The sequence below is a fragment of the Labrys sedimenti genome, from assembly GCF_034424805.1.
GTDB lineage: Bacteria > Pseudomonadota > Alphaproteobacteria > Rhizobiales > Labraceae > Labrys > Labrys sedimenti.
In genome coordinates this window covers 170,812-227,582 of record NZ_JAXOUF010000009.1, presented here as the reverse complement: position 1 = coordinate 227,582, position 56,771 = coordinate 170,812, and the positions used below count along the sequence as shown (strand labels likewise).

51 protein-coding genes (1 of these 51 running past the window's edge) are annotated in these 56,771 nt (G+C 64.6%); 32 read left to right on the top strand and 19 right to left on the bottom strand.

Translation table 11 applies throughout. The features are described 5' to 3' along the window. The 6 genes from hisD to U1R88_RS23690 all read left to right on the top strand — a co-directional run. On the top strand, positions 1–297 hold the 3' end of the coding sequence (gene hisD / locus U1R88_RS23715) for a histidinol dehydrogenase (protein ID WP_322433471.1). It extends 1,005 nt beyond the left edge of the window; the window shows 297 of its 1,302 coding nt (coding positions 1,006–1,302); its start codon lies off the left edge, out of view; it ends in the stop codon at positions 295–297. Positions 298–465: 168 nt separating this feature from the next. Further along, positions 466–1,515, top strand: coding sequence for an ABC transporter substrate-binding protein (locus U1R88_RS23710; protein WP_322433470.1), 1,050 nt, complete (start codon positions 466–468; stop codon positions 1,513–1,515). Between the two features lie 231 nt (positions 1,516–1,746). Then, the gene (locus U1R88_RS23705; protein ID WP_322433469.1) at positions 1,747–2,811 is read left to right on the top strand and encodes an ABC transporter ATP-binding protein; all 1,065 of its coding nucleotides are present in this window, start codon (positions 1,747–1,749) and stop codon (positions 2,809–2,811) included. Next, entirely contained in the window at positions 2,808–3,983 is a 1,176-nt protein-coding gene (locus U1R88_RS23700; RefSeq protein WP_322433468.1) for an ABC transporter permease, read from the top strand. Before U1R88_RS23705 ends, U1R88_RS23700 begins: the two co-directional genes overlap by 4 nt. Continuing rightward, complete coding sequence (locus U1R88_RS23695) at positions 3,980–4,807, top strand: ABC transporter permease (protein WP_322433467.1); 828 nt, start codon at positions 3,980–3,982, stop codon at positions 4,805–4,807. The genes U1R88_RS23700 and U1R88_RS23695 overlap by 4 nt, the downstream gene beginning before the upstream one ends. 421 nt (positions 4,808–5,228) lie before the next feature. Beyond that, a complete protein-coding gene (locus tag U1R88_RS23690; protein ID WP_322433466.1) occupies positions 5,229–5,675 on the top strand; it encodes an NUDIX hydrolase in 447 nt (148 codons plus the stop codon). A gap of 30 nt (positions 5,676–5,705) precedes the next feature. On the opposite strand, the gene U1R88_RS23685 is transcribed toward U1R88_RS23690, so the two are convergent. After that, entirely contained in the window at positions 5,706–6,608 is a 903-nt protein-coding gene (locus U1R88_RS23685; protein ID WP_322433465.1) for a LysR family transcriptional regulator, read from the bottom strand. 188 nt (positions 6,609–6,796) lie between these two features. On the opposite strand from U1R88_RS23685, the gene U1R88_RS23680 reads away from it, so the two are divergent. After that, a complete protein-coding gene (locus U1R88_RS23680; protein WP_322433464.1) occupies positions 6,797–8,200 on the top strand; it encodes an MFS transporter in 1,404 nt (467 codons plus the stop codon). Between the two features lie 186 nt (positions 8,201–8,386). On the opposite strand, the gene U1R88_RS23675 is transcribed toward U1R88_RS23680, so the two are convergent. Further along, on the bottom strand, positions 8,387–8,800 hold the full coding sequence (locus U1R88_RS23675; RefSeq protein ID WP_068291812.1) for a VOC family protein: 414 nt from the start codon (positions 8,798–8,800) through the stop codon (positions 8,387–8,389). 107 nt (positions 8,801–8,907) lie between these two features. Here U1R88_RS23675 and U1R88_RS23670 point away from each other — a divergent pair, with 107 nt between their 5' ends. Continuing rightward, positions 8,908–9,390: a MarR family winged helix-turn-helix transcriptional regulator gene (locus U1R88_RS23670; RefSeq protein WP_068291810.1), complete on the top strand. Its 483-nt coding sequence runs from the start codon at positions 8,908–8,910 to the stop codon at positions 9,388–9,390. Positions 9,391–9,429: 39 nt separating this feature from the next. Here U1R88_RS23670 and U1R88_RS23665 read toward each other — a convergent pair whose 3' ends face one another. Next, positions 9,430–10,008 (bottom strand): DUF1993 domain-containing protein, encoded by a 579-nt coding sequence (locus U1R88_RS23665; protein WP_322433463.1) that lies wholly within the window; start codon positions 10,006–10,008, stop codon positions 9,430–9,432. An 87-nt stretch (positions 10,009–10,095) separates the two neighbouring features. Then, positions 10,096–11,112, bottom strand: coding sequence for a polyprenyl synthetase family protein (locus U1R88_RS23660; protein WP_068291801.1), 1,017 nt, complete (start codon positions 11,110–11,112; stop codon positions 10,096–10,098). 114 nt (positions 11,113–11,226) lie between these two features. Here U1R88_RS23660 and U1R88_RS23655 point away from each other — a divergent pair, with 114 nt between their 5' ends. Continuing rightward, positions 11,227–11,451 carry a putative signal transducing protein gene (locus U1R88_RS23655; protein WP_322433462.1) on the top strand — a complete coding sequence of 75 codons (225 nt, stop codon included), beginning with the start codon at positions 11,227–11,229 and terminating at the stop codon, positions 11,449–11,451. Further along, positions 11,448–12,260: a tRNA1(Val) (adenine(37)-N6)-methyltransferase gene (locus U1R88_RS23650; protein WP_322433461.1), complete on the top strand. Its 813-nt coding sequence runs from the start codon at positions 11,448–11,450 to the stop codon at positions 12,258–12,260. Before U1R88_RS23655 ends, U1R88_RS23650 begins: the two co-directional genes overlap by 4 nt. Before the next feature lie 130 nt (positions 12,261–12,390). On the opposite strand, the gene U1R88_RS23645 is transcribed toward U1R88_RS23650, so the two are convergent. Continuing rightward, positions 12,391–13,173, bottom strand: coding sequence for a helix-turn-helix transcriptional regulator (locus U1R88_RS23645; RefSeq protein ID WP_322433460.1), 783 nt, complete (start codon positions 13,171–13,173; stop codon positions 12,391–12,393). 193 nt (positions 13,174–13,366) lie between these two features. On the opposite strand from U1R88_RS23645, the gene U1R88_RS23640 reads away from it, so the two are divergent. The 7 genes from U1R88_RS23640 to U1R88_RS23610 all read left to right on the top strand — a co-directional run bounded on the left by U1R88_RS23640 (position 13,367) and on the right by U1R88_RS23610 (position 21,235). Beyond that, on the top strand, positions 13,367–14,455 hold the full coding sequence (locus U1R88_RS23640) for an ABC transporter ATP-binding protein (protein ID WP_322433459.1): 1,089 nt from the start codon (positions 13,367–13,369) through the stop codon (positions 14,453–14,455). A gap of 48 nt (positions 14,456–14,503) precedes the next feature. Further along, the gene (locus tag U1R88_RS23635) at positions 14,504–15,667 is read left to right on the top strand and encodes an ABC transporter substrate-binding protein (RefSeq protein ID WP_322433458.1); all 1,164 of its coding nucleotides are present in this window, start codon (positions 14,504–14,506) and stop codon (positions 15,665–15,667) included. A 230-nt stretch (positions 15,668–15,897) separates the two neighbouring features. Continuing rightward, entirely contained in the window at positions 15,898–16,737 is an 840-nt protein-coding gene (locus U1R88_RS23630) for an ABC transporter permease (protein WP_322433483.1), read from the top strand. Further along, positions 16,737–17,540: an ABC transporter permease gene (locus U1R88_RS23625; RefSeq protein WP_322433457.1), complete on the top strand. Its 804-nt coding sequence runs from the start codon at positions 16,737–16,739 to the stop codon at positions 17,538–17,540. The genes U1R88_RS23630 and U1R88_RS23625 overlap by 1 nt, the downstream gene beginning before the upstream one ends. Positions 17,541–17,575: 35 nt before the next feature. Further along, positions 17,576–18,337, top strand: a complete 762-nt coding sequence (locus U1R88_RS23620) for an SDR family NAD(P)-dependent oxidoreductase (protein ID WP_322433456.1) — start codon at positions 17,576–17,578, stop codon at positions 18,335–18,337. Between the two features lie 564 nt (positions 18,338–18,901). Beyond that, positions 18,902–20,188: a dicarboxylate/amino acid:cation symporter gene (locus U1R88_RS23615; RefSeq protein ID WP_068291778.1), complete on the top strand. Its 1,287-nt coding sequence runs from the start codon at positions 18,902–18,904 to the stop codon at positions 20,186–20,188. A gap of 102 nt (positions 20,189–20,290) precedes the next feature. Further along, complete coding sequence (locus U1R88_RS23610) at positions 20,291–21,235, top strand: amino acid ABC transporter substrate-binding protein (RefSeq protein WP_322433454.1); 945 nt, start codon at positions 20,291–20,293, stop codon at positions 21,233–21,235. Positions 21,236–21,309: 74 nt separating this feature from the next. On the opposite strand, the gene U1R88_RS23605 is transcribed toward U1R88_RS23610, so the two are convergent. Further along, a complete protein-coding gene (locus U1R88_RS23605) occupies positions 21,310–21,627 on the bottom strand; it encodes a hypothetical protein (protein ID WP_068291771.1) in 318 nt (105 codons plus the stop codon). Positions 21,628–21,963: 336 nt separating this feature from the next. Here U1R88_RS23605 and U1R88_RS23600 point away from each other — a divergent pair, with 336 nt between their 5' ends. Both U1R88_RS23600 and U1R88_RS23595 read left to right on the top strand, forming a co-directional pair. Further along, on the top strand, positions 21,964–22,830 hold the full coding sequence (locus tag U1R88_RS23600; RefSeq protein WP_322433453.1) for a S49 family peptidase: 867 nt from the start codon (positions 21,964–21,966) through the stop codon (positions 22,828–22,830). Positions 22,831–22,860: 30 nt separating this feature from the next. Then, positions 22,861–23,034, top strand: coding sequence for a hypothetical protein (locus U1R88_RS23595; RefSeq protein ID WP_322433452.1), 174 nt, complete (start codon positions 22,861–22,863; stop codon positions 23,032–23,034). A gap of 102 nt (positions 23,035–23,136) precedes the next feature. On the opposite strand, the gene U1R88_RS23590 is transcribed toward U1R88_RS23595, so the two are convergent. Beyond that, the gene (locus tag U1R88_RS23590) at positions 23,137–23,568 is read right to left on the bottom strand and encodes a hypothetical protein (protein WP_322433451.1); all 432 of its coding nucleotides are present in this window, start codon (positions 23,566–23,568) and stop codon (positions 23,137–23,139) included. A gap of 321 nt (positions 23,569–23,889) precedes the next feature. Here U1R88_RS23590 and U1R88_RS23585 point away from each other — a divergent pair, with 321 nt between their 5' ends. From U1R88_RS23585 to U1R88_RS23575, 3 genes are all read left to right on the top strand, one after another. Next, positions 23,890–24,813: a glycine--tRNA ligase subunit alpha gene (locus U1R88_RS23585; protein ID WP_322433450.1), complete on the top strand. Its 924-nt coding sequence runs from the start codon at positions 23,890–23,892 to the stop codon at positions 24,811–24,813. 76 nt (positions 24,814–24,889) lie between these two features. After that, positions 24,890–26,995 (top strand): glycine--tRNA ligase subunit beta, encoded by a 2,106-nt coding sequence (gene glyS, locus U1R88_RS23580; protein ID WP_322433449.1) that lies wholly within the window; start codon positions 24,890–24,892, stop codon positions 26,993–26,995. Positions 26,996–27,190: 195 nt separating this feature from the next. Then, on the top strand, positions 27,191–28,102 hold the full coding sequence (locus tag U1R88_RS23575; RefSeq protein WP_322433448.1) for a LysR family transcriptional regulator: 912 nt from the start codon (positions 27,191–27,193) through the stop codon (positions 28,100–28,102). Positions 28,103–28,106: 4 nt separating this feature from the next. Here the strand turns inward: U1R88_RS23575 and U1R88_RS23570 are convergent, their stop codons facing one another. The 3 genes from U1R88_RS23570 to acuI all read right to left on the bottom strand — a co-directional run bounded on the left by U1R88_RS23570 (position 28,107) and on the right by acuI (position 31,512). Further along, positions 28,107–29,264, bottom strand: coding sequence for an MFS transporter (locus U1R88_RS23570; protein WP_322433447.1), 1,158 nt, complete (start codon positions 29,262–29,264; stop codon positions 28,107–28,109). Between the two features lie 189 nt (positions 29,265–29,453). Beyond that, positions 29,454–30,353 (bottom strand): EamA family transporter, encoded by a 900-nt coding sequence (locus U1R88_RS23565; RefSeq protein ID WP_322433446.1) that lies wholly within the window; start codon positions 30,351–30,353, stop codon positions 29,454–29,456. A 172-nt stretch (positions 30,354–30,525) separates the two neighbouring features. Then, on the bottom strand, positions 30,526–31,512 hold the full coding sequence (gene acuI, locus U1R88_RS23560; RefSeq protein ID WP_322433445.1) for an acrylyl-CoA reductase (NADPH): 987 nt from the start codon (positions 31,510–31,512) through the stop codon (positions 30,526–30,528). Between the two features lie 372 nt (positions 31,513–31,884). Here acuI and ppdK point away from each other — a divergent pair, with 372 nt between their 5' ends. Then, positions 31,885–34,551 carry a pyruvate, phosphate dikinase gene (gene ppdK, locus U1R88_RS23555; RefSeq protein ID WP_322433444.1) on the top strand — a complete coding sequence of 889 codons (2,667 nt, stop codon included), beginning with the start codon at positions 31,885–31,887 and terminating at the stop codon, positions 34,549–34,551. A 99-nt stretch (positions 34,552–34,650) separates the two neighbouring features. Here the strand turns inward: ppdK and U1R88_RS23550 are convergent, their stop codons facing one another. Further along, positions 34,651–35,811: a S8 family peptidase gene (locus U1R88_RS23550; RefSeq protein WP_322433443.1), complete on the bottom strand. Its 1,161-nt coding sequence runs from the start codon at positions 35,809–35,811 to the stop codon at positions 34,651–34,653. A 185-nt stretch (positions 35,812–35,996) separates the two neighbouring features. Here U1R88_RS23550 and U1R88_RS23545 point away from each other — a divergent pair, with 185 nt between their 5' ends. The 3 genes from U1R88_RS23545 to U1R88_RS23535 are packed head-to-tail and all read left to right on the top strand — an operon-like array spanning position 35,997 to position 38,194. Continuing rightward, on the top strand, positions 35,997–36,599 hold the full coding sequence (locus U1R88_RS23545; RefSeq protein WP_068291742.1) for a LemA family protein: 603 nt from the start codon (positions 35,997–35,999) through the stop codon (positions 36,597–36,599). A 13-nt stretch (positions 36,600–36,612) separates the two neighbouring features. Next, the gene (locus U1R88_RS23540) at positions 36,613–37,494 is read left to right on the top strand and encodes a TPM domain-containing protein (protein ID WP_322433442.1); all 882 of its coding nucleotides are present in this window, start codon (positions 36,613–36,615) and stop codon (positions 37,492–37,494) included. Position 37,495: 1 nt separating this feature from the next. Continuing rightward, the gene (locus tag U1R88_RS23535) at positions 37,496–38,194 is read left to right on the top strand and encodes a TPM domain-containing protein (RefSeq protein ID WP_322433441.1); all 699 of its coding nucleotides are present in this window, start codon (positions 37,496–37,498) and stop codon (positions 38,192–38,194) included. A gap of 4 nt (positions 38,195–38,198) precedes the next feature. On the opposite strand, the gene U1R88_RS23530 is transcribed toward U1R88_RS23535, so the two are convergent. The 4 genes from U1R88_RS23530 to U1R88_RS23515 all read right to left on the bottom strand — a co-directional run bounded on the left by U1R88_RS23530 (position 38,199) and on the right by U1R88_RS23515 (position 42,743). After that, a complete protein-coding gene (locus U1R88_RS23530) occupies positions 38,199–39,350 on the bottom strand; it encodes a Gfo/Idh/MocA family protein (RefSeq protein ID WP_322433440.1) in 1,152 nt (383 codons plus the stop codon). A gap of 202 nt (positions 39,351–39,552) precedes the next feature. After that, positions 39,553–40,386, bottom strand: coding sequence for a carbohydrate ABC transporter permease (locus tag U1R88_RS23525; protein ID WP_322433439.1), 834 nt, complete (start codon positions 40,384–40,386; stop codon positions 39,553–39,555). Then, entirely contained in the window at positions 40,386–41,264 is an 879-nt protein-coding gene (locus U1R88_RS23520) for a carbohydrate ABC transporter permease (RefSeq protein ID WP_322433438.1), read from the bottom strand. The genes U1R88_RS23525 and U1R88_RS23520 overlap by 1 nt, the downstream gene beginning before the upstream one ends. A 135-nt stretch (positions 41,265–41,399) precedes the next feature. Then, positions 41,400–42,743 carry an extracellular solute-binding protein gene (locus U1R88_RS23515; protein ID WP_425545472.1) on the bottom strand — a complete coding sequence of 448 codons (1,344 nt, stop codon included), beginning with the start codon at positions 42,741–42,743 and terminating at the stop codon, positions 41,400–41,402. 221 nt (positions 42,744–42,964) lie between these two features. On the opposite strand from U1R88_RS23515, the gene U1R88_RS23510 reads away from it, so the two are divergent. Both U1R88_RS23510 and zwf read left to right on the top strand, forming a co-directional pair. Continuing rightward, positions 42,965–43,564, top strand: a complete 600-nt coding sequence (locus tag U1R88_RS23510; RefSeq protein WP_322433436.1) for a GNAT family N-acetyltransferase — start codon at positions 42,965–42,967, stop codon at positions 43,562–43,564. A gap of 142 nt (positions 43,565–43,706) precedes the next feature. Continuing rightward, positions 43,707–45,083, top strand: a complete 1,377-nt coding sequence (gene zwf / locus U1R88_RS23505) for a glucose-6-phosphate dehydrogenase (RefSeq protein ID WP_322433435.1) — start codon at positions 43,707–43,709, stop codon at positions 45,081–45,083. Positions 45,084–45,213: 130 nt separating this feature from the next. Here the strand turns inward: zwf and U1R88_RS23500 are convergent, their stop codons facing one another. Further along, on the bottom strand, positions 45,214–46,032 hold the full coding sequence (locus U1R88_RS23500; RefSeq protein WP_322433434.1) for a hypothetical protein: 819 nt from the start codon (positions 46,030–46,032) through the stop codon (positions 45,214–45,216). Between the two features lie 540 nt (positions 46,033–46,572). Further along, positions 46,573–50,283 carry a trifunctional transcriptional regulator/proline dehydrogenase/L-glutamate gamma-semialdehyde dehydrogenase gene (gene putA / locus U1R88_RS23495; protein ID WP_322433433.1) on the bottom strand — a complete coding sequence of 1,237 codons (3,711 nt, stop codon included), beginning with the start codon at positions 50,281–50,283 and terminating at the stop codon, positions 46,573–46,575. Between the two features lie 163 nt (positions 50,284–50,446). Between putA and U1R88_RS23490 the strand changes: the two genes are divergently transcribed. Together U1R88_RS23490 and U1R88_RS23485 are read left to right on the top strand one after the other, a co-directional pair. Beyond that, complete coding sequence (locus U1R88_RS23490) at positions 50,447–50,923, top strand: Lrp/AsnC family transcriptional regulator (RefSeq protein ID WP_068291726.1); 477 nt, start codon at positions 50,447–50,449, stop codon at positions 50,921–50,923. Between the two features lie 576 nt (positions 50,924–51,499). After that, the gene (locus tag U1R88_RS23485) at positions 51,500–53,698 is read left to right on the top strand and encodes a patatin-like phospholipase family protein (protein WP_322433432.1); all 2,199 of its coding nucleotides are present in this window, start codon (positions 51,500–51,502) and stop codon (positions 53,696–53,698) included. Between the two features lie 131 nt (positions 53,699–53,829). Here the strand turns inward: U1R88_RS23485 and U1R88_RS23480 are convergent, their stop codons facing one another. Further along, the gene (locus tag U1R88_RS23480; protein WP_322433431.1) at positions 53,830–54,438 is read right to left on the bottom strand and encodes a TetR/AcrR family transcriptional regulator; all 609 of its coding nucleotides are present in this window, start codon (positions 54,436–54,438) and stop codon (positions 53,830–53,832) included. Between the two features lie 118 nt (positions 54,439–54,556). On the opposite strand from U1R88_RS23480, the gene U1R88_RS23475 reads away from it, so the two are divergent. Both U1R88_RS23475 and U1R88_RS23470 read left to right on the top strand, forming a co-directional pair. Continuing rightward, a complete protein-coding gene (locus U1R88_RS23475; protein ID WP_322433430.1) occupies positions 54,557–54,985 on the top strand; it encodes a tautomerase family protein in 429 nt (142 codons plus the stop codon). A 34-nt stretch (positions 54,986–55,019) separates the two neighbouring features. Continuing rightward, complete coding sequence (locus tag U1R88_RS23470; RefSeq protein WP_322433429.1) at positions 55,020–55,457, top strand: glyoxalase/bleomycin resistance/extradiol dioxygenase family protein; 438 nt, start codon at positions 55,020–55,022, stop codon at positions 55,455–55,457. Positions 55,458–55,489: 32 nt separating this feature from the next. Here U1R88_RS23470 and U1R88_RS23465 read toward each other — a convergent pair whose 3' ends face one another. Continuing rightward, positions 55,490–56,527 (bottom strand): GlxA family transcriptional regulator, encoded by a 1,038-nt coding sequence (locus U1R88_RS23465; RefSeq protein ID WP_425545474.1) that lies wholly within the window; start codon positions 56,525–56,527, stop codon positions 55,490–55,492. Positions 56,528–56,771 lie beyond the last annotated feature (244 nt).

Sequence of the window (56,771 nt, the reverse complement as noted above, 5' to 3'; positions counted from 1 at the left end):
AGGCTGCGCAATTACGGTTCGCTGTTCATCGGCGTCTCGGCCAGCGTGGTCTATTCGGACAAGTGCTGCGGCACCAACCACACCTTGCCGACCATGGGCGCGGGGCGCTACACAGGAGGCCTGTGGGTCGGATCCTACCTCAAGACCTGCACCCATCAGTGGCTGGACGATCGCGGCGTCGCCGCAGTCGGCCCGCCAGCCATCCGGCAGAGCGCCAGCGAGGGACTGGAAGGCCATCGCCGCGCCGCGGCGCTACGTCTGGCTCCCCAGCAGTTGCTCTCGGAGATCGGCGTCTAATTTTTTCACCGGATGCGGGCGCCGCCATTGCCAAGAGCGGCCTCGCGGGTTCCGATATGACCATCCCACGCGGCCACCCAGCCGCGTGCAACAGACGAGACGGGTCCTTTCCTCAAGAAAGAGACACCGCGACACACACCAGAGACCGAACCAGTGGGGAAGACCGCAATGCGTTTCAGACACCTCCTTCTTGCCTCCGGCATTGCCTTGGGCACCGCCCTGGCCGGCGTCGCCAGCGCCTCGGCGCGCGACCTGACCGTCGTATCCTGGGGCGGAAACTACCAGGACGCCCAGCGCAAGATCTACTTCAAGCCCTTCTCCGAGAAGACCGGCAAACCGGTGCTCGACGAGGCCTGGGACGGCGGCATCGGCGTGCTGCAGGCCAAGGTCAAGGCCGGCACGCCCAATTGGGACGCCGTGCAGGTCGAAGCCGAGGAACTGGCGATCGGCTGCGCCGACGGCATCTACGAGCCGCTCGACTGGAACAAGCTCGGCGGCAAGGACAAGTTCATCGACAGCGCCGTCAGCGATTGCGGCGTCGGCGCCATCGTCTGGTCGACGCAGCTCGCCTATGACAGCGACAAATTGAAGGAAGCCCCGAAATCCTGGGCCGATTTCTGGGACACCAAGAAGTTCCCGGGCAAGCGCGCGCTGCGCCGCGGTCCGAAATACGCCCTCGAATTCGCGCTGATGGCCGATGGCGTCGCCCCCAAGGACGTCTACACGGTGTTGCGCACGCCCGAGGGCGTCGACCGTGCCTTCAAGAAGCTAGGCGAGATCAAGGGCGACATGGTCTGGTGGGAATCGGGCGCACAGCCGCTCCAGCTCCTGAAGTCGGGCCAGGTGGTGATGACCTCGGCCTATAATGGCCGCATCACCGGCATCAACAAGACAGAGGGCACGCATTTCAAGGGCGTGTGGCCGGGCTCGATCTACGCGGTCGACAGCTGGGTCATCCTCAAGGGCAGCCCGAACAAGGATGCGGCGATGGATTTCATCGCCTTCGCCAGCCAGCCGGAGAACCAGTCCAAGCTGCCGCAGGACATCGCCTACGGCCTGCCGAGCAAGGCTGCCGCCGCCGCGGTACCGGCCGACCTTGCCGTCGACCTGCCGACCTCCCCGGCCAACATGACGGATTCGGTCTCCATCGACACCGAATTCTGGAACGACAACATCGAGGATCTGACCAAGCGCTTCAACGCCTGGCTGGGGCAGTAAAGCCGTCCTTTCCCCGGCATGCACCTGCTCCCGGGCACCAATCTTTGTCATTGCCGGGCTTGACCCGGCAATCCAGGACCGCTTTCAAAGCTGAGGCACTGGATGCCCGGGTCAAGCCCGGGCATGAGAAGACTGCGTTCATGTCGGCAGGGCCGTTCTCGATGTCCCTGCGGACATCGCTCATTCAACTTCCCAAAGGCCGCCGCGCCTGGAAGGAGCTTTTCGGATCCGATGGACTCGTTCATTCACTTCGACGGTGTCAGCAAATCCTTCGGCACGATGAAGGTCGTCGACAATCTCGACTTCCATGTCGGGCAAGGCGAGTTCGTCAGCCTGCTTGGCCCCTCCGGGTCAGGCAAGACCACGCTCCTGATGATGCTGGCCGGCTTCGAGGCGCCCAGCAGCGGTGCCCTGCTCGTCGACGGCACGCGCGTGGAGAACCTGCCCTCCTACAAGCGCAACATGGGCGTGGTCTTCCAGAACTATGCCCTGTTCCCGCACATGACCATTGCCGAAAACGTCGCCTTCCCGCTCAAGATGCGCGGCATAGGCCGGGCCGAGCGCGATGCCAGGGTCGCCAAGGCCCTCGATCTTGTTCGTCTCGGCCATCTCAAGGACCGCAAGCCCTCCCAGCTCTCGGGCGGCCAGCAGCAGCGCATCGCACTCTCGCGCGCGCTCGTCTACGAGCCCAAGGTGGTGCTGATGGACGAGCCGCTCAGCGCGCTCGACAAGCAGCTGCGCGAGCACATGCAGCTCGAGATCCGCGAGCTGCATCGCAAGCTCGGCCTCACCGTGATCTTCGTCACCCATGACCAGGGCGAGGCCCTGACCATGTCGGACCGGGTTGCCGTGCTCAATCTCGGCAAGATCGAGCAGCTCGACACGCCGTCCGGGCTCTATGACCGTCCGCGCACGCGCTTCGTCGCCGAGTTCATCGGCGAGACCAATCTGCTCGACGGCACCCTGAAATCCTGCTCGGACGGCATGGCGACCGTCGAGCTCGCCTTGGGACCGACCGTTTCCTGCCGCACCGAGCTTTCGCCCCAGCCGAGCGCGCCGGTTCTGGTTTCCGTGCGGCCCGAAAGGCTGCATCTGAGCGATGCGCCGGCCCTGGCCAACACGCTGCCTGTTCGCGTCGAGGACGACGTCTATCACGGCGATCACGTCCGCCTGCACCTCAAGAGCGGCGAACGCCGCCTGGTGGCCAAGGCCGACAGGCGCGAGGCAAGCCGGCCCATCGGCTCCGACGCCCATGTCGGCTTCGCACCCGACGATTGCACGCTGGTCCTGCCATGAAGGCGGCCTCGCGGCTCAAGGCCGCCCTCCTGGTGCTGCCCCTGATCGCCTTTCTCGGCATCTTCTTCCTGTGGCCGCTCGGCATGATGATCGTCACCTCCGTGCAGGGCGGCACCGTGCGCCACGCCTTCCCGCTCACGGCCGAGGCGATCGCCGGCTGGAAGGGCGAAGGCCTGCCGCCCGCCGAGGTCCAGGCCGCCCTCGCCAAGGACCTTCGGACGGTGATCCCGCAGGAACAGTTCGGCGATGCCGTGCGCGCCCTCAACAGCCAGCAAGCGGGCTTCCGCACCTTGCTGCCCAAGACGGCGACAGCCGTGCGCAACGCGCCGGAGAACAGCCCGCCGCCTCTCGCCGGCATTGACCCGCGCTGGAACCAGCCTGCCTTCTGGCTGGCGCTGAAGCGCTCGATGCCGGCCTATACCGACGCCAACCTGCTGGCAGCGGTCGACCTCAAGCGCGCCGACGACGGCAGCATCGCCAATGTCCCTGATGACATGGCGGTGAACCGCATGATCATGCTGCGCACCTTCATGATCGCCTTGCAGGTCACGCTGCTCTGCGTCGCCATCGGCCTGCCCTTCGCCATGCTGGCGGCCAGCGTCACCGGCTGGAAGCGCAATCTCCTGCTGCTCGCCGTGCTGCTGCCGCTGTGGACCTCGCTGCTGGTGCGCACCGCCGCCTGGATGATCCTCCTGCAGGAGAACGGCCTGATCAACCAGACGCTGAAGGCGCTCGGCCTGATCGATGCCTCGCTGCCGCTGATCTACAACCGCACCGGCATCCTCATCGCCATGACGCATGTGCTGCTGCCCTTCATGGTGCTGCCGATCTATGCCAGCCTCGTCGCCATCCCGCGCAATCTGATGCCGGCGGCGGCCTCGCTCGGCGCCCCGCCCCTGCGGGCCATGCGGCACGTCCTCCTGCCACTGGCCATGCCGGGCGTGCTCTCGGGCTCGCTCCTCGTCTTCATGGTGGCGCTCGGCTACTACATCACCCCGGCCCTGGTCGGTGGCCCGAACGAGCAGATGATCTCCTCGGTGATCGCCTTCTATGCCACCGGCACCGCCAATTGGGGCATGGCCGGCGCGCTCGGCATCTTCCTCCTGGTGCCGACCACGGTGCTCTATCTCGTCTATGGACGGCTCTCGCGCACGCCGATGGTGCAGACATGACGGGATTGGGCAAGAGCTCCTTCACCGCACTGCGCCTTGCCTTCGGCGCACTGGTCGTGGCGTTCCTGGTCATTCCGCTGGCGGCGATCCTGCCGCTGGCCTTCACCGACAGCGTGTTCCTGACCTACCCGATGACGGGCCCCTCGACGCGCTGGTTCGACACGCTCGCCACCAGCGACGCGTGGCAGCGCTCGATCGTCAACTCGATGATCGTGGGCTCGGGCGCGACGGTGCTCTCCACCGTGGTCGGTACGCTCGCCGCCCTCGGCCTCAGGCGCAATTTGGTGCCGTTCTCGGGCGTACTGCGCTCGATCTTCCTGCTTCCCATGGTGGTGCCGGCCGTGGTGCTCGGCGTCGGCATGCAGATCCTCTATGCAAGACTCGGCCTCGCCTCCTCCTATGCGGGCGTGATCATCGCCCATGCCGTCTTGTGCGTACCCTTCGTGCTGGTCAACGTCTCCGGCTCGCTCGCCAGCATCGATCCGGCGCTGGAGCGGGCGGCGGCCAGCCTCGGCGCCTCGCCCGGCACCGTGTTCCGGGCCGTGACCTTCCCGCTCGCTCTGCCCGGCATCCTCACCGGAGCGGCCTTCGCCTTCGCCACCTCGCTCGACGAGGTGGTGATCACCCTCTTTGTCGCCGGCCCCAACCAGACCACGCTGGCACGGCAGATGTTTTCTTCCTTGCGAGAGAATATCAGCCCGGCCATCGCCGCGGCTGCCTTCCTGATCATCGTGATCACGCTGGTGCTGGCCCTGGCCGTGAAGGGAGCCGCGATCCTCGCTCTGCTCGGCAAACGCAAGCAGGTGCTGCCGGCGGAGGAGTGATATCTTGGGGGCGGGTCTGAGGCCCCCCATTCAAGGTCTTTCGAACAAACCGGGAAAAGGCTGGGATAGAGCGGTGCCGCCCCTCATCCGCCTACCGGCACCTTCTCCCGCAAGGGGAGAAGGGAATCATTTTGGAAGGCGCCGCGCCCGTCAATCGCCTTCTCCCCCTGCGGGTGTCGTCAACTCTCTTGAGTTGACTAGAGGTGCCCCGAAGGGGCGGATGAGGGGTCGCACCACGCCATCCGGACTTCAGACCTCAACACCTTGAAAAGGGCGAGTCTGAAGACCCGCTCCCCAATACCGCCACCGGCCTCTGCCCGGCGCGTGCGCCATGTCACGGCGGCATAGCGGCACTTGGGCAAAGATATCGGCAAGTCAGTCGCGTAGGAGCCTTTGCTCCACTGAAAAGCGTGAGAGTACCATGTCGCGTACCGCCATCGACATCTTGCCCAATCCGACGCGCCGTCAGGTGGCTGCCTTACCGCTTCGCGAAAAGGACGGCCGCATCGAGGTCTGCCTGGTGACCACCCGCACCACCCATCGCTGGACCGTGCCGAAGGGCTGGCCCATCAAGGGGCGTAAGGATCATGTCGCCGCGCGCATCGAGGCCGAGCAGGAAGCCGGGGTAACAGGCAAGCCGCGCAAGAAGGCGCTCGGCTCCTTCGTCTACTGGAAACGCCTGACCGATCGCTTCGAGCTGATCAAGGTCAATGTCTATCCCCTGCGCGTCACCGGCATGCTGCCGGCCTGGAAGGAACAGGCCGAGCGCCGCGTGCAATGGATGGGCCTCGGCGATGCTTCCATCATCGTCGACGATCCCGGCCTGGCCAAGCTGCTGTCCGGGCTGAAGCCGGCGATGGCGCCCTAGGATATCCCCCTCCTGGAACCGCGGACCGACCTAAGCGGCCAGTTGCTCGATGCAGACCTTGCGGACACAGTCCCTCAACCAGCGATGGGCCGGGTCGGCGTCGAGCCGCGGGTGCCAGAGCAGCGAGATTGTGATCTCCGCCAGGGGAAACGGCAACGGGAAGCTGAACATGCCGGCGCGCAGGCGGCCGGTGGAACGCTCCGGCACGGTGGCGACCAGATCGGTCGCACGGGCCAGGGCCAGGGCTTCGGCAAAACCGCCGACGATCGTCGCGATGTCCGGCTCGAGCCCGAGCGCTTCGAGCCTGCCGTCGGCTGGGCCCCGATAGAGGGCCCGGCGAGAAATCAGAATATGGCTTGCCTGCGCATAGCGGGCCGGCGTGATCGACCCCTCGCTCAGGGGATGGCCCATCCTGACCACGCCGACGAAACGATCGCGGAATAGGGCTTGCGCGCGCACTTCCGGCCCCATCGAATCGCCGACGACTCCCGTCTCCAGATCCACGCTGCCGTCCCGCAGGGGCGTGCTCTCCTTGTCGATTTTCGGCACGAAGCGCAGTGTGACCCCCGGCGCCTGTTCGCGGACATGGGCAATGAGATCAGGTCCGAAATTCTCGACGAAACCGTCCCTGTTGCGAAGAGTGAAAGTTCTCGTGAGCTTTTTCAGGTCGAGCGCTTCCACGGGACGAAGAACGCTTTCGACGGCCTGGACGAGCGGGCCGACGCGTTCGCGCAGTTCCAGGGCCCGCGGCGTCGCCACGAGGCCGCGGCCGGCGCGCACGAGCAGAGGATCGCCGGTCGTCTCGCGCAAGCGGGCCAGGGCGCGGCTCATCGCCGACGGGCTAAGCCGCAACCGACGGGCGGCCCGGGCGACACTGCCTTCGGCCAGCAGGACGTCGAGGGTGATGAGGAGATTGAAATCGGGCAGCGACATGGGCCGATCATAGCATCCGCCGGCGGTCTTGGTATGGCGTATCATGCACGAATGAAGTGCAAATGGTGCGTGTTCCGCCATCTTGGGCATGGGCCTATCTTCGGTGGATCCCCCTTTGAACCGACGGAAAAACGCACCCCATGCCGAAGTCAGCCACACGAGACGATGATCGGATGCATGAACGGGCCATGCCCACGGTCCACGGGGCCCTCGCCTGCCTTGCCCTCTGCATCCTGCTGTCGTCCCTGGGCACAAGCATCGCCAATGTCGCCCTGCCGACCTTGGCCTCAGCCTTCTCGGCTTCATTCGAACAGGTGCAGTGGATCGTTCTGGCCTATCTGCTGGCCATGACCACTTTGGTCGTCAGCGCCGGGCGCCTGGGAGACATCATCGGGCGGCGAAGGCTGCTGCTGTCGGGGCTCGTTCTGTTCACGCTGGCTTCGGCCTGCTGCGCGATCGCACCGACATTCGTGCTGCTGGTGGCAGCGCGCGCCGCCCAGGGCCTCGGCGCCGCCATCATGGCAGCACTCGGCATGGCCATCGTCGGCGAGGCGATTCCTAGGGAAAGGACCGGCAGCGCCATGGGGCTGCTCGGCACGATGTCTGCCATCGGCACCGCCCTGGGGCCATCGCTCGGCGGCTTCATGATTTCCGCCTTCGGCTGGCGAAGCATCTTCCTCCTCAACATCCCCTTAGGCCTGCTGGCCTTCTATCTCGCCGGCCGTTTTCTTCCGGTCGATTGCGCGAAATCCCGGAATGGGCGCTCGGGCTTCGACAGCGTCGGCACGCTGCTGCTGGCCGCAACGCTCGCCGCCTATGCCCTGGCCATGACGACAGGGCGCGGCGCACCCGGCTGGATCGGCACGGGCCTCATCCTGGCCACCGTCATCGGAAGCGGCCTCTTCCTGCTGGTGGAGGCACGCATCCGCTCGCCTTTGATCCAGCTGGCAGCCTTTCGTGGTGAGGGGCTGAGCGTCAACCTAGCCACGAGCGCCCTCGTCGCGACGGTGATGATGACGACCTTCGTCGTCGGGCCCTTCTACCTGTCCCGCGTCTTTGCACTCGACGAGGCTGTGATCGGCATGGTGATGGCGGTCGGGCCTGTGATTTCCATCGTGAGCGGGGTCTTTGCCGGCCGTATCGTCGACCGCCTGGGCGCACCGCGCCTGATCCTGATCGGTCTCACCGAGATGGCGATCGGAGCCGTCCTCCTGTCCACGGCAGGCCCGGCATTCGGCGTCGCCGGCTACATTGCCGGCATCGTCGTGCTGACCCCGGGCTACCAGCTCTTCCAGGCCGCCAACAATACCGCGGTGATGGCCGTCATCCCGGCAGACCGGCGGGGCGTGACATCGGGCCTCATCAACCTGTCGCGCAATCTCGGGCTGATAACCGGGGCCTCGGCCATGGGCGCCATCTTCCGCTTCGCCTCGGGAACGGGCGATATCGCCAAAGCCGCCCCGGAGGCCGTCACCTTCGGCATGCAGGCGACCTTCGGCACCGCGGCGTTCCTGATCGTGGTCGCGATCATCCTCGCAACCGGAACGCGCCTTCTGGCAGGCCGCGCCGGGCAGGCCCAGGACGCGCCCTGAATTATCGGCGCGCCTTGGGTCCAGCTGTTCTCCAAACGGAGAACAGCTCTGTCTTGTCGGAGCCGGGCTTGACCCGGCTATCCAGAAACCGCCTACCTAACCCGTCCCGGGCTGGATTGCCGGGTCGAAGCCGGCAACGACAAGGTTCCTCCAGGCTCGGCGATGCCGGAATGCACCGCGTGGGCCTCAGCCCTGCTGCGCCATCGCCGCGGGGTCCATCCACACGATCTCCCAGACATTGCCGTCGGGATCCTCGACGCTGCGGCTGACCATGAAGCCGTGATCCTGCGCCGGATTGGGATCGGCCTTTCCGCCCGCCTGCGTCGTGCGGGCCAGCGTGGCGTCCACCGCATCGCGGGTATCGACATTGAGCGCAATCAGCGCCTGGCTCCATTGGCGCGCATCGCCGATCGGACGCTTGGTGAACTGGCCATAGCGCTCATGGGTAAGCAGCATCACCACGATCGCATCGGAGAGCATCACCGACTTGGTCTGCTCGTCGGAAAATTGCGGGTTCACCTCGCCGCCCAGGGCGACATAGAATGCAGTCGCGGCGGCAAGATCGCGCACCGGCAGATTCAAGAAAATCATCTTGGCCATCACTTCCTCCTTCACCGAATGGGCGAGTTGCCTTATTATCTCGCTATGATGTTAGTAGACATAAAGTATCTTAATGTCAAGATACTTTATGTCGAGAGAGTCTGCCGATGGACCGTGCCGATACCGCCGTCGAACAATGGGCCCGCGAGCGACCCGACCTCCCCTCTTTGCCGATGGCGGTGTTCGGCCGCCTGTCCGACGCGTCCGAGCGTGTGCTGCGCGACCATATGAACCCGCTCTTCGCCGCCGCAGGCCTGCAGCCGGGTGAGTTCGACGTGCTGGCCACGCTGAGGCGTTCGGGCGAGCCTTACATGCTTTCGCCGACGCGGCTCTACGAAGCGGCGATGATATCCTCGGGCGGCATGACCAATCGCCTCGACAGGTTGGAGCACGCCGGCCTGGTCGAACGGCGTCCCGATCCCAACGACCGCCGCGGCAAGCTGATCGCCCTCACCGAGGCAGGCAAGGCCGTGATCGACGAGACCATCGCCCGCCATGTCGCCAATGAGGAACGGCTGCTGTCGGTGCTGACGCAGGCGGAGCAGGAGAGCCTCAATGGCTTGCTCCGAAAGCTGATCACCGCACTTTGACGAAGAGTTTTGGCGGCTCCGGAGCCTGCCGCCTCTGCTTCAACCAGGCAGCCGCTGCATCGGCGGCTGTGGCTGCGGCTGCGCCTCCGCCATCAGATTGACGCCGGCTTCATATTGATGAAAGCCGTCGAAATCGCCCTTGCCGATCGGGCAGCCGGCGAGGCGCAGCAGCGAATAGGCCATGCCGAGATGAAAGAAGAAGTTCGGCAGGGCATATTGGGTGACGAAGTCCATGGCTTTGGCTTCGAACACGGCCTGGCCGGCCTTTTCGCGCACCAGCCTGGCTTCCCCGCCGGCAAAATCACGCCGCGAGACGTTCTTGAGCCGGGCAATGGTGTTTCCCAGCAGGAGCCGAATGTCGTCGATCGATTCGATCGGTCCGTCATCGAGCATGATCGGCTGCTGCAGAACCGGATTGATGGCCCGGATGGAGAAGCCGAGCGCGATGCGAACCTGCCACTTCAAGGGAAACATGTTCGGCTGCAGAGCGAGGTTGAGGACCTCCGCCTGCTCCGTACCCTGGAGCTGGAGATGCTCGGCCGTCTTGTCGAGGATCGCGTCGAGATTGGTAAGATAGCGCAGGAAAACCGGAACGGAAACGTCGAAGAGGTCAGCCATCGGCTTGCTTCCCTGGACGGCCTCGGACCGTCCGCCTAGATACGCCTGTGGGGCTCCGCATTTGGCCAGAAAGGGGCCGGCCAGAGCTCAGTGAGCGCGACCGATACAGAACTCCACCACCTCCACGAGGGCTGATTTCATCGGGCTGTCGGCGAACAGCGCCAGGGCATCCTTGGCCATCGCGCCATAGTGACGGGCGCGCTCGATGGTATCCTCCAGCGTCTTGTGGCGGCGCATCAGGCCGATGGCGTGCTCGAGATCGGCCTCCGCGATCTCGCCGCGTTCCAGCGTCCGGCGCCAGAAATCGCGCTCGGCCTCATTGCCACGCCGGAAGGCCAGCACCACCGGCAGGGTGATCTTGCCCTCGCGGAAGTCGTCGCCGACATTCTTGCCGAGCTTGGCGTCCGAGCCACCATAATCCAGCGCATCGTCGACGAGCTGGAAGGCGATGCCGAGATTCATGCCGAAGGACCGGCAGGCGGCCTGCTCATCCTTGGGCCGCTCGGCCAGGACCGGGCCGACTTCGCAGGCGGCCGCAAAGAGCTCCGCGGTCTTTCCGCGAATCACCGCCAGATATTCGTCTTCGGTGGTCGCGGTGTTCTTGGCGGCGGCGAGCTGGGCCACTTCGCCTTCGGCGATGACGGTCGCAGCGGTCGAGAGGATATCGAGCGCCTTGAGCGAGCCGACTTCCACCATCATCTTGAAAGCCTGGCCGAGCAGGAAATCGCCGACCAGCACGCTCGCCTCATTGCCCCACAGCATGCGGGCGGCCGGCTTGCCACGCCGCATGTCGCTCTCGTCGACGACGTCGTCGTGCAAAAGCGTGGCCGTATGCATGAACTCTACCGAGGCTGCGAGCTTGACATGGCCGTCGCCCTGGTAGCGCGCGAGTTGCGCGGTCGCCAGAGTCAGAATCGGGCGCAGGCGCTTGCCTCCGGAGGAGATCAGATGGTTGGCGACTTCCGGAATCATCGTCACCTCCGATCCCGTCCGCGACAGGATGGTGGTGTTGACCCGGGCCATATCCGCCTTGGTCAGGTCGACGATCGGCTGAAGCGAGCCTTGTGACCCGGATTTGTCCTCGAATGCGACAACGACGCCCAATACATGCACTCCGTTTTGCCGGCACCATAGAAATGCGCAGCCCCGCATACAAGCTTGCTGTTGTCGCGCCAACAAGCTCGTTGCAATTGTTGCGATAATCGCAACGATTGCGGCATGGAAGAAATCGTTCGTACCAATGATCCCGTGCTGATCTCCTATATCGAGGCCTTGCTGACCGAGGCGGGCGTCGTCCATCTCGTGCTCGACACCCATATGAGCGTGCTAGAAGGTTCGCTCGGCATGATCCAGCGCCGCATCCTTGTTGATATCGACCAGAGCGTGCTGGCACGCCAGCGGCTGACCGAAGCAGGCCTCGGCAAGGAGCTGCGCACGCCGTGACCAAACCCGCGACTGGGACCAAGACCGGAACCACGCTCTCGGCCTTTCTGGGTAACCGGCTTGAAATCGCCCAGCCTGCCAGTGGTCATCGTGTCGGAACCGATGCGGCTCTGCTTTCGGCCTGCCTCTCACCCTCTGCGGGAGAAACCGTCTACGACCTTGGAGCGGGGATCGGCGCCGCCGGCCTCGGCCTTGCCGTCCGTTGTCCGCAATGCCGCCTCGTCCTGGTCGAGATCGATCCGGCCATTGCAGCGCTGGCGGCCGGGAATGCAGCACGCAACGGCCTTGCAGAGCGGGTGACCACGCTGGAGGCCGACGTCACGCAAAGGCCGGCGAAGGGGAACGCGCTGCTGCCCGGCACAGCCGATCACGTCATCATGAATCCGCCCTTCCACCTTCCCGGCACGATTCGCCCGGCGCCCGACGCCTATCGCGCCGGCGCGCATGTGCACGGCCAGGCCGACGAGGAAGCCTGGATCCTCTGTGCCCTCGCCCTGCTGCGCGCCAAGGGCAGCCTCGCCCTCATCCACAGGGCCGACGCCCTGCCCCGGCTGCTGGCAGGCCTCGACCGCCGCTTCGGCGACATTCGGGTCAAGCCCGTCCAGGCGCGCATCGGCCTGCCGGCCGTCCGCCTGCTCATTCGTGCCGTCAAGGGCTCGCGTGCGCCCTTCCTCCTGCTGCCGCCGCTGATCCTGCATGATGAGGACGGTGGCTTCACCGACGAGGCGGACGCCCTGCATCGCGGCGAAGCGGCAATCGACTGGCAGGACCGGCCTGGCGCCGGAAGCACTTTCCAGAAACGTCGATAGGCAATTGCTCACTCACTGCCTTTCGGGGCAGCACCCCGGTGAGCAATTAAACTGATAGGCTTTCCGACTGAGAAAACACGTCAAAACAAAGAGCTAGAGAAAAATAGCGTCTCTTCGAATCGCCATTTTTCTAGCCCGTCTCGTTCAGGAGCGAGAGAAAACGGGCGAACAGGCCGGCCTGGGAATGGATGCCGAGCTTGTGGCGGATGTTGCGGCGATGCACCTTCACCGTGCCCGTCGAAATATGCAGCAGGCGGCTGATCGAATCCGACGAATGTCCCTGCAGCACCAGATTGACGATTTCCCCCTCCCGCGCCGTCAGCGACTGGCTGGCCCAGAGCCGGGCCCGGTCGAGGTCGCTGCCCGGCAACGGCAATGTCGTGACCCGGCTGCCGGCCTCGCCGAACTCCGGCAGGTCGCGCCAATGCTGGGCGCAGAGCGCGAGGACGATCGGGGTCAGGTCGCGCAGGCCGCGTACCTCCGCAGTGCCGAACGGGCCGGAGGCGGCCAGGCGCATCAGGGACCAGACCACCGAGGTCTGCTCCGGGAGCTGCACGAAGAAGCCGACTTCCTCGGCCAACCCCGTCTGGCTGTAATAGGAGCGGAAATACTCGCTGGTATAGAAGCGGTCGGGTGCCAGCTCGCGCATGCGGCGGAAGCCCTCGCATCCCCCGATCGCGGCCCGATGGAAGGGATCGAGCAGATAGGCGCCGTCCTGGTAGAGGGCGACGAAGACATGGCTCTCGGCGGGCGAGAAGGTCTCGTACAGCATCGGCGGCCGCGCCGACCCGCGATAGGCGAACACCACGCTGTGATCGAAGCGCGCATGCAGACCGAGCCAGGCCAGCAGGGCGCGCTCGAAGTCCCCCGAACCGCTGCGGCCAGCCGCTTTCATCGCCTCTGCCAGCGCCATGGATGCCGCCAAATTATGCCTGGAGCCGCCGATTTCTACCCCCTGTGCTGAACAAACATGCAGCATATACCCCCTGGTAGGTATATACGAGATGAAATAGGCTCTGCTAGCTTTCCTTTCGCACAAGAGCCGAAAAGCAAGAACGAAACGGCCAGAACGAAACGGCTTGCATCGACCGAGGGGACCAGCGCGGATGAACGATACGACCTCGCCCGATATCGAGTTTCGCGCCGTTGCCAAGCGTTATGGCGAAGTCACGGCGGTGCATGGCATCGATCTCGCCATCCCCAACGGCGCCTTCGTCGCGTTGCTCGGCCCCTCTGGCTGCGGCAAGACCACCTGCCTGCGCATGATCGGCGGCTTCGAACAGCCGAGCGGCGGCCAGGTGATGATCCGCGGCCAGGACATGGCCGGCACGCCGCCCTATCGCCGCCCGGTCAACATGGTCTTCCAGCAATATGCGCTGTTTCCGCATCTGAGCGTCGGCGACAACATCGCCTACGGCCTGCGCCAGGCCCGCCCGCGCCTGGCTGGCTCGGAGATCGCCCGGCGTGTCGACGAGGCGCTCGCCATGGTGCGCCTCTCCGGCTATGGCCGCCGACGCATCCACGAGCTTTCCGGCGGCCAGCAGCAGCGCGTCGCCCTGGCGCGGGCCCTGGTCAACAAGCCCGCCGTGCTGCTGCTCGACGAACCTCTGGCCGCTCTCGACAAGAAGCTGCGCACCGAAATGCAACTCGAACTGCAGAACCTGCAGAGGTCCCTCGGCATCACCTTCGTGCTCGTCACCCACGACCAGGAAGAGGCGCTCTCGATGAGCGATCTCGTCTGCGTGATGAACAAGGGCCATATCGTCCAGACCGGCGCGCCCAGCCAGATCTATGACGATCCGGCCGATCTCTTCGTCGCCGATTTCGTCGGAAAATCCAATTTCCTCGACGGCAAGGTCACAGCGGCCGATGGCAAGGCCGCCAGCATCGTGCTGGCAGACGGCACCACGCTCCAGGCCCGCAGCCATGTCCCGCTCCGGCCCGGCCAGGCCGCACGCGTCAGCATCCGCCCCGAAGCCATGCGCCTGGAAGCCGGTGAGGGACCGAGCCTGCGGGGCACCGTACACAACCGCATCTTTCTCGGTTCGACCGCCGAATATGCCATCGACATCAAGGACGTCGGCACGGTCCTGGTCGCCGCCGACCACCTGGCGCACGGTCCGGGCCTCAAAGGGCCCGGCGACAGCGTCTCGATCGGTTTCGCACCGGGAGCACCACTCGCCTTCGCCGCCTGAACCATCCGAAAAACCGCGCAAAGCGGCACCATCAGAGGGAAATGAGTCATGTCGAAATCCTATCGCGACGGCCTGCCGATCTCGGCCCAAGGCTTCGCTGACCACCTCCTGCGCTACCGCAAGGGCTCAATCAGCCGCCGCCACTTCCTCGGCGCGACCGGCCTGGGCATGGCGATGGCCGTCCTCGGCCGTGAGAACGGCCTACTGCCTGCCCCCGCTTATGCCGCCGGCGAACTCGGCGACAAGATGTCGATCGCCACCTGGCCCAATTATCACGACCCGCAGACCTTCGTGAATTTCACCAAGGCGACGGGCGTCGCCGTCGAGGTCAACGTCTTCGGCTCCAACGAGGAGATGCTGGCCAAGCTGCAGGCCGGCGCCACCGGCTGGAGCCTGTTCGTGCCGACCAACTACACCATTTCGACCTACAGGAAGCTCGGGCTGATCGACGCCATCGATCTTGCCAAGCTGCCGGCCTATAGCGCCCCGACCGAGGATGCCCGCTTCACCGCCGAAGGCACCATCGACGGCACGGTCTTTGCCGTTCCGAAGAATTGGGGCACCACCGGCTTTGCCGTGAACACCCAGAAGCTCACCAAGCCGCTGTCGAGCTGGAAGGATTTCTGGGACACCGCCATGGCCGAGGGCTCCAACCGCACCATGGTGCACGACTACCAGCTCACCACCATCGGCAACGCCCTGAAATATTTCGGCTATTCCTTCAATTCGCTGAAGCAGGACGAGCTTGCCAAGGCCGAGGAACTGTTGATCAAGGCCAAGCCGCATCTCTATGCGGTGTCCTCGGACTACCAGCCGCCCATGCGCGCCAACGATGCCTGGATGACGATGTGCTGGACCAATGACGGCGCGCAGCTCAACCGCGACCTGCCCCACATCAAATACATCCTCGGCAAGGAAGGCGGCGAGATCTGGACCGATTTCTACGCCATCCCCAAGGATGCGCCCAACAAGCCCGCCGGCTATGCCCTGCTCAACTATCTGATGACGCCGGAAAATGCCGTGAAGGAGCACATCGCCAATGGCGCGCCCTGCACGGATTCGCGCGTCAACGCCCTGCTGCCCAAGGAGTTTCTCTCCAATCCCATTCTCTATCCGGCCGCAGAGTTGCTGAAGCCGCTGGAGTTCGGGGCCGCGGCGACGCTGACCGATCCGGGCCGCGCCGAGCTGATGGCCCGCTTCAAATCGGCCTGACCGGCCCCCTCAGGATGGCTGGAGGGAAGGTCGCTCCGTCATTCCCGGCGCCACCGCAGGTGGGGGTGCCGTGTTTGCCCCTGGATTCCCTTCCTCTCACCCTCTCTCGCTTCGCTCGCGAGCGGCTCGGCCGGGAATGACTGCATCCCTCACGCTGAGAACCTATTCCGCCAGTGCAGTTCCATCCTTCCCTCGGAAACGATCCAGTGGCCTCCTCCCGCGCCCGCCGCATGCTCGTGACCATCTTGCTGCTCGCCCCGGCGAGCGTCTGGCTCGTGGTCTTCCTGGTGCTGCCCTTCATCGCCGTCCTCGTCTTCAGCGTCGGCGAACGGGCGCCGGAAGGGGGTTACCAGGCTGCGCTCTCCCTCGCGCAATATGCCAATCTCGGCGCGCGCTCAGCGGCCTTCTGGAACACCGCGATCCTGGCGCCGGCCGGCGCCTTCGCCTGCCTGCTGGTCGCCTATCCGGTGGCCTACTATCTCGCCATCAAGGCGGCGCCGCGCTGGCGGCTGATCCTCCTGGCGCTGGTGGTCATCCCGTTCTGGACCAGCCTTTTGATGCGCTCCTACGCCTGGATGTACATCCTCGGCTCGCGCGGCATCCCGGCCCTGCTCGACCTCGTCGGCATTGCCGGTGTCAGGCTGCTCAATACGCCGGGCTCGGTGCTGGTCGGCATCGTCTATGGCTACCTGCCGCTGATGATCCTGCCGATCTATGTCAGCCTCGAACGGCTCGACCGCCGCCTGCTGGAAGCCTCGGCCGACCTCGGTGCCACCCCGTTCTCGACCTTTTTCGGCGTGACGCTGCCCTTGTCCCTGCCGGGCGTGATGACCGGCTTCAGCTTGGTGATGATCCTGCTGCTCGGCGAATATCTAATCCCGACCCTGCTCGGCGGCGGCAAGGTGTTCTTCATCGGCAACGCCCTTGTCGACCTCTTCCTGCAGTCGCGCAACTGGCCGTTCGGCTCGGCCATCGCCGTGACATTGGTCGTCGCCTCGGTCGTGGTGCTCATGATCGCCAACCGCATCACCGCGCGCGTCTCGGGCGCCCGGCAGGTGGACCTGATCTGATGAGAGCCTTCGTCGCCGCCGTCTTCGCCTTCCTCTATCTGCCCATCGGGCTTTTGGTGCTGTTTTCCTTCAACGCCGGCCGCAATGCCAGCGAGATCGTCGGCTTCTCGACGAAGTGGTACGGCACGGCGCTCGCCAACCCCTTCCTCACCGAGGCGCTGCGCAACAGCCTGTTCGTCGCCTCCAGCAGCGCCCTGCTGGCCGCGATTTTCGGCACCGCCGCCGCCCTCGGCTTATCCCGTGTGGGAACGCGGACCCGCCTCGTCTTCGATGCCCTTTTCGGCGCCGCCATCGTGGTGCCCGGCGTGGTCATCGGCATCGCGACGCTGGTGGCGCTGGTACAGGTCTTCGCCTTCGCCAACCCGTTGCTCGCGGCGGTCTGGCCCGGCGACGCACCGCCCCGGCTGGGCCTCGGCTATGGTTCGATCATCGCCGCGCACGGCCTGTTCTCGATGGCACTTGTCACCATGATCGTGCGGGCCCGGCTCGGCAGCCTGAGCCGGGACCTGGTGGAAGCTTCGAGCGATCTCTACGCCACGCCCTTCACCACCTTCCGCTCCATCGTGCTGCCCCAGATCTTCCCGGCCATTCTCGCCGGCTTGCTGCTGGCCTTCACCTTCTCCTTCGACGATTTCATCGTCGCCTTCTTCGTGGCCGGCCCCCAGACCACTCTGCCAATCTATGTGTTCGCCTCGATCCGCCGCGGCGTGACTCCCGAGATCAACGCCATCGCCACACTGGTGCTGGTCGCCTCGGTGCTGATGGTGCTCCTCGCCCAGTTCCTGCTGCGCAAGCGCCGATAGCGAGCCTCGCGCCACCATTTGTTGAGTGAATCCCCATGATCCTGGAAAACCGCATCGCCATCGTCACCGGCTCCGGCTCCGGCATCGGCCAGGCCGGCGCCCTTGCCATGGCGCGCGAGGGCGCCATCGTGATCGTCGCCGACCGGGATGCCGCCGCCGGGCAAACGACGGCCGACATGATCCAGGCGCAAGGCGGGCGCGCCGAGACCGTAACCACTGACGTGGCGGATGACGCCGCTGTGGAGCGCCTGATCCGCGCCACGCTCGAACGCCATGGCCGCATCGACATCCTGCACAATCACGCCGGCATCCAAGTCGGCGGGCCGCTGACGGATGTCAGCCCGGATGGCTTCGATGCGTCCTGGCGCATCAATGTCCGCGCCCATTTCCTGGCGGCGCGGCTCGCCATGCCGGCGATGATCGCGGCCGGCGGCGGCGTCATCCTCAACACCGCATCCAATTCCGGCGTGTTCTACGACAGGGAAATGATCGCCTATGCCACCTCCAAGCACGCGGTGGTGGCGATGACGCGCCAGATGGCGCTCGACTATGCCCGGCATAAGGTGCGGGTGAACGCCCTCTGCCCTGGCTGGGTCGACACCCCCTTCAACGAGCCCTTCATTGCCCAGATGGGCGGCCGCACCGCCATCGAAGCCTATGTGCGCGAAAAGATCCCAATGGGCCGCTGGGCGACGGCCGAAGAGATCGCCGAGGCCATTCTTTTCCTGGTCTCGGATCGTTCCGCCTTCATGACCGGTCAGGCCCTGGTTGTCGACGGGGGCGAGAGTATCGGCTGATACCAAGTTTCGGAGATGCCGACGTGTCAAAGCATGGCCTTCCTGCGATCGGAGGAAGGGTCAAATCAAAGACTTGGCATGAGCCGTCGCCGCCAGCTTGGGCCAACTCGTATGAAGTCTGATTTACCCGCACTGTCATTGCGAGCGAGGCGAAGCAACCCAGAAGCTTGAAGGCACAGAGTTTGCGGCCTCTGGATTGCTTCGCTTCGCTCGCAATGACGGGCGGCCTTTTGGGTTCCTGATATTACAAATCAGCTCTACTCGTCTCCCGCGCGCCTTCCGCGCGGGCGGTATGGTCCTGCCTCGCGTTGACCAAAATGAACGCTCCTGTTTTTCAAGCAAAACAGCCTGTCAATATTCGGCAGGAAATGTGTCGGTCGACATCTGCAAAAGCGCTTTGAAAAGGCTTGACTCGGGCCGCTGGCTGGAGTGCAACTATGTCAATAACATGACAAATCTGTTGCAAACTTTTGGCATACGCGTCCCTCTAGCGCCGTTTGTCTGATGATTTGCCCAGGGGAATCTCGCTTGTCTGCATCCCGCCAGATGCAACCGTTAGGTCAAATGAGGGGGGTCAACTTGAATAGGAATTTCATCTACGTGATGATCGGTCTCGTGCTGGGCATCGCGATCGGTATCGCCTGTTTCTACTCCTTCCCCGACAAGAAGACGGCGGCCACGCTCGCCGATTACATGTCCCTCGTCAGCACGATCTTCCTGAAGCTGATCAAGATGATCATCGGCCCGCTGGTGCTTTCGACCCTGATCGTCGGCATCGGCCACATGGGCGACGCGGCCACCTTGGGGCGGGTTGGCGCCAAGACCATGGGCTGGTTCATCTCGGCCTCGATCGTGTCGCTACTGCTCGGCCTGGTGATGGCCAATCTCATCCAGCCCGGCCACGGCATCGTCATCGCCGACCAGAGCGGCAATACGGCCAACATCGCGACAGCCTCCTTCAGCTTCAAGAATTTTATCGAACATCTGGTGCCCACCTCGATCTTCAAGGCGATGGCCGAAGGCGAGATCCTGCAGATCGTGGTGTTCTCGCTGTTCGCGGGCGTCGCCATCATGGCCCTGGGCGAGCGCGGCAAGCCCCTCGTCCACCTTGCCGATGATGTCGCCCACATGATGCTGACCATCACCGGCTATGTGATGACGCTGGCACCGCTGGCCGTCTGCGCGGCCGTGGCCTCCGTCATCACCACGTCAGGCCCGGGCGTGCTCTTGAACTTCGTCAAGTTCCTCGGCGGCTTCTACCTGACACTGTTCATCCTGTGGGGATTCTTGATCGCCATCGGTTATTTCCTGCTCGGTGCCCGCATGGGCAATCTGATCAGACGCATGCGCGAACCCTTCCTGCTCGCCTTCTCGACGGCGAGTTCGGAAGCCGCCTATCCCAAGATCCTCGACCAGCTCGAGCGGTTCGGCGTCCCCAAGCGCATCGCCAGCTTCGTGCTGCCGCTCGGCTATTCGTTCAACCTCGACGGCACCATGGCCTATACGACCTTCGCGACCCTGTTCGTCGCCCAGGCCTATGGCATGGAACTCTCGCTCGGCACCCAGCTTGCTATCGCCGGCACGCTGATGCTGACGTCCAAGGGCGTGGCTGGCGTGCCAAAGGCATCGCTGGTGGTGATCCTGGCGACGCTGCACCAGTTCAACATCCCCGATGCAGGCCTCTATTTGATCATCGGCATCGACCAGTTCCTCGACATGGGCCGCAGCGCCACCAATGTGATCGGCAACTCGCTGGCGGCCTCGGCCGTCGCCAAGTTCGAAGGTGGCCTTGGGCCGGAAAAGGACGATATCAACGCGCCGGAAGTGGCGCCTGCGGCGGCACCCGCCTGAGCCAATGGCGGCGGCACGGCTCGTGCCGCCGCCGGCCTTCGTCGAGCATTCTCGCGTGGCGGCGCCCTCCCCTACGCTGTCCGGATTTTTCAGGAGAGAGTCTTGCATAAGCTCTTCGCGCTAGCGGCCATCGTCATTCTGGCGGCAACCGCCCCCGCCAAGGCCGAGGACATGATCGGGCAGGACCTGACAGCCGCGCCGAAGCAGGAATACTTTCCCCTGGAGCTGTCCGGCACGCTGCTGAAGGCGAACCAGACCGGCGCCGTCACCATCGGTTATCGCGACGCTTCCTTCCCCTTCTCCTTCAAGCGGCCGGAACAGGCCGAACCGCAAGGCTACGCCATCGAGTTTTGCAGGGGCGTGGTGGATGAGATCTCGCGCGAGCTGCATGACAAGCCGGTTCGCATCGACTACAAGCTCGTCACCTCGGACACCCGCATCGCGGCGGTGACTTCGGGCGAAGTCGACCTCGAATGCGGTTCGACCACGGCCAATCGCGAGCGCGAGAAGCAAGTTTCCTTCTCGCCCGTCACCTATGTCGCGGGCACCAAGCTGCTGGTCAAGCGCGGCTCGAGCATCCGCTCCTACAAGGACCTGCAGGGCAAGACCTTGGTGGTGACGGCCGGCACCACAAACGAAGCGGCGCTGAAGCAACTCAATGACAAATACCATCTCGGCATGACCATCGCCTCGGCGCCCGATCATCAGCAGTCCTACGACATGCTGGTAGCCGGAAAGGCCGATGCCTTCGCCACCGACGACGTGCTGCTCTATGGTTTCATCGCCCGCAACCATGCCCAGAAGACCTTGGCCGTGGTCGGCGATTTCATCACCTATGACGCCTATGGCATCATGTTCCGCAAGGACGATCCCCTGATGGCCGAGGCCGTCAAGCGCGCCTTTGCAACCATGGCCGAACAGGGCAGGCTGGTGAGGACATACCGCAGATGGTTTCTCCAGCCCACGTCGACGGGGGAAAATCTCAATCTGCCCATCTCCCTGCAATTGACCGAAGCCTGGCGGGCGCTCGGCATCGACGCGTTCTGACAGCCGGCCCCGGATGAAGAAACACCCCCGAACTTGGTTCGGGGGTGTCCATCGTCAAGCAGCGGAGACGATTTTCATCGGCGCCAGCAGACGCGACGGTTCACCCAGCGCCAGCCGTAATAGGTATGGACGCGCACGCGCTGCCAGCGGCAATAACGCGCCGGACGCGGACGCCAATGCGGGCGGTAATAGTGCGGGCGATAATAATGCGGGCGGCCGCGGTGATAGACCTTCTGTGCGGCATCCGGTGACGGAGCCGACTGTTCGATGGCCTGGATCACGCCAGCATTGGCAGCGGGATGGATCACTGCAGCCTGGGCCGACTGCGCGGTCATTGCAGCGCCCCCCATGCCGAAAGCCAGAGCGGCTGCCAGAGCGAGTTTGCGAAACATTCGTTCCTCCTGCGATTCAAATCGGCGAAAGCTCGACCCTACCCCGACGGGCCGGCTTACTATGATACGAACTGCCGAAACCGTGAAGGTTCCGGGGGAGCGGCGATTATCGTTCGTCCCTTCCCGCTTCCACTATCCCTTCATCGGCTGAATGCGACTTGATCGACCTGTTCATCCTGCATTCAGCCGACGGCACAACCTATCGTGCCGCCGGGATTTCATGCCTATATGCGGCAAAGGCGTTCATCACCTTCTCGTGAGGACAGCCGTCCCTGCTGCACAGGAAGAGGCGAAGCTGCGTTGACGACACCTGATATCCCGCAATCGGACAATCCCTTGAAGCGAAGTATCGCCCGGATCCGGCAGTTGTTGCCCAAGAAATGGCGTCACCCGGCACCCGTGGTTGCCGTCCTTCCGCTTTCCGGCACCATCGGCACCGGCTCGCGCTTCAGCGCCAGCCTGAACATGGCCAAGCTCGACAAGCTCATCGACAGTGCCTTCGCCATGAAAGGCGCCAAGGCGGTCGCGCTGGTGATCAATTCGCCGGGTGGCTCACCGGCGCAATCGCATCTGATCATGCGCCGCATCCGCGCCCTCGCCGCCGAGAAGAAGCTGCCGGTCTTTGCCTTCGTCGAGGATGTCGCTGCCTCCGGGGGCTACATGATCGCCTGCGCCGCCGACGAGATCATTGCCGACCCCGCTTCGATCCTGGGCTCCATCGGCGTGGTCTCCGCCTCCTTCGGCTTCGACAAGCTGATCGAGAAAATCGGGGTCGAGCGCCGCGTTCACACGGCCGGGCGCTCCAAGACGATGCTGGATCCCTTCCGCCCCGAAAAGCCCGAGGATGTCGAAAGGCTGGCGGCGCTGCAGCGAGAGATCCACGACATGTTCATCGCCCTTGTCCGGGAACGCCGTGCCGGCAAGCTCAAGGGCGAGGAAGATCTATTGTTCTCCGGTGAGTTCTGGCTCGCGCCGCGGGCCATCGAACTCGGCCTTGCCGATGCCATGGGCGATGTGAGGTCCACCATGCGCGCGCGTTATGGCGAGAAGGTGCGCTTCAAGACCGTCTCGGAACCGCGCGGCCTGCTCGCCCGGCGTCTCGGCCTCGGCGCGCGTTTCTCGGCAGCCGAAAGCGAGCAATTAACCGAAGGCATTCTTGCCGCACTCGAAGGGCGTGCAATTCGTGCCCGTTTCGGTTTATAGTTACGAAATGATGAATGAAGAGGACCTGCCATGCATCCTGTCGTTCTAGCCGTCGCCAGCCTTGTCGGGACCGTGGTTCTCGTGCGCCTGGTCAAGCGCGAATGGGAGCGAGTGAACAACGAACTCTACAAGCCCCAGCCCGTGCGGCAGGAAGCCATCAAGCTGCGTCGCGACCCGCGCAGCGGCGTCTATCGCCCCGAATAAAGCGGCACGGCCAATCAGGTCGCGGGTCCTCAGGCAGATCCGCCAAATGCAAAGAAGCAGGTTCTCGCGAACCTGCTTCTGCTTTTTTTGGCAGGGCTTCGATCAATCGAAGTTGCGAATGATCCGGCAATGCTTGCGCATCGGCACCGTCCGATCCTCGAGGACGGTGCCGTCGTCCAGCACCACTTGGCGCCAGACATTGGTGCAGCGCGTCTGATCGGCGAACTTGACCTTTACAGGAGTCGGGGCCACCCGATGCGGTGGGGGATTGCAGGCATGGGTACGGCAAGGCGGCGGGTTGGTGATGATCACGCGCGCCTGGTCGGACATACCACCACCGCCGCCACCACCACCACCGCCCGGGTTGGACGGGCCGGAGCCGCGATTGCCGCCACCGCCGCCGCCGTTACCGCCACTGCTGGCGGAGCCCGGGCCGGTGCTCGCGGCAAAGGAGGTGGAAATGGAGCCGGCCAGCGAGCCCATGATGAGGGCTGCGACGAGACCGGTACGAAGAAGAAGGGATTGCCTGGACATAGTTACTCTCCTGAGCTTTGGTTTGGACGGGATCGGTTGTGGTGTCCCGTTGCGTCCCTTGTCTCATGAGAGCTCCCCGGCATCTGTGCGGACAGGCACAAGGCCGCGCGCCGCACAAACAGGTTTCCCCAGTGTCGATCTTGCTCTAAGGGTCGGGCCCAGGTCTGTACCGGCGGAAACAGTTTCTCCGGCACGGCTCAGCTGAAGAAAAGTGCGATTTCCCCGAACCGCAATTTTCTCGGTCTCTTTTGTTTTAACGCATCTTCTCGATCGAAAAGCCGGCCGGCTTTCTGAAGAAAATGCTCTAGTTCGAGAACCGTCATGGCCGACGCTACCCCCGCCCATATGCGCCCTGAACGCTCCTTCCAGGGCCTGATCCTGACCCTTCAGCGCTATTGGGCCGATCGCGGCTGTGTCGTGCTGCAGCCCTACGACATGGAAGTGGGCGCCGGTACTTTCCACCCCGCCACCACCTTGCGCTCGCTTGGCCCCAAGGCCTGGAAAGCGGCGTATGTGCAGCCTTCGCGCCGCCCCAAGGACGGGCGTTATGGCGAGAACCCCAACCGCCTGCAGCATTATTACCAGTTCCAGGTCATCCTGAAGCCTTCGCCGCCGGAACTGCAGGACCTTTATCTCGGCTCGCTTGCCGCCATCGGGCTCGATCCCCTGGTCCATGACGTTCGCTTCGTCGAGGACGACTGGGAGAGCCCTACGCTCGGTGCCTGGGGCCTGGGCTGGGAGTGCTGGTGCGACGGCATGGAAGTCTCTCAGTTCACCTATTTCCAGCAGGTTGCCGGCCAGGAATGCAATCCCGTCTCCGGGGAGCTGACCTATGGCCTCGAACGCCTGGCCATGTATGTCCAGGGCGTCGAGAACGTCTACGACCTCAACTATAACGGCCGCGAGGGCGCCGAGAAGGTGACCTATGGCGATGTCTTCCTGCAGGCTGAGCAGGAATATTCGCGCCATAATTTCGAGCATGCCGACATCGAGATGCTCAAGCAGCACTTCATCGATGCCGAAAAGGAGTGCAAGGCCCTGCTCGCCGCCGGCGACAAGGGCAACCGGCATCTGCTCGCTCTGCCCGCCTATGACCAGTGCATCAAGGCGAGCCACCGCTTCAATCTGCTCGACGCGCGCGGCGCCATCTCGGTGACGGAGCGCCAGAGCTACATCCTGCGCGTGCGCGAACTCGCCAAGGCCTGCGGCGAGGCTTGGGTGAAGACCGAAGCCGGCGGTGCCTGACGTAGGCCCTACGCGCTCCGAGCCCCCATCCCTTCCCTGTCCGACCTCCCACGTCACCAGCTTCGAAACCGATCCCATGCCCGACCTCCTGCTTGAACTCTTCTCCGAGGAAATCCCCGCCCGCATGCAGGCCAAGGCGGCCGACGACCTCAAGAAAATGGTGACGGATGCGCTCGTCGAGCGCGGCGTCGTCTATGAAGGCGCCTCGGCCTATGCCACGCCGCGCCGCCTGGCCCTGACCGTGCACGGCCTGCCGATCCGCCAGCCCGATACCAGCGAGGAGCGCAAGGGCCCGCGCGTCGGTGCCCCCGACGGCGCGATCCAGGGCTTCCTGAAGGCGGCCGGCCTCGCCTCGATCGACCAGGCCCGCATCGAGAGCGATCCGAAGAAGGGTGAGTTCTACGTGGCGGTGTTGGAAAAGGCCGGACGGGCGGTGCCCGACCTCATCGCCGAGATCGTGCCGGAGGTTGTGCGCACCTTCCCCTGGCCCAAATCCATGCGCTGGGGCTCGGGAAGCCTGCGCTGGGTGCGTCCGCTGCATTCGATCCTCTGCACCTTCGGCCCCGAGACCGAGGACCCGGAAGTGGTGCGCTTCGAGATCGAGGGCGTCGCCGTCGGCGATACTACCAAGGGCCATCGCTTCATGGCGCCCGGCACCATCCAGGTGAGGCGCTTCGAAGACTACGTCGCCAAGCTGGAGGCGGCCAAGGTGGTGCTCGATCCGGCCCGTCGGCGCGACATCATCCTCACCGATGCCCGCAACCTCGCTTTCGCGCAAGGCCTGGAGCTGGTCGAGGACGATGCGGTGCTACATGAGGCCGCCGGCCTGGTGGAATGGCCGGTGGTGCTGATGGGCTCCTTCGAGGAGAGCTTCCTTTCGGTGCCCGACGAGGCGATCCAGGCCACCATCCGCGCCAACCAGAAGTGCTTCGTGGTGCGCGATCCCAAGACCGGGCGCCTTGCCAATCGTTTCATCCTGATCGCCAATATCGAGGCTGTCGACGGCGGAGCGGCCATCGTCGCCGGCAATGAGCGCGTCATACGCGCGCGCCTGTCCGACGCCAAATTCTTCTGGGAGACCGACCAGAAGCCCCTGCCCGGCTATGAGAGCGAGGGCAAACCGCTCGACCAGCGCCTCGCCAAGATCATCGCCTCGAACGTGGTGTTCCACGAGAAGCTCGGGACGCAGGGCCAGCGCATCGAGCGCATCGCCGCTTTGGCCAAGGCGCTGGCGCCCGTCGTCGGTGCCGACCCCGCCAAGGCCGAACGGGCGGCCAGGCTCGCCAAGGCGGATCTTGCCACCGAAATGGTCGGCGAATTCCCCGAATTGCAGGGGCTGATGGGCCGTTATTACGCCACCGCCCAGGGCGAGGATGCCGCCATCGCCGCCGCGCTCGAAGATCATTACCGGCCCAAGGGCGCCGGCGACAGCGCGCCGAGCGATCCGGTCGCGGTCGCCGTGGCGCTCGCCGACAAACTCGACACGCTGATCGGCTTCTGGACCATCGACGAGAAGCCGACCGGCAGCAAGGACCCCTATGCCCTGCGCCGGGCCGCTCTCGGCGTCATCCGCCTGGTGCTCGACAACAGGCTGCGCCTGCCGCTGCTGGCGACCGTCGCCAAGGCTTCCTTCGCCAAGAGCAACGACATCGCCAACGACCTCCTCGCCTTCTTCGCCGATCGCCTGAAGGTGCAGTTGCGCGAACAGGGCGCTCGCCACGATCTCGTCGACGCGGTCTTCGGCCTCGGCGGGCAGGACGATCTCCTGCTCATCGTCCGGCGGGTCGAGGCCCTCGGCCGCTTCCTCGGCAGCGAGGACGGCAAGGCCTTGCTGGCCGGCGCCAAGCGCGCTGCCAATATCCTGCGCATCGAGGAGAAGAAGGACGGCGCCGGCGCCTATGCGGGCGGCGCGGATGCCTCCCTCCTTACCGAGCCGGAGGAAAAGGCGCTGCAGACAGCCTTGCAGACCGCCAGGCAGACAGCATCGGCCGCCATTGCCGCCGAGGACTATGAAGGCGCCATGACGACCCTTTCACAATTGCGCCGGCCCGTCGACGCCTTCTTCGACAAGATCCTGGTCAATGCCGACGATGCCGCCCTGCGCCTGAACCGCCTGAAACTGCTTGAGGAGATCCGCGAAGCAACCCGCAGCGTCGCCGATTTCTCGCGCATCGAGGGATAAGTGGCATTCCTGGGAGAGGCGGGTCTCGTGCCCATTTCTCCCAGGGCCATACCATGTGTGATGAAAGCTCGCCCTTTTCTTGCGCAGTTCGACACCGGATGGCTACTCGCAAGACGATCTTGCGCCACTGCTCGTCGGTGCTAGGAATAGAAGGGCTTTACCGGATCTGCGTTTCTTGTCGTCGGGGACGCCTGCATGACCGTTTCTGACTCTGCCCTCCAGCGTCCATCCCCCAATTGGGATGATTACCGCTATGTTCGCGCCGTAGCGGAGACCAAATCCCTGGTGGGTGCAGCGACGGCTCTTGGTGTCAACCATTCCACCGTGTTCCGCCGCATCAACGCCGTCGAGGAATTGCTCGGCGCCCGCCTGTTCGAGCGAGGGCGCAGCGGCTACGCCCTCACCGCGGCGGGGGAGGAAATGGTGGCCCTCGCCGGGCGCATGGCCGACGACATCAGCGGCTTCGAGCGCCGTGTGGCGGGCCGGGACGTCAAACCATCAGGGGAACTGCGCGTCACCACCAATGACAGCATCATGGCTCACCTGACGATGCCGGTCTTCACCAGTTTCCTGACCAGCTTTCCGGACATCCGCCTCGACGTCGTCGTCTCCAACCTACCGCTGAACCTGTCCAAGCGGGACGCCGACGTGGCGATCCGTGCCACCTCGGCGCCGCCGGACACGCTAGTCGGGCGGCGGGTATGCACCATTGCCTGGGCCATTTACGGCCCGGAGCGGCTGAAGGGCGCCGAACTCGCCGACCTCTTCGCCGAGCGCTGGATCGCCACCGGCGAAGGGCTCTCCAACATTCCGCCGGCGCGCTGGGTGGAGCGCGAAGTGCCGAACGAGCGCATCGTGATGCGCCTCAACACCATTCTCGGCGTCGCCGAGGCCCTGCGCTTGGGTTTCGGGGTCGGCCTGCTGCCTTGCTATATCGGCGATGCCCTGCCATTGCCGCGCCTGTCTGAGCCGCTGCCAGGCGTCGGCGCCGGCCTTTGGCTCCTGACCCATCCCGACCTCAAGCATTCGGCCAAGGTCCGCGCCTTCATGGACCATGGCTGGGAAGCGTTGACGAAGCTGCGGCCTGTGCTGGAGGGCGGGGAATAGGGTCCTACACCACCATCGGCCCGTGTTTGGCCGCGCCCTGATAGGCCAGCAGCGCGGCGATCAGGGCCATGGCGGCCAGGATGGCACCGATCGCCGGCAGATGGGCGATCGGCACCAGTTCCACCGCACCGCCGCCGAGCGCCGTGCCGAGGCCGACCCCGATATGCATCGCCGAGAGATTGAGGCTCACGCCGGCTTCGGCCGTGTCCGGGCCGGTGGCGATCAGGAAGCTCTGCACCGCCGGCGAGATCATCCAGCTCAGGCAGGCCCAGGCCATCATCATCGGGAAGAAGGAGAAGCCGGAGCCGGCCGCCAGCGGGATCAGCATCAGGGCCGTGAGGTAGCCCAGCGGCACCAGCACAATGGCCCGGCGCGGCGTCAGCTTGTCGGCGGCAAGGCCTCCGAGATAGCCGCCCGACACGCCGGCGACGCCGAAGGCGATGAAGGCGAGCACGGTTCCGCTGCCGGCAATGCCGAGGACGCCGGCGATATAGGGCGTAAGATAGGCAAACAGCACGAAATGGCCTGCGATCATCAGGATCGAGACGAGCTGCGCGCACAGCAACGGCGGCGCGCGCAGATGGGCCCGATAGTCGGGCGTACCCTGCCGGCGGGTGCCGACATCGGGCAGCTTGCCGCGGCAGACGATCAGAACGAGCACCGCCAGTGCGGCAAGGGCCATGAAGACGCTGCGCCAGCCGGCCAGCGAGCACACCAGCATGCCGATCGGCACACCGAGCACCAGCGAGCCGCTCACCCCCATGAAGATCACGCCGATGGCGCGGCCCTTCTTGCTCTCATCGACGAGTTCGGTGGCGAGCACGGTCGCCAGCAGGGCGATGGTGGCGCTTGCCGCCGCCATGCCGATACGGGCGGCGAACAGCACGCGGTAGCCGGGGCTGGCCGCAGCCAGCAGGTTGCACAGGGCGAACATGGCCAAGGCGGCGATGAAGACCGTCTTGCGCTCGAGGCGCCCGGTAAGCAGCAGAGCGAGCGGAGCGGCCAGGGCGAAGGTGATCGAAAACACCGCCGTGAGCTGGCCGGCCAGGCCGATGGACACGCCGAGGCCGGTCGCGACATCAGGCAGGATGCCGATGACGATATTCTCGGCGGTGCCGGTGACGAAGGTGGCGAGTGCCAGGAGAAGGACGCGGCTATCCATCAGAATTCCCGATCATGAACAATCGGGTTTCGAGGCAGCGCTTCGGTTATCCCTTCGAGCCGGCTGGATAGCACGAAAAGGGCGGGTTTGGAACGGCTCCGGGAGCGGGATGTCCCGACCCTGCATCGGCTCTGTAGAGACAGGCAGAGATTTGGTGTGCCGATCCGGAGATCGGCACACCGCGCAAGCTCACCCCGCGGCGCGGCCCGCCCCCACATTGGCGACCGCGATGGCGCCGAGGATGATGCCGACGCCGGCCCATTGCGAGGGCAGGAAGGCCTCTTGCAGCAACAAGCCGGCCATCACAACTGCCACCGGCAGCTCCACCGAGGACAGCATGGCCGCCAGGCCGACGCCCGTGGCCGGAATGCCCTTGTTGAACAGGAAGGGCGGCAGCACCGTACCGAGCAAAGCGATGATCAACCCCCAGCTCCAGAAGATGCTGGGATCGAAACGCACCGTCAGCTGTGGCAGGGCGATCAGCACGGCCACCACCGCGCCGCCCAGAACCATCAGGAAGCTGCGGCTGACCACGTCGACATGCAGGCCGACATGGCTGGAACACCAGATCACCAGCGTGTAGCTCACCGCCGCCAGCAGGCCGAAGACGACGCCGAGCAGGCTGAGATGGGCCGCATCGCCGAGCAGATTGGTGGCCAGAATGGTACCCACCAGCACCAGGATCGAGGAGACCAGCTTGAGCGGCGAAGGCCAAGCCCGGCCCAGCGCGGCGTCGAGGGCCACCCCCATCCAGACGCTCTGCATCAGCAGCACGATCGCCGCCGACACCGAGGTATAGGCAACGGAGAGATAATAGAACGAGCCGGTGAAGCCGATGCTGGCGCCGCCGGCCATCAACTTGAAGCGGTCGGGCCAGCCCAGGGGCACGGCACCGGGCACGGCAGGCCGCAAGCTGGTCACCAGCTTGATCAGCCCGAGAATGACGGCCCCGATCACGAATTGCGCCCCGATCACCTCGCCGGGCGAGTAACCCTGGCCATAGGCCAGCTTCACGCAGGTCGACTGCAGCCCGTAGCAAGAGGCCCCGACCAGGACGAGCACGATGCCCAGGATGAGATCTTTGCGCATGGAGACCTTGATGTGAAGAAGAGGGGCGGCCCGGCCGTCCATGAATTGCGCAACCCTTGTCATTGCCGGATTTGACCCGGCAACCAAGCTTCAATCGCGGAAGCCTTGGATGCCCGGGTCAAGCCCGGGCATGACGAAGTTGGCGTCTCCAGTCCGACTCCGGGGATTCCCCTCAGCCGATCTCGACCACCACCCGGCCCCTCACCTTGCCTTCCAGGATGTTGGCGGCAGTTTCGCGGACCTCGTCGAAGGGGATCGAGCTCGTCATGGCATCGAGCTTGTCGCGGTCGAGTTCGTTGGCAAGACGGCGCCAGGCTTCCTGGCGGACGACCTGAGGACATTGCACCGAATCGATGCCGAGCAGCGAGACCCCGCGCAGGATGAAGGGCATCACGCTGGACGGCAGGTCTGCCCCGCCCGCAAGGCCGCAGGCCGCGACGGCGCCGCCATATTTGATCTGCGAGATCACATTGGCGAGGGTGAGCGAGCCGACCGTGTCGACGGCACCGGCAAAGCGCTCCTTGCCCAGCGGGCGCACCGGCCCGGTCAGCTCGGCACGATCGATCACCTCGGCAGCCCCGAGATTCTTGAGATAGTCGGCCTCTTCCGGCCGCCCGGTGGAGGCAATTACCGTGTAGCCGGCCCGTGCCAGCAGGGCGACGGCCGTGGACCCGACGCCGCCGGCAGCCCCGGTCACCAGCACCGGCCCGCGCGAGGGCGTGATGGCATGGGCTTCCAGCGCCATCAGGCTGAGCATGGCGGTATAGCCGGCCGTGCCGATCGCCATCGCCTGCGCATGCGTCATGCCATAGGGCACCCGCACCAGCCATTCGCCCTTGACGCGAGCCCGTTCGGCATAGCCGCCGAGATGAGTCTCGCCCACGCCCCAGCCGTTGAGAATGACATGGTCGCCGGGATCCCAGTCCTTCGAGGAGGAGGCGATCACCTCGCCGGCGAAGTCGACCCCCGGGATCATCGGAAAACGCCGCACCACCGGCCCCTTGCCGGTGATGGCGAGGCCGTCCTTGTAGTTGACGGTTGAGTGGGTGACGCGGACCGTAACATCGCCGTCCATCAGATCACGCTCGTCGAATTCGGCGAAGTTGCAGGCATAGCCGGTATCCGGCTTGGTGACGACGAGAGCCTTGAAAGTCGACATGCACGCTCCTGCAATTGCTGTCTGGTGTCCAGATCGTATCCTGGCGTTTTCGAGGCCCAGGCCGGTTATGGCAAGCGGAAAAATGGCCGCATGGTCGAGCGAACCGTCGCGCTCGTCCGGCAAACAAGCGACAGGCAAAGCCATCATCGAGCGTTCAGCCGGATTAATCCGACATATTGCGCGCCAAACCTGCCGGTTCTTCAGACAAAAGCGGGATCAGACGCAATTATTACACTCTGACACATTTTGTTATCCGCCCAACCTATCGATTTAGACGTTTGAAGAATTGAATTTATCGGCCGGCTGTGGAAAGGCTCTGCGCCAAATACGTGCCGGCACAAACGGCCAATCCGAAATCACTGAGGAAGTGCAATGACGAAGTGGGTGTATGGGTTCGGCGACGGCAAGGCCGAAGGCGAACAGGGCATGAAGAATCTGCTGGGCGGCAAGGGCGCCAATCTGGCGGAGATGTCGAATCTGGGCTTGCCGGTGCCGCCCGGCTTTACCGTCACCACCGAAGTCTGCACCTATTACTACGCCAATGACCGCAGCTACCCGCCGGAGCTGCGGGCCCAAGTCGAAGCGGCCCTGGCCGAGATCGGCCGCATCACCGGCAAGGCTTTCTGCGATGCCAGGAATCCGCTGCTGGTCTCGGTGCGTTCGGGCGCGCGCGCCTCGATGCCTGGCATGATGGACACCGTGCTCAATCTCGGCCTCAACGACACCACGGTCGCCGCGGTGGCGGCCGCTTCCAACAATGAGCGCTTCGCCTGGGATTCCTACCGCCGCTTCATCACCATGTTCTCCGACGTGGTGCTCGGGGTCGACCATGGCCATTTCGAAGAGATCCTCGACACCTACAAGGAGCGCAAAGGCTATGTGCTCGACACCGACCTGCAGGCCGCCGACTGGAAGACCCTGGTCGGCCAGTACAAGGCCTTGGTGCTCGAGGAACTCGGCAAGCCCTTCCCGGAGGATCCGCAGGAGCAGCTCTGGGGCGCCATCGGCGCCGTCTTCGCCTCCTGGATGAATGCGCGCGCCATCACCTATCGCAGCCTGCACGCCATTCCCGCCGAATGGGGCACGGCCGTCAATGTGCAGGCCATGGTGTTCGGCAACCGCGGCGATACGTCCGCCACCGGCGTTGCCTTCACCCGCAACCCCTCTACCGGCGAGCATGCGCTCTATGGCGAGTTCCTGATCAACGCCCAGGGCGAGGACGTGGTGGCCGGCATCCGCACGCCGCAGCCGATCTCCAAGGCCGCGGCCCAGGCCGGCGCCTCGAACAAGCCTTCGATGGAAGAGGCGATGCCATCGGCCTTCGCCGAATTCGTCGGTATCACCAAGGTGCTCGAAAAGCACTATCGCGACATGCAGGACATCGAGTTCACGGTCGAGGATAACAAGCTGTGGATGCTGCAGACGCGCTCGGGCAAGCGCACGGCCAAGGCTTCGCTGCGCATCGCGGTCGAGATGGCCAAGGAAGGCCTGATCAGCGAGGAGGAAGCAGTCGGCCGCATCGATCCCGGCGCCCTCGATCAGCTCCTCCACCCCACCATTGATCCCAAGGCCGAGCGCATCGAGATTGCCCGCGGCCTGCCGGCCTCCCCCGGCGCGGCCTCCGGCGAGATCGTCTTCACCTCCGACGAGGCCGAAGCCGGCAAGGCCGCCGGCAAGACCGTCATCCTGGTGCGCCAGGAGACCAGCCCTGAGGACATCAAGGGCATGCTGGCGGCCTCCGGCATCCTCACTCGCCTCGGCGGCATGACCTCGCACGCCGCCGTGGTGGCGCGCGGCTGGGGCAAGCCCTGCGTCTCCGGCGCGGGCAGCATCCGCGTCGACACCGCCGCCGGCACGCTGCTGGCCGGCGGCAAGACCTACAAGAAGGGCGACGTCATCACCATCGACGGCTCGACCGGACAGGTGCTGGCCGGCAAGATCGCCATGGTGCAGCCCGAGCTCTCCGGCGAGTTCGCCGAGTTGATGACCTGGGCCGACGGCGTCAGGCGCATGAAGGTGCGCACCAATGCCGAGACGCCGGCCGATGCCCGCCAGGCCCGCCAGTTCGGGGCCGAAGGCATCGGGTTGTGCCGCACCGAGCACATGTTCTTCGACGAAGGCCGCATCGTCGCCATGCGCGAGATGATCCTGGCCGACGACGAGAAGGGCCGGCGCGCGGCTTTGGCCAAGCTCCTGCCGATGCAGCGCGAGGATTTCCGCCAGCTCTTCGAGATCATGTCGGGCCTGCCGGTCACCATCCGTCTGCTCGACCCGCCGCTGCACGAGTTCCTGCCGCATTCGGAGGACGAAGTCGCCGAAGTCGCCGCGGCGATGGGGGCCTCGGCCGCCAAGCTCCGGGCCCGGGCCCAGGAACTGCACGAGTTCAATCCGATGCTCGGCTTCCGCGGCTGCCGCCTGGCGATCGCCTTCCCGGAGATCGCCGAGATGCAGGCGCGCGCCATCTTCGAGGCGGCCGTCGAGGCCGCCGCGTCCACCGGCCAGCCGGTGACGCCGGAAATCATGGTGCCGCTGGTGGCGACCAGGACCGAGCTCGACCTCGTCAAGGCTCGCATCGACGCCATGGCGCAGGCGGTGGAAAGGGAAAAGGGCGTCAAGCTGGTCTATCAGGTCGGCACCATGATCGAGCTGCCGCGCGCGGCCATCCGCGCCGGCGAGATCGCCGAGAGCGCCGAATTCTTCTCCTTCGGCACCAACGACCTGACGCAAACCACCATCGGCATCTCGCGTGACGATGCTGCCTCCTTCCTCGGCACCTATGTGCAGAAGGGCATCTTCGCCATCGACCCCTTCGTATCGATCGACCAGGAAGGAGTCGGCGCATTGGTGGAGATCGGCGTCGAGCGCGGCCGCAAGCAGCGGGCCAACCTCAAGCTCGGCATCTGCGGCGAGCATGGCGGCGACCCGGCCTCGATTGCCTTCTGCGAACGCAGCGGGCTCGACTACGTCTCCTGCTCGCCCTTCCGCGTGCCGATCGCCAGGCTGGCCGCCGCGCAAGCCGCGCTCGAGGCCAAAAAATAGGGCCTGGACCTCGAATGCGCTTCGCTTAGGCGTCTTCGAGTTTGCACGACCTTTGTGATAGCCGGCCAAGCCCGGCTATCACAGTCGGCTTCGGGCATCTCATTCCGGCGCCGTAACCATGCCTTGGCCGATATCGACCTCAGGGATATCCGCGGCAAAAACGCCTCTGCGGGCGCTGGCGAGAATGCGGGCGCCGACGTTGGCGGCGCTGCCGCTGATGCCTTTCTGCTCGAGCGCCTGCCACCACAAGGCGGCCACGCCCGAGACATGCGGGCAGGCCATGCTGGTGCCGCTGATGGTATGAAGGCCTCCGCCCGGCCAGGCCGAGGTGATGTCAACGCCGGGGGCCGCCACCGCGGCGAGCATGTTGGAAAAGGGCGCCACCTTGTAGGTGTCAGCGTCCCGTCCGACCGCGGCCACCGCGATCACGCCATCGGCCGCGGCCGGCAGGGATGCGGCGATGCGATAAGGCGTCACGGCCGCCCGCTTGCTCTCATTGCCCGCCGCCGCCACCACAAGCGGCGATGTGCCGAGGGCGCCATGGGCCTTGAGCATTGCCATGACGGTGTCGAGCATGCGCAGATTGCTGCGGTAGCCCACCAGCGCCATCGAGGTAGCCGGTTCGATGTCCCAGCCCTCCGAGGTCAGGCGCTTCACCAGGCCCGGAAAATCGAAGCCCAGCGACATCGATACGATGTCGGCCTTCTCCGCCAGTGCCCATTGCAGGGCTTCGAAGATCATGCCTGAATCGCCCTTGCCGTCATCGCCGAGCACCTTGCCGATCAGGGCCTTGCCGACGCCGCGCGCAATGCCGATACGTTGGCCGGCGACGTCACGGCCGAAAATGGTGCCGGCACAATGGGTACCATGGCCCTTGACGTCACCATTGCCGATGCCGGTGAAATCCTTCTCGACCAGCGCCACGCCCGCAAAGGCCGGATGGGCCGCGTCGATGCCGGTATCGAGCACGGCAACCGTGACCCCGGCGCCGGTAAACGGGCTGGCATCGGCGCCGACGGCCGCAATGCCCCAGCTCGCGCCAGCCTCGGCTGCCGCCGGTACAGGGCTGGCGAGGGGTTCGATCAGCGCCGTCGGCATGTTCTCGGCATAGGAGGTGTCGGGATCAGCCTCCAGCTCGCGCAGGGCGTGGTCCGGCAGGTTCTCGACCGTGATTTCCGGCGGCTTGGGCTCGAGCCTCTCCAGCCCCATTCGACCGGGCGGAGCCGCCTTGGGTCGACGCAGAATGACATAGGATCTCATGACTTCCCCCTGCCTGCCGCCGAGCCGAATGTTCCGCCTCTTGTCATGCAATGGCGGGCGTTATCACGCCGTGACAACGGCATACGGGACTGTGGGCTGTTCTTCGGGATGCTTTGCCCACACCGGCCGCGTGGATATAAGGACATGATCGCCGGCTGATCGCCGGCACGACAAAGGGGGCCTGCATGTCGGGACTGGCACGAATTCTTGCGATCCTTGCCGTTATCGTGGTGGTCGTCGGCCTGGTGGTCAGCGGCGGCATCAACACCATTCCAACCGATGAAGAGAAGGCCAAGGCTGCCTGGAGCGAGGTGCAGAACCAGTATCAGCGCCGTGCCGACCTGGTGCCCAACCTGGTCGAAACCGTGAAGGGCTATGCCAAGCAGGAAGAAAAGGTGCTGACCGAGGTGGTCGAGGCCCGCGCCAAGGCGACCAGTGTGAAGATCGACGCCAGCACCATCACCGATCCCGAGAAGTTCAAGCAGTTCCAGGAAGCCCAGCAGGGCCTGTCCGGCGCTCTCGGCCGCCTGATCGCCTTGCGGGAAGCCTATCCGGACCTGAAGTCGAACCAGAACTTCCTGTCGCTGCAATCGCAGCTCGAAGGCACCGAAAACCGCATCGCCGTGGCGCGCAAGGACTATATCGAGGCTGTGCGGGTCTTCAACACCGACCTGCGTACCTTCCCGCAGAGCATCTACAAAGCGATCTTCTACAGCTCGACCAAGCCGATGGAGACCTTCAGCGCGGCGCCGGAAAACCAGGCGGCCCCGAAAGTGAACTTCAACTGAGGCTTCGCGAGGCATGAGCAAGCAGGCGTTCTTCGGTGTGCCGGTCTTCTCAGTTCCATCGAGAGATGGAACGGGACCGGCATGGGCCGCAGAGAATGCCGGTCTGAAGACCGGCACACCATTTTGCGCTGCGCTCGCCTTGCTGCTTTTCTTCCTCTCCTCCGCCTTAGCGATCGACTTTCCCGCGCTGACGGATCGCGTGGTCGATCAGGCAGGCATCATTCCCGCCGGCGAACGCGCCGGCCTCGACCAATCCCTGAAGGCTCTGGAGGACAAATCGAGCGACCAGCTCGTCGTCGTCACCCTCAGGAGCCTGGAAGGCCTGGAGATCGCCGATTACGGCTATCAGCTCGGCCGCCATTGGGGCATCGGCCAGGGCAAGCTCAGCAATGGCGTGCTGCTCATCGTCGCGCCCAATGAACGCAAGGTGCGCATCGAGGTCGGCTACGGGCTGGAAGGCACGCTGACCGACGCGCTCTCCAGCGTGGTGATCCAGCAGGCGATCCTGCCCAAATTCAAGGCCGGCGACATGCCTGCCGGCATCAAGGCCGGCGTCGCCGCCATCGAGGACGTGCTGCTCAACAATGAGAGCGAATGGAAGCAGCGCGCCAAGGACGGTGCCCGCAGCGACGAGGGCTTCGATCCCCAGACCGTCTTCGTGATTTTCTTCATCCTGTTCTTCATCTTCGTGATCGCCTCGGGCTGGATCGATTCCTCGCGCGGCGGCCCCCGCGGACCGGGCGCCAGGCGGCGTGGCTCCGGCCCCGTCTTCATTCCGACTTCGTCTGGCTGGGGCGGTGGCTCGAGCTGGGGCGGCGGGGGAGGATCGTCCGGCGGCGGCTTTTCCGGCGGTGGCGGCTCCTTCGGTGGCGGCGGTTCGAGTGGGAGCTGGTGAGATGACCCGAGTGCTGACGCAGGACGATCATCGGCGCATCGCAGCGGCCATCACCGCGGCGGAAACGGGCACGTCCGGCGAGATCTATTGCGTCGTCAGCCATGCCGTGGCGAGCTATCGCTGGATCCCGGTGACCCTAGGCGCGGTGGCCGTTCTGCTCACGCCAGTGCTGACCGGCCTGCTGGCCCCTGGGCTGCTGCACGCCTCGCTGTTCGGCGCGGAATGGAGCAGCGGCAATTTCAGCCAGGCCGATATGGCGTCCGCCCTCAGAAAGGGGTTGCTCACCCTGAGCCTGATCCAGATCGCCGTCTTCGCGCTGGTCACCACCCTGAGCTGGCCGCAACGCGTGCGGCTCTGGTTCGCACCGCCGCCCATGCGCCGGCACAAGGTGATGCTTGCAGCCCGCAGCCAGTTTCTGGCCCAGGGCCTGCAGCAGACGGCTGACCGCACCGGCCTTCTATTGTTCATCGCCATGGCCGAGCGGCAGGCCGTGCTGATCGCCGATGAAGGCATCGATGCCAAGGTCGAGCAGCAGGTCTGGGACGACACCATCGCCGGCCTGACCAAGGCCGCCGCGACCGGGCGCCTTGCCGAGGGCCTGGTCACCGCCATCGGCCAATGCGGCAGCCTGCTGGCGCAGCATTTTCCGCCCGAAAGCCAGCCGCGGAACCAGTTGCCGAACCGCGTGGTGGAGCTGTAGGGCCCTATTCCCCCGTCAGCGCCTCGTCGAAGCGGCGCCAGCTGTCGTTGAGGTCGAGCACGGCGCGGCTGGCGCGGGCCTCATCCATCTTGATGGCGGTCAGGCCCGCCGCGAGCGCGTCGACCACCGAGACCGGCAGCGGCGCGCCATCGATCAGGTGCTTGCCGATATCGGCGGCCATCTGCTCGTCGGCGCCGTAATGGGCGGAGAGCGCCGTCATCTCGTAGGTCTTGTCGATCAGTTTCTGCGAGGTGCGCGCATCGTGCACCCGGAAGTAATTGCGCACGAAATCGCCTTCCGCCATGCCCTTGGAGCCGATCACGCAGAAGCGCCGGAACTCGTCGGGCACGTTGATATTGGTGTGGAAGTTGAGGGCCACCCCGTTCTCGAATTCGACGATCGCCACCTGGAAGTCGATGATGTCGGCATCGGAGTCGAACACCTTGTCCGTGCTCAGCCAGCCGCTCGGCTTGCGGTGATAGATTTCCATGTCGTTGATGCCGTCGGCCGTGGGGGCATTGCCCGGCAGGAAGGTGCGCCGGCCGCCAAAGCTTGCCACCCGCACCGGGCGCGAGCCGACCAGGCCCTGGTAGAGGTCGATATCGTGGCAGCATTTTTCCAGCATGAAGCCGCCGGAATAATGCTGGTAGCGCCGCCAGTCCCGCATGAAGAAGGCACCGTGATAGGGCGCCAGATGTTCGGAGGCCTCAATCGAGACGATGTCACCCAGCACGCCCTCGTCCCGCATGCGGGTGAGGTCGCGGTAGAGCGAGGCATAGCGCAGCACCAGGCCGACCATCACGCTGTCGGTGCCGTGGATGCGCAGGAGTTCGAGCAGCTTGAAGGTGTCCTCCTGCGAGGTCACCACCGGCTTTTCGGCGAAAACCTTGATGCCGTGCTCGAGCCCCGCCCGGATATGGTCCAGATGCATCGCATTGGGGGAGCCGACCATCAGGAGGTCGAGCTTTTCGGCGGTAAGCAAGGCCGACGGACTGCCATAGGCGCGTCCCGCCTCGATGCCATGCTCCTTCATGTAGCCCAGGCCAGCCGGCGCGGGATCGACATAGCCGACCACCGTGAAGCCCGGCACCATCAGGCTGAAGATGCGGGCAAGATAACCCATGCGATAGCCGAGCCCGATAATGCCGACCTTCATCGTTTCCGCTCCATGACTGTTCAGACAATTCCTACCAAAGCGTCTGGCGATTTGAACGATTCATTTCAAATCGCAAAGACGCGTCGAAGGGGTAAGTTCGAGCAAAGCGCGTTTTGGCAAAACGCGCTTTGCTTCGGGCTTCCGCGGCCGATTGAACAGACCATTGGTCGCATGAACAGGTCCCCCACAGCCTGGAGACGTCTCACTTGACCGCTCCCGCCGTGAGGCCCTGGATGAAATTGCGCTGGAAGATCAGATAGACCACGATGATCGGCGCCACGATGATCACCGCCCCTGCCGTGAGGGTCGGGATGTCGACGATATAGCGTCCCTGGAAGAACAGCATGCCGATGGGCAGCGTGCGCACCTCGTCATTGTTGACCAGGATCAGCGGGATCAGGAATTCGTTCCAGGTCCAGATGAAGAGGAAGAGCGCGAGTGTCGACATCGCCGGCTTCATCAGGGGCAGGATGACGTGGCGCAGCACCTGCAGCCGCGTCGCGCCGTCGATCACGGCGGCATCGACGAGCTCGGTCGGCAATTGCCGCATGGCGCTCGCCATGAACAGGGTGGCGAAGGGGATCGACATGCCGATCTGCGGCAGGATCAACGCCCAATAGGTGTTGAGCAGGCCAAGCCAGCGGAACTCATGGAACAGCGGAATGATGAAAGCCTCGGTCGGCACCATCATGCCCAGCGTCAGCATCGCGAAGAGCGTGCGCTTGAGCGGCAGCGTGAGAAAGGCGAAGGCAAAACCCGAAAGAATGCCGAGCACGATGGAAATGCCGACCACCGGCACCACCACCAGGACGGAATTGAGGAAATAGGTGTCGAAATGCCCGTCCACCCAGGCGCGGACGAAGTTCTCGAAATGCGGCTGCTGCGGCAGGGCGAAGGCGCCGGCCAGGACATCCTTCTGGCTCTTGAGCGAGGTCAGCACCAGCAACGCGAAGGGCGAGACGGTGAGCAGCGCAAACAGCCACAACAAGGCCCGAAGCGGCAGCAAGGCAGGCGCGGTGCGCGAGAAGGCGGCCATCAGCGCTCCCTCTCCCGCTCCGGCATGAAGCGGTGGATCGCCCCGTTCACCATGAAGATCAGGATCGCGCCGATCACCGCAACCGCCGAGGCATAGCCGTAGCGCCCGAGGTCGAAGCCGAGCTGATACATGTAGAGATTGGGCACCAGGGTCGCATTGGCGGGGGCTCCCCGCGTCATGGTGAAAACGAGGTCGAAGTTCTTGATCGAGAAGATGATGGTCAGCAACAGCACGATGCGCACTTCCGGCAGCAGCGAGGGCACGCTGATATGGCGGAAGGACTGCAAGGGGCTGGCGCCGTCGACCTTCGCGGCATCGTAGAGCGAAGGCTCGACGCGCTGCAGGCCGGACATGAAGATGGCCATGCAGAAACCGGCATAATACCAATTGGCGACGAGGCCAACGGCCGGCAGGGCGAAGGTGAAGCTGCCGAGCCAGGGCAGAGCGAGCGATTTGAGGCCGATCGCCTTCAGGGCCTGGTTCAACGGTCCGAAGGCCGGATTGTAGAGCCAGCGCCAGATGATGCCGAGCACGGCGGTGGGCATCACATAGGGCATGAAATAGAGGGTACGCAGGATGAGCTGCTCGCGCGAATGGATCGAGGTGACGATGGCCGCCATCGCCAGGCCGAGCAGCAGCGGCAGCGCCACATAGAAGATCAGCAGAACCAGATTGTTCTTGAGCGCGACATAGAACACCGGATCGGAGAACAGCGCGGCATAGTTCTCCAGGCCGACGAAGCGCGGCGCGCTGATGCCGTCCCAGGCGGTAAAACCAAGGACGATGGAGCTGAGGATCGGCACCAAAACGAAGGCGCCATAAATCAATAGCGACGGCAATATATAGAGAAGATTACGAGATTTGGAGGCGTCGAGCATGGGCGCGGTTGGCCTTCCTGATACGCGGTTCGCAAATGTCGAGGCAGGCGCTTTGCGCGGCCATGGGACCGGCGAGACGCCTGCAACAGCCTCCTCTTCTCCCAACAGCGGGAGAAGCGATGACGCCACTCCGCCTTATTTCTTCAGGCTTGCCATATAGCCCTGATAATCCTTGTCGACGGCGGCGACGAAGGCCTCCGGCGTCTCTTCCTTGGCGATCACCCGGGTCAGGCCATCGGTCAGGGTCTTCAGCATGGTGGGGCTGGCCCAATCGGGATAATGGCCGAGGGCATTGGCGGCGTTGACCGTGTTCCACACCTTGATCGTCTCGCCGAGCAGGGCCGGGATCTGCACCTTGTCGGGTTTCTCCAGCGCCGCCACCGGCAGGTAGCCGGCCCCTGCCCAGGCTGCCGCGGCATCGTCAGACAGGAGATAGTTGATGTAGTCGGCGGCCAGGTCCTGCGTCGCCTTGTCCTTGGCGAGCGCCGTGATGGTCCAGGCCAGCTCGACCCCGCCCACCACGAGCGGGTCCTTCACGCTGGCCGCGGGCGGCAGCGCCATGAAATGGATGTCGGGATTGGCCTGCATATCCCCGAGTCGCCAGGTGCCGCTGATTAGAAAAGCGCCCTGCCCGCCCACGAAGAGCTGCACGGCATCGTCATCCGCGATGCCCTGGAAACCCTCGTTGAAGGCCCCGCCATTGGCCCAATCCTGAACCTGCCTGGCGGCGGCGACATTGCCGGGGGTGTTCCAGCTGCCGCCCCGGCCATAAACGAGATCGTCGAGGCTCTTGCGGTCGGCGGCGCCGATCATGGCCTGTGAGAGGGAAGCAAACATATGCAGGGCCATGTCGCCCTTGGTCGTGCCGAGGGTGAACGGCGTGACGCCCTTTGCCTTCAGCGTCTCCACATCCTTGGCCAGTTCATCCAGCGTGGCCGGCGGCTTGTCGATGCCGGCTTCCTTCAGCACCTTGGCGTTGTAGTAGAGGCCGACCAATTCGCCGAGGGCAGAAATGCCATAGGTCGGCCCCGTGCCGAATTCGCCTTTGTCGGACCAACGGTCGCGGGCGAGCACGCCATCGGACTGCTTCTTGTCCCAGCCATATTTGCTGATATAGGCGTCGAGAGGCAGCAGCAGCTTCTCCTTGACCAGGGCTCCCATCTGTTGCGCGCCCTGATTGGCCTTGGTCACCGCCGGCCCTCCGCCGGAGGAGAGGGTCAGTTTGAGCGTCAGCCCCAGATCCTCGAAGGTACGCGCCGTGCGGGCGATCTTCACGCCGGGATGGGCCGCTTCGAACTTGGCGTTGATCTCCGAAATCACCTTGGCCTGGGACGGCAGGGCCTGATCGTCCCACACGGTGAGCGTTTGCGCTCCGGCGCCCTGAGTGCTTCCCCACCACAAGGTGGTAGCTGCCAGGCAAGGTAGAAGCCGGCGCAATAGAACATTGGTTCTCAAAGAAGACGTCCCAGTCCGCAACATCGGTGGTCCCCCTCTGCGTTGCGCTATGCTGGACGCTGGTCGCCTGTCCGAATTGGATGTGCGAACGGCCGCGCCCCATTCTTCGTTGGCGCTACCATCACGGGGAAGCAGGCCGTTGGCAAGTTGCAATTGCGTATTGGTAAGACGATAGTGGGTGAATGGCCGGTCAGGAGCCTTTTCCCATACCTCCCCTCCCAGCCGGTTCCGCACGGAGTTCCTCCTTGGCCGACACCGCCGTCATCCGCCCCGCCACCGAGGCCGACCGCCCCGCCCTTTATGAAATCTGCCTGCGCACGGCCGACAACGGCTCCGATGCCAGCCATCTCTATTCCGACCGTCGCCTGCCGGGCTTTATCTGGGCCGTACCCTACCAGGTCCTGGCGCCCGACTTCGCCTTCGTGCTCGATGCTGGCGGTGGAGCTGTCGGCTATATCGTGGGCGCGCCCGACACCGGCGCCTTCGCCGACCGGCTCGACAACGAATGGTGGCCACAAGTGCGCCTTGAGGTTGCCGACCTGACGCCCAGCAAGGCCAGTGACGAACGAGCCCTGTCGCTGATCCGACGCCCCGAGCGGAAGGATCCTGCCATGATCGCCGACTATCCGGCGCATCTCCATATCAACCTGCTGCCGCCGTTCCAAAGTAGCGGCTGGGGCCGCCGCCTAGTCGAAACCGAACTGGCGGCGCTGCGTGCCAGGGGCGTGCCCGGTCTTCATCTCGGCGTCAGTGCCGGCAACGCCAAGGTGCTCGGCTTCTACGAGAAGCTGGGTTTTCGCGAGATCGCGCGGCCTGCAAGCATCTATATGGGCATGCGGCTGTAGGAGCGCCCGCGGGCGGGAGGTCCATCCTGCCGGTCCCGATCGAAGGCTGCGCTGACGTAACGTCTTTCCGGCTTCCCATCAGGCCTCTTCCGCTTTACCAACTGGGAGTTCGCTGGGTGGCAGTTCAATTCGGGAAGACATCATGCCGGCACCGCATTCCGACGCTTTGGTTCTCTTCGGCGCCACGGGTGATCTCGCCTTCAAGCAGATCTTTCCTGCCCTCTACGCCATGGTCCGGCGCAATGTCCTGACCGTTCCGGTAGTCGGAGTCGCCTTCGATCCGTGGGACGTGGAGAAGCTGCGCGCTCGGGCCCGCGAGAGCTCGGTGAAGGCCTATGGCGAAGCCTTCGACGAGAACATATTCGCCAGATTTTCCAATCTTCTCGGCTATGTCAGCGGCGACTATCGCAGCCCCGAGACCTTCGCCAGGCTGAAGGCGGCCCTGGGCCAGGCAAGCCGCCCCCTGCACTATCTCGCAATCCCGCCGAGCCTGTTCGAGACGGTGGCGCAGGGCCTGCAGGAATCGGGCTGCGCCACCAATGCCAGGCTGATGGTGGAAAAGCCTTTCGGGCATGACGAGGCCTCCGCCAAGGAGCTCAACGCCGTCCTCCATCGCTTCTTCGACGAGAGCGCGATCTTCCGCATCGACCACTATGTCGGCAAGGAAGCCATCCAGAACCTGCTCTATTTCCGCTTCGCCAATGCCTTCCTCGAACCGGTCTGGAACCGCAATTTCGTCGAGAGCATCCAGATCACCATGGCCGAGAATTTCGGCGTGCAGGGCCGCGGCAAGTTCTATGATGAGGTCGGCACGATCAGGGACGTGATCCAGAACCATCTCGTCAACGTGCTGATCCTGCTCGCCATGGAGCCGCCGGCCGGCCGGCTCGAGGACGATCTGATCGAGGAGAAGGTCAAGATCTTCAAGGCGATCCGCACGCTGACGCCGCAGGACGTGGTGCGCGGCCAGTTCGTCGGCTATCACGACGAGCCCGGCGTAGCGCCTGCTTCCAGCGTCGAGACTTTCGCGGCGGTGAGGATGTTTGTCGACAGCTGGCGCTGGGCCGACGTACCCTTCTATATCCGCGCCGGCAAGAACCTGCCGGTGCGCTGCACCGAAGTCGTGGTCCGATTCCGCAAGCCGCCGCACGACGTCTTCGCCGAAAAGCTGCAGGGGCCTTCCAACGAGTTGCGGTTCCGCATCAATCCGCAGATCACCATCGGGCTCGGCTCACGCATCAAGGCCCCCGGCGAGAACCTGGTGGGCGAGCCGGTCGAACTCGTGGCCGTCGACGACGGTACCGGCGACCTCGCCCCCTATGAGCGCCTGATCGGCGATGCCATGGAAGGCGACAACGCCCTGTTCACCCGACAGGATGCCGCCGAAATCGCCTGGCGCATCTTCGATCCCGTCATCGGCAATATCGTGCCCGTCACTCCCTACCAACCCGGCACCTGGGGCCCGGCGACCATGGCGGGCTTCGAGCCGCCCTCCGGCTGGGTCGACCCGACGGTGTGACCTGCTCGCAATGCGGTGTGCCGGTCTTCAGACCGGCATCGTCCGCGCGACGGGCAATAGCGTTTCCAAGAATACCGATCTCGCTCCATCAAGTGATGGAGCTGAGAAGATCGGCACACCAATCCCGCGCTCAGTTGCACTTCACGTCATAGTCCGACACCGATGGGTAGTCGTTGTCGCCCGCCGTGGTGACAGACAGCGTGCCCGCCTCGCCGCGATAATTGTAGCTGCAATAGCCGAGGCCGGTGCCCGAGCAGCTCTCCGCCTCGACCACGCCGAGCTTGACGAGATCGGCGACGCGGCTGTCGGTGCGGTCCTGCTCGCTCGACGGCACCGGCTCCCAGCCATTGGCTTTCAGCGCAGCACGCGCCTTGTCGATCGGCATGTTGTTGATGTTGGGCACCTTGGCGCGGCCGCCGCAGACGCTGTCATTGGCCGCCACGGGGTTGAACTCGAACTTGTAGTCGTCGATCGAGCGGATATCGCCGAGCGGCGTGGCAAGATAGTCGCCATCGATGACACGTACCCCGCCCCCTTCGAGAGCCTGGACGCTACCCAGTGACTGCTTGGAGCCCTTTTCGGCATAGAGCAGGGCAACCAGCTTGCTGCCGTCGAAGACACCGACATTGCCGTCATTCACGAGACAGGTACCGCTGGTGCCCGGCTCGAACCCGCCGGCGAAGCTGACGGCGCGCAGGGAGGTTCCCAGCTTGGCCTCACCCGTCACGGCCCAGCCACGCCCGGCCACGACGCGGCCAGCCTCCGAGCTCGGCTTGACGGTCAGATGGCTGCACTCGTCCAGCCCTTCCACGGTCCCCGGCGCGCGCGGCAGCGTGGTGAGAAGGCGGAATGCCACGCCCTTGACCTCGCTGCTGGTAGAGGGCGGCTCGTCCCCCATCCCCATTGCCGCGGCCAGAGCCGGAGCCGGAGCCGCCGAGGCACCCAGCATCAATGCGCTTGTCAAAGATGTAGCAAGGAAAGTCCGGCCTCTCCCGGTGTTGGCTACAGCCCGCCGTCCATCCGTCATCGTCGTCTCCACTGTCGCCGATTCATGGGATCGGCGCAGGCGCCAAGATATCGGCGCACGGCGACAAGACAATCACCATGGTGCGAAGTTTCAAGCTCGGCTGGGGATAGGGGTTTCGCCGGGAACAGGACTGCATCGCGACCCTGCCGAGGAAGGCAGGCGTTTCCTCCCCCAGCTTCGTCTAGGGCATATACATATCTCGCGGTTTCAGAACAGGGCGCGAGAATCCCTTCCCCGACTTCGGGGAAGGTGCCGGTGCGCAGCACCGGCGGATGGGGAAGCGTGGCGCCACGGAGCCGAAAAAGGCGGGATCGCGCTACTCTACCCCACCCGACCCGGCTTCGCCGGCCCACCCTCCCCGAAGTCGGGGAGGGATATTTGAGCCTTACTCGTCTCGGTCGAGAAGTTTAGATGCCCTAGACGAAGCTGGGGGAGGCAAAACGGGCCCCTTTCTGCTGCGCCCTACCCGATCGTCATCAGGCTGGCATTACCACCCGCGGCCGTGGTGTTGATGGAGGTGGAAACCTCTTCCAACAGCCAGTTGAGGCAATAGGCGTCCGCCTTTGCCGCCAGTTCCTGCGAGGAGGCCGCCTGAACCAGGACGAGCGGGCCCGGCAAGGCGGCGATGGCCTTGCTCGCCTCCTGGATCTCATCCGGGTTTCCCTCGACCAGGGCACCGGCGAACGGGCCCGACTTCTTCCAGTCCCTGCTCCAGCTCACCCGCGCCGCCACGCTGGCCGGCAGGGTCTTGAGCACGGGTTGCAGCCCGGAAGCCATGTCGATCACCACGCTGTTGCCGGTCGCGAGTGCCGCCGTGAGCTGCCGATGCAGGCCGATCTCGGTCTGCGGCACCAGCAGGATCTGGCCGCGCGGATGCAGGGCGTAGAGGTTGCGCTCGCCGACCGGGCCGGTCAGCTCGATCTCCAGGCCGAGAGCGGAGTCGCCGCCGATTTCCCGCGCGTCCTGGGCCAGATTGTTCATGCCGCGCTGGCCCAGCCATTTGGCGAAATCCGTCAGCACCGGATCGGTATGGACGGAGCTGTGCCGCGGAGGGATCGGCGGCGTATCGACCAGGCGCCCGAGATAGAGCGGCCCGCCAGCCTTGGGGCCCGTGCCCGACAGGCCGCGCCCGCCGAAGGGCTGCACCCCGACGACCGCGCCGATGGTGTTGCGGTTGATATAGACATTGCCGACCTTCACCAGGCTGGTGACATGGGCGATGGTCTCGTCGAGGCGGGTGTGCAGGCCGAAGGTGAGGCCATAGCCGGTGGCATTGATCTGATCGATCAGGCGCTCCAGATCGTCGCGACGATAGCGCACCACATGCAGCACCGGACCGAATACCTCGCGCGTGAGATCGGCCAGTTCGTTGATCTCGATGATGGTGGGCGCCACGAAGGTGCCGCCCTGGGTCGCCTCGCCGAGGGCCACCTGCTCCACCTTGCGGCCGCGGCCGCGCATGGCCTCGACATGGCCCTCGATGGTGGCCTTGGCCTCGGCGGTGATGACGGGGCCGATATCGACCTTCAGGCTGTCGGTCGCACCGATGCGCAGCTCCTTCAGCGCGCCCTTGAGCATGGCGAGGGTGCGGTCAGCAACATCCTCCTGCAGGCAGAGCACGCGCAGGGCCGAGCAACGCTGCCCGGCGCTGTCGAAGGCGGAGGCGATCACGTCCGCGACCACCTGCTCGGCCAGGGCCGAGGAATCGACGATCATGGCATTCTGCCCGCCGGTCTCGGCGATCAGCGGGATCGGCTTGCCATTGGAGCTAAGGCGGGTGGCGAGCTGGGCCTGGATCAGGCGTGCCACCTCGGTCGAGCCGGTGAACATCACGCCCGAGGTCTGCGCTGCGCCGACCAGTGCGGCGCCGACCCGGCCATCCCCCGGCAGCAGCTGCAGGGCATCGGCGGGAACACCGGCTTCATGCAGGATGCGCACGGCCTGGGCCGCGATCAGCGGCGTTTCTTCCGCGGGCTTGGCGAGCACGGCATTGCCGGCCACCAAAGCGGCGGCAACCTGGCCGGAGAAGATCGCCAGCGGGAAGTTCCACGGGCTGATGCAAACGACCGGCCCCAGCGCCTTATGCGCGACGCCCAGCGTGCGGCGGGCCTGGTCGGCATAATAGCGCAGGAAATCGATGGCCTCGCGCACCTCGGCGATGGCGTTCGGCATGGACTTGCCCGCCTCGCGCATGATCAGGCCGAGCAGCACCGGCATCTCGCCTTGCATGATGTCGGCAGCGCGCTCCAGGCAGGTGGCTCGTTCGGCCTGAGACCAGCGGGACCAACCCTGCATCGCCTTTTGTGCATTCGTCATCGCTGTCGCGACATCGGCCTCGGTGGCCTCTGTCACCTGACCGACGACATCCCCGTGATCGCCGGGATTGAGCACGGGCCGGCTCGCACCGGCGCTGCGCGCACCGGCAAGCTGCGGTACGGATGTCCAGGCGCGGCCGGCGCTCTCCTTGAGGATTGCGCTGATCTCGGCGAGCATCGTCTCGTTGGAGAGGTCGAGCCCGGCGGAATTGGCACGCTCGTCATAGAGGTCGGCCGGCAGGGAGATCTGATCGTGCCGCGCGCCGACCACCGCCATCGAGCGCACCGCCTCGGCCGGATCGGCGATCAGTTCATCGACGGAGACGGTGGGATCGCCGATGCGGTTGACGAAGGAGGAATTCGCGCCGTTCTCGAGCAGGCGGCGCACGAGATAGGCGAGCAGCGTCTCATGCGTGCCGACCGGGGCGTAGATACGGGCCGGGCGGCGCAGCTTGTGCGCCCCGACCACCTCGTCATAGAGCGGCTCGCCCATGCCGTGCAGGCACTGGAACTCGTATTGGCCGGTTTTGAAGTCGGGGCCGGCCAGGTGATAGATGGTGGCGAGCGACTGGGCGTTGTGCGTGGCAAATTGCGGGAAGACGGCGTCGGTGGCCTCGAGCAGCTTGCGCGCGCAGGCGATGTAGGAGACGTCCGTGTGGACCTTCCGGGTGAAGACGGGAAAGTCGGCGAGGCCGTCGACCTGCGCCCGCTTGATCTCGGCATCCCAATAGGCCCCCTTGACCAGACGCACCATGATGCGGTGCCCGGTGCGGCGCGCCAAATCAATGATGAAATCGAGCACGAAGGGGCAACGCTTGCCATAGGCCTGCACCACGAAGCCGATGCCATCCCATCCCTTGAGATCCGGGTCTTCGCAAAGGCTTTCGAGCAGGTCGAGCGAGAGCTCCAGCCTGTCGGCCTCCTCGGCGTCGATGTTGAGGCCGATGTCGTACTGCTTGGCGATCGCAGCCAGCGCCTTCACCTTGGGCAGCAATTCCGCCATCACCCGTTCGGCCTGGGCGCGCACATAGCGCGGATGCAGCGCCGAAAGCTTGATGGAGATGCCGGGCCCCTCATAGATGCCGCGGCCCGCCGAAGCGCGGCCGATGGCGTGGATGGCGGTCTCGTAGTCCTTGTAATAACGCTCGGCATCGGCAGCGGTAGTCGCCGCCTCGCCCAGCATGTCATAGGAATAGCGAAAGCCCCTTTCCTCCAGCGGCCGGGCGCGCTTGAGGGCTTCGGCGATGGTCTCGCCGGTGACGAACTGCTCACCCATCATGCGCATCGCCATGTCGACGCCGCGCCGGATCACCGGTTCGCCGCAACGGGCGATCAGCCGGGTCAGCGCCGCCGACAGGCCGCGGTCGTTGACCGTGTTCGACAATTTGCCGGTGACGACCAGGCCCCAGGTCGCGGCATTGACGAAAAGGGAGCGCCCGCCGCCGACATGGGAACGCCAGTCGCCATCGGCGATCTTGTCGCGGATCAGGGCATCGCGGGTCGCCATGTCGGGGATGCGCAGCAGCGCCTCCGCCAGGCACATCAGCGCGACGCCTTCCTGGCTGGAGAGCGAATATTCATGCACCAGCGCCTCGACACCGCCGCCACGGCGCTTGGAACGCAACGCTTCGATCAGCTTGTGGCCCGTGGCGCTGATCGCTTCCCTGACACCCGCCGGCATGTCAGCCTGTTCCAGCAGCGCCGCCACGCACTCCTCCTCGGACCGGCGATAGGCCGCCGTGATCGCCTGGCGCAGCGGCGTCTGCGGCCGGATCGGCGGCGCGAAATCGGCGAAGGGCGTGGTGGCTGGCGGGGGATCTTGCAAGGAACCTTGGCTGAGTGCGGCAGATGTCGTCATAGCGGTCTCGCTCTTGAAAACGTCACGTGCCATTGGCCCGGATTGGCGATGATAGCTCGCGTCGCAGCGATCACATAGCACGCCCGGAATTTGCATTTTTGCCAAGATTATGCCCATTCATAGGCATTATCTCTTATGTTTAGGCCTGAGGCAGGAATACTGAATGGCAAAGGTAGCAGAAACAGGAAATCTGGATAGTTTCGACCGGAAGATCATCGATGCATTGGTCGAGAACGGCCGCATGTCCATCACCGAACTGTCTGAAAAGATTGGGCTTTCCAAGACGCCCTGTCATCAGCGCCTGAAGCGTTTAATCGACGAGGGCTATATCCGTGGCTTCCGCGCTATTCTCGACTCCAGCAAGATGGGCCTCGACCATATCGCCTATACGGAGGTGAAGCTTTCGGACACGCGCGAGGCCGCGCTGAAGGCCTTCAACGCGGCCGTGTTCAAGATCCCGGAAGTCGAGGAATGCCACATGATCGCAAGCTCCTACGACTATCTCCTCAAAGTGCGGACCGCCAATATACGCCGCTACCGCCAGGTGCTGGGCGAGCGTATCTCCAGCCTGCCCCATGTCGCCAACACCTCCACCTTCGTGGTGATGGAATCGGTCAAGGACACCGACCTGGTGCCCTGAACCGTGCGCGACTACGCTTTTTCAGGGCATTACGCGAACGCGACGACGGCAGCGCAAGATGGCTGACGACCACGCGTGGGGAGCCGCCGCGTGAACCGTCCGTGACATCGTCCTTCCGCCGAGATTGCAGAGCCTTGAATTCCTCCTGAGTCTGGCAAAGATTTTCCGGTACGCGACCATCTTCGAACGAACTGCCTGTCCCCAACCCGGATGGAGGGAGCAGTGGCCGAACCGGAAGACCGAGGGACCGAAGCGCAAGGCGGCGCCGAGCCTGGCAGCGAGCACTTTCGACGGCTCCAGGCCGAAGTGGAAGCCCGTCCTCCCATTGCCAAATTGGCGAACGATCCGCTGCCCACGGCCACTCGAAGAGGCCTGGAGCGTATTGCGGAAGACGATCCCCTTCGCCTGGTTCTCGACAAGGAATATCAAGCCATACTCGGCCGGCGCAAACAGCCTTCGCAGCCCCCTTCCGGGTCGGATTGGCCCTCAGACCCCGGTCCGCCATGGCAAGGCCCCCCGCCGCTGGGCATGCCAGCGCCGCCCACACCTCCCCCGCGCGATCCAAACGCGCCCACGGTGCCCCCAGACGAGAAGCGCGAACTCGTCGGGCTGGCCCTGTCCGGCGGCGGCGTGCGGTCCGCAGCCTTCGCGCTCGGCGTCGTGCAGGCCGTCACCTCCAACCGCCTTCTGAAACGGATAGACTACCTGTCGACGGTATCGGGCGGCGGCTTCACCGGCAGCGCTCTGACCTCGACCCTGACGCGCAGCAATGGAGAGTGCCTCCTTGCCAGCGCGCCCTCTCCCGTGACACCGGCGCCCCAGGAGATCGCGGACACCAAGGTGGTCGGACGCATCCGCGACTATTCCAACTACCTCATTCCCAACGGCCTGCCCGACGTCTTCCGGTCCGCCACGGTCGTCCTGCGTGGTATCGCCGCCAATGGACTCATCGTGCTGACGGCACTGTTCCTCCTTGCCGCCATTACGGTGTTCTTCAATCCCAGTGCACTCGAACTCGACAGTCTGCACATCTTTGGCTGGCGGCTGCCGCTTGGGAAGCCTGCGCATCTTCTACCCAGTCTCGTCGCGGCTGGCGTGTTGTTCCTGGCTTATGCGATATGGGCGATCAACCGTTCGCAAATCAACCAAAGAGGCGCACCCGAGCGACGCGTCGCGCCCGTCTGGCTCCTGGGCGCAACACTCGCCGTCTTCGCGCTCGACATCCAGCGCCTAGCCCTGCAGATTCTGTTCGAACATCAAGGCTTCGGCGCCCTGGCGACCTGGATCCAGTCGATCCTTGTGCCGATCGCAGCCGCCGTCACCTTGTTCTACGACAAGCTGGTCCCGCTGCTCGACCGTGCCAAAGTCGCCGGCAGCCTAAGCGCCATCATCGGCCGTGTCGCAGGCAAGGCCGTGGTGTGGGTGGCCGCCCTGGTCCTGCCTTTGCTGCTGTGGCTGCTCTATCTTGACTTCTGCTATTGGGGCATGACCGGCCTGTCATTGCATGAGCCGACGCTGAACCGGCCGGCATGGCTGTCCTGGCTCGCCGGCTGGCTGGCAGTGGCGGGCCGCTACGACGCCGCCATCGTTTACGGCGCGCTGGGCCTGTTCGGCCTCATCGGCGTCTCGCGCCTGCGCGGAAACGCCAATTCGCTCCACCAACTTTATCGCGACCGTATCGGCAAGGCCTTCCTGTTCGATCCGCGGAGCCCCGATTTTCCGCCGGACGACACCCGGAAGGTGAGCAGCCTCGACCCGGTCTACGCGCCCTATCACCTGATCAACGCCACGGTGAACCTTCAGGGTTCGCACTATCTCAACAAGAGAGGCCGTGATGCGGATTTCTTCATCTTCTCGCCCCTGTACACTGGTAGTGCGGCCACCGGATATGCCAGCATGCAGCAACTGGAGCGGAGCGAGATATCACTGGACCTCGCGCGAGCGATCGCCATTTCCGGGGCGGCAGTTTCCTCCAACATGGGCGCCAACTCCATCCGCCCGCTGACCTTCACGCTTGCACTTCTCAATGCCCGCCTCGGTTATTGGCTGACCAATCCCTATAAGCTCACCGCATCGCCCCCCCCTCTTCATGGCTGGCAGCGCCTCAAGGGCTGGTTCAATCGGCAGGGGTGGCTCTATCTCGGAGCGGAGGTCTTCGGCTTGCTGTCGGAGAAGATGGACTCGATCTATCTGACCGACGGCGGCCACATCGACAATCTGGGTATCTATGAACTGCTGCGTCGGCGCTGCCGGGTGATCATCCTGGCCGACGCCGAAGCCGATGCCGGCATGACGTTCGGTTCTTTCGTGAGGCTGCAGCGCTATGCCCGCATCGATCTGGGCATTCGGATTTCACTGCCCTGGCAGGCTATCGCCACCACCACGCGCAGCCATATGGGCGCCAATGCCGGCACCGGCGATTGCAGAAGCGGGCCTCATGCCGCGCTCGGGACCATCGACTACGGCGACGGCTACAAGGGTTGCCTGCTCTATCTCAAATCCTCGCTCAGCGGCGACGAGAATGACTACATCCGCGACTACGGCCGGCGCTACGGGGCTTTCCCCCATGAGACCACGGGCGATCAGTTCTTCTCGGAAGAACAGTTCGAGGCCTATCGCGCCTTGGGCTTTCATATCGCCAACGGCGTATTCCAGGGCAGCGACGCCGTCTGCCTGGACGACTCCATATCGCCCTTGCCCAATACCCCGATGGAAAGCCTGCGGACCAGCCAAAGGGACCTTGCCCGCCTGTTCAGATATGTGATGGGGCTATAGCCGCGGCGATACGAGTTCGTGCGGCTCGCCGACGCTTCAGGACAGGCGCCCTATCTTGACGTCGCCCGGCTCCGCCCCGGTTGCCGCAACCATCGCCGCCCCCTCAGCACCGGAACAGGATCGGGGTCGGATCATGGAAGCGCCTGGTCCGGGCTTTCCACCGCCAGCACCGTTCGGGTGATGAGACCCGCAATATGCTCGGAGAGGTCCGGATCGGAAACGGCACGGGCGAGCGTCACGCCGCCACTGAGCATGGCGAGCAGCAGGATGGACCTGTCCTCCTTTGAAAGGCCTGATCGCGTCTGTCCTGCATCCTCGGGCAGACCGCCGGCAACCTCCGCGACGATGCGCTTCAACTCGGCCGTATAGGCACGCCGTGTTTCGTCATCCGCGCGCATGACATCGGGCGACAGACTTGGCAGGGCACAGGCCTCACCCAGACCGCAGGTGCGCTTGTAACCGAGATAATAGCCGACGAAGCTCTTCAGCCATCCGCGTGGCTGCTCCGCTCTCAAAGCGGCTATCCCCTGTCGCAGCTCTTCCAGTCCCGTCAGCACGGCCGTGCGAAAGGCTTCGCTCTTCGATTTGAAATGGCCGTAGAAGGCGCCATTGGTCACGCCGGCCGCCTTGGTCAGCGCATCGATGCCGGCACCGCCATAGCCTTCCTTGCGAAAGATTTGCCCTGCCGCCGCGATCACCCGCTCCCGGGTTTCCCGTTTATGCTCGGCGTTATAGCGCATGGCGTCACCCATTGAGAGTGATCACTCTTTATTTCTTGCAAAGAGAGTGATCGGTCCGTATCCATAGAGAGCAATCGATATATAAGGTACCAACCATCAGTCGAACAAGGAGCTTTCGATGCCGATCACACTCACCCTGCCGGAAGGCCTGCTGTCCCCGCAGGCTCAGGCCGAGGCCTTTGCCGCCTTGACGAACGCGCTTCTCGAAGTCTCCGGCCTCACCGGCAACAACTTCATGACAGCCAATATCGTCGGCACCATCAACGTGCTTGCGCGGGACCACGTGTTCGCCGCGGGAAAACCGGCGCCCGCCGCCTTCATCGAACTCAAGCTGCCCGAGATCGCCCTGGCTTCACCCGAGGCGAAAACAGCCTTCATCGAAAAAGCGACGGATATCCTGGAACATGCAGCCGAAGGCCGGCTGAAACGCGAGCACATCTGGACCAACATCGTCTACGCGCCCGAATGGGCGTGGGGCATCGCCGGCCGCGGTCTCGGCAACAACGACCTCGTCGATGCCATTCAGGCTGCTTCACCAAGCCATTGATTTCGAAGGTCCGGCACCTCGGTGGGGATGAACCATGCAGCTTGCCAATTACCTGTTCTTCACCCGGCATTGCGAGGAAGCGCTCGCCTTCTACGCCCAATGCGGATTGGGGCGGGCCTCGATCCTGCTGCGCCATGGCGACCTCGGCATCCCTCTTGCCGACGAGGCAATGCGGGGAAAAGTGATGCATGCCCGTTTCGAGGGGCCAGGCATCCTGTTCTTTGCCTCGGACAATCAGGACGCGGAGGCGATGCGCGGCTCCGCCCACATGCTGATCATGCGTGACCGCGGCACGACCGCCAGCCTCTTCGCCAGCCTGGCCGATGGCGGCACGGTCACGACGCCGCTCGCGGTACAGCCCTGGGGAAGCTTTTTTGGCAAGCTGACCGATCGCTTCGGCGTGCAGTGGATGCTCGATTGTGCGGACGGTGGGCATGACAGTCCTGCAACCGGACGCGCGATCGACGGCTGATCATCGCCGACCGGGAGCCTCGGCCCAAGGCTTCACGCAACATCCTGCCCGTCCTGCCGCTCCTTGCGAAATTCGCTCGGCGTCGTCGTGAATCGCTGGCGGAAGCGCCGGCTGAAATGGGCCGAATCCGAGAAGCCGCACTCGATGGCGATCTTGGCGAAGGACTTGTTGGACGTCTCGACCATATGCCGGGCGAGCGACAGCCGCATCTCCATGAAGGCCGCACGTGGCGAGGTGGCGAGCGCGCTCTCGAAATGGCGTTCGAGGCGGCGCTTGGTAATTCCCAGATGCCGGGCGATCTGGCCGACGGAGAGCGGCGCATCCAGGCTTTGCTGCACCAGCAGCAGCGCCTTCCTGACGAAGGGGTCGGAGGTGTTGAAATCGAGCGTCGGGCTCGGCTGCGGTGCCTCGCCGACCTCCGCCCCGTTGATCATCATGATGTGCAGGCTCTTGGTCGCGGCGGCCTTGCCCAGATGCCGCTCGACCAGAAAGGCCGCCAGATGGGCCGCACTGGCACCGCCCGGACAGGTAAGTCGATCACGATCGACGATGAAGATCTGGTCGGACACCGGCTGAAGACCGTCGAACTGCTCCAGGAAATCGGTGTGGTGGAACCAGCTCACGCAGCAGCGATAGCCGTCCATCAGCCCGGCATGGTGCAGGATGAAAGCGCCCGTGCACACGCCGACGAGCGGCACCTTCGCCGCGGCGGCCCGCTGGAGATAGCGCGAATAAGCGGGGCTGAGTTTGGGGATCTCGTCGATCAACCCGCCCACCACCACGATATAGTCGAACTTGCCGGGTTCCCCGAGCCTCTCGGTGGGGGCAATCACCACGCCGCTGCTGGAGGCGATCGGGCTCATGGTGTCGGACAGCACGCTCCATTCGAAGCGGATCGGCCGGCTGCGATCGCCTTCATCGGCCGCCAGCCGCAGCACGTCGACGAAATTGGCGAAGGCATTCAGGGTGAAGTGCCGCGCCAGGATGAAGCCGACGGACAGCCGCGGCGCCCGCTTCTCGGGCCGGACCGGCTTCCTTGTCCCCGCTTCGCTCACGCCTGGGCCTCCCATGTCGGGACGTCGCACATATAACATCCGATCGACGCATCCATTCTATTCATGCCGACGAGGGCCGGCAAGATACCGGGATCGGGCTGCCTCCAGCCGATGGCGCAATTCTGGTGCGCCAGTCATACAAGCCATGGCGAGGAAAGCGTTCATGCTCTAAGAAGCGATCGGGGATATCCGATTGGGATGGAGGGGACAGTCCATCGACAGCAGGTATTTCCATGAATATGGTAGAAACATACCGACA

Bases quoted from the DNA above. Each gene is read 5' to 3' on its own strand.
- U1R88_RS23640 (WP_322433459.1), top strand. From the start codon at position 13,367: ATGAACGATACGACCTCGCCCGATATCGAGTTTCGCGCCGTTGCCAAG.
- U1R88_RS23520 (WP_322433438.1), bottom strand. From the start codon at position 41,264: ATGCTCGACGCCTCCAAATCTCGTAATCTTCTCTATATATTGCCGTCG.
- U1R88_RS23530 (WP_322433440.1), bottom strand. From the start codon at position 39,350: ATGAAGGTCGGCATTATCGGGCTCGGCTATCGCATGGGTTATCTTGCC.
- U1R88_RS23480 (WP_322433431.1), bottom strand. From the start codon at position 54,438: ATGCGCTATAACGCCGAGCATAAACGGGAAACCCGGGAGCGGGTGATC.
- U1R88_RS23595 (WP_322433452.1), top strand. From the start codon at position 22,861: ATGCATCCTGTCGTTCTAGCCGTCGCCAGCCTTGTCGGGACCGTGGTT.
- U1R88_RS23490 (WP_068291726.1), top strand. From the start codon at position 50,447: ATGGCAAAGGTAGCAGAAACAGGAAATCTGGATAGTTTCGACCGGAAG.
- U1R88_RS23545 (WP_068291742.1), top strand. From the start codon at position 35,997: ATGTCGGGACTGGCACGAATTCTTGCGATCCTTGCCGTTATCGTGGTG.
- U1R88_RS23605 (WP_068291771.1), bottom strand. From the start codon at position 21,627: ATGTTTCGCAAACTCGCTCTGGCAGCCGCTCTGGCTTTCGGCATGGGG.
- ppdK (WP_322433444.1), top strand. From the start codon at position 31,885: ATGACGAAGTGGGTGTATGGGTTCGGCGACGGCAAGGCCGAAGGCGAA.
- U1R88_RS23570 (WP_322433447.1), bottom strand. From the start codon at position 29,264: ATGGATAGCCGCGTCCTTCTCCTGGCACTCGCCACCTTCGTCACCGGC.
- U1R88_RS23620 (WP_322433456.1), top strand. From the start codon at position 17,576: ATGATCCTGGAAAACCGCATCGCCATCGTCACCGGCTCCGGCTCCGGC.
- U1R88_RS23700 (WP_322433468.1), top strand. From the start codon at position 2,808: ATGAAGGCGGCCTCGCGGCTCAAGGCCGCCCTCCTGGTGCTGCCCCTG.
- putA (WP_322433433.1), bottom strand. From the start codon at position 50,283: ATGACGACATCTGCCGCACTCAGCCAAGGTTCCTTGCAAGATCCCCCG.
- U1R88_RS23565 (WP_322433446.1), bottom strand. From the start codon at position 30,353: ATGCGCAAAGATCTCATCCTGGGCATCGTGCTCGTCCTGGTCGGGGCC.
- U1R88_RS23515 (WP_425545472.1), bottom strand. From the start codon at position 42,743: ATGTTGCGGACTGGGACGTCTTCTTTGAGAACCAATGTTCTATTGCGC.
- U1R88_RS23470 (WP_322433429.1), top strand. From the start codon at position 55,020: ATGCAGCTTGCCAATTACCTGTTCTTCACCCGGCATTGCGAGGAAGCG.
- zwf (WP_322433435.1), top strand. From the start codon at position 43,707: ATGCCGGCACCGCATTCCGACGCTTTGGTTCTCTTCGGCGCCACGGGT.
- U1R88_RS23670 (WP_068291810.1), top strand. From the start codon at position 8,908: ATGGACCGTGCCGATACCGCCGTCGAACAATGGGCCCGCGAGCGACCC.
- U1R88_RS23645 (WP_322433460.1), bottom strand. From the start codon at position 13,173: ATGGCGCTGGCAGAGGCGATGAAAGCGGCTGGCCGCAGCGGTTCGGGG.
- U1R88_RS23705 (WP_322433469.1), top strand. From the start codon at position 1,747: ATGGACTCGTTCATTCACTTCGACGGTGTCAGCAAATCCTTCGGCACG.
- U1R88_RS23550 (WP_322433443.1), bottom strand. From the start codon at position 35,811: ATGAGATCCTATGTCATTCTGCGTCGACCCAAGGCGGCTCCGCCCGGT.
- U1R88_RS23475 (WP_322433430.1), top strand. From the start codon at position 54,557: ATGCCGATCACACTCACCCTGCCGGAAGGCCTGCTGTCCCCGCAGGCT.
- U1R88_RS23690 (WP_322433466.1), top strand. From the start codon at position 5,229: ATGTCGCGTACCGCCATCGACATCTTGCCCAATCCGACGCGCCGTCAG.
- U1R88_RS23590 (WP_322433451.1), bottom strand. From the start codon at position 23,568: ATGTCCAGGCAATCCCTTCTTCTTCGTACCGGTCTCGTCGCAGCCCTC.
- U1R88_RS23585 (WP_322433450.1), top strand. From the start codon at position 23,890: ATGGCCGACGCTACCCCCGCCCATATGCGCCCTGAACGCTCCTTCCAG.
- U1R88_RS23695 (WP_322433467.1), top strand. From the start codon at position 3,980: ATGACGGGATTGGGCAAGAGCTCCTTCACCGCACTGCGCCTTGCCTTC.
- acuI (WP_322433445.1), bottom strand. From the start codon at position 31,512: ATGTCGACTTTCAAGGCTCTCGTCGTCACCAAGCCGGATACCGGCTAT.
- U1R88_RS23525 (WP_322433439.1), bottom strand. From the start codon at position 40,386: ATGGCCGCCTTCTCGCGCACCGCGCCTGCCTTGCTGCCGCTTCGGGCC.
- U1R88_RS23685 (WP_322433465.1), bottom strand. From the start codon at position 6,608: ATGTCGCTGCCCGATTTCAATCTCCTCATCACCCTCGACGTCCTGCTG.
- U1R88_RS23575 (WP_322433448.1), top strand. From the start codon at position 27,191: ATGACCGTTTCTGACTCTGCCCTCCAGCGTCCATCCCCCAATTGGGAT.
- U1R88_RS23500 (WP_322433434.1), bottom strand. From the start codon at position 46,032: ATGCTGGGTGCCTCGGCGGCTCCGGCTCCGGCTCTGGCCGCGGCAATG.
- U1R88_RS23665 (WP_322433463.1), bottom strand. From the start codon at position 10,008: ATGGCTGACCTCTTCGACGTTTCCGTTCCGGTTTTCCTGCGCTATCTT.
- U1R88_RS23615 (WP_068291778.1), top strand. From the start codon at position 18,902: ATGAGGGGGGTCAACTTGAATAGGAATTTCATCTACGTGATGATCGGT.
- U1R88_RS23540 (WP_322433442.1), top strand. From the start codon at position 36,613: ATGAGCAAGCAGGCGTTCTTCGGTGTGCCGGTCTTCTCAGTTCCATCG.
- U1R88_RS23625 (WP_322433457.1), top strand. From the start codon at position 16,737: ATGAGAGCCTTCGTCGCCGCCGTCTTCGCCTTCCTCTATCTGCCCATC.
- U1R88_RS23680 (WP_322433464.1), top strand. From the start codon at position 6,797: ATGCCCACGGTCCACGGGGCCCTCGCCTGCCTTGCCCTCTGCATCCTG.
- U1R88_RS23535 (WP_322433441.1), top strand. From the start codon at position 37,496: ATGACCCGAGTGCTGACGCAGGACGATCATCGGCGCATCGCAGCGGCC.
- U1R88_RS23675 (WP_068291812.1), bottom strand. From the start codon at position 8,800: ATGGCCAAGATGATTTTCTTGAATCTGCCGGTGCGCGATCTTGCCGCC.
- U1R88_RS23710 (WP_322433470.1), top strand. From the start codon at position 466: ATGCGTTTCAGACACCTCCTTCTTGCCTCCGGCATTGCCTTGGGCACC.
- U1R88_RS23635 (WP_322433458.1), top strand. From the start codon at position 14,504: ATGTCGAAATCCTATCGCGACGGCCTGCCGATCTCGGCCCAAGGCTTC.
- U1R88_RS23630 (WP_322433483.1), top strand. From the start codon at position 15,898: ATGCTCGTGACCATCTTGCTGCTCGCCCCGGCGAGCGTCTGGCTCGTG.
- U1R88_RS23465 (WP_425545474.1), bottom strand. From the start codon at position 56,527: ATGGGAGGCCCAGGCGTGAGCGAAGCGGGGACAAGGAAGCCGGTCCGG.
- U1R88_RS23655 (WP_322433462.1), top strand. From the start codon at position 11,227: ATGGAAGAAATCGTTCGTACCAATGATCCCGTGCTGATCTCCTATATC.
- glyS (WP_322433449.1), top strand. From the start codon at position 24,890: ATGCCCGACCTCCTGCTTGAACTCTTCTCCGAGGAAATCCCCGCCCGC.